The organism is Chryseobacterium sp. AC417, from assembly GCF_979258215.1.
In genome coordinates this window covers 2592712-2650382 of the sequence record NZ_OZ409845.1, presented here as the reverse complement: position 1 = coordinate 2650382, position 57671 = coordinate 2592712, and the positions used below count along the sequence as shown (strand labels likewise).

Annotated in this window: 56 protein-coding genes and 2 pseudogenes; 32 read left to right on the top strand and 26 right to left on the bottom strand. The window is 34.1% G+C overall.

Annotated elements, in window-relative coordinates:
- The first annotated feature begins 180 nt into the window (after window positions 1-180).
- The 8 genes from ACZZ9T_RS12635 to ACZZ9T_RS12600 all read left to right on the top strand — a co-directional run bounded on the left by ACZZ9T_RS12635 (window position 181) and on the right by ACZZ9T_RS12600 (window position 12172).
- Entirely contained in the window at window positions 181-3666 is a 3486-nt protein-coding gene (locus ACZZ9T_RS12635) for a glycosyltransferase family 117 protein (protein ID WP_463442384.1), read from the top strand.
- A gap of 101 nt (window positions 3667-3767) precedes the next feature.
- Window positions 3768-5258 (top strand): hypothetical protein, encoded by a 1491-nt coding sequence (locus tag ACZZ9T_RS12630; protein ID WP_463442383.1) that lies wholly within the window; start codon window positions 3768-3770, stop codon window positions 5256-5258.
- A 138-nt stretch (window positions 5259-5396) separates the two neighbouring features.
- The gene (locus ACZZ9T_RS12625) at window positions 5397-5921 is read left to right on the top strand and encodes a DUF1697 domain-containing protein (protein ID WP_463442382.1); all 525 of its coding nucleotides are present in this window, start codon (window positions 5397-5399) and stop codon (window positions 5919-5921) included.
- An 11-nt stretch (window positions 5922-5932) separates the two neighbouring features.
- The gene (locus ACZZ9T_RS12620; protein ID WP_463442381.1) at window positions 5933-6805 is read left to right on the top strand and encodes a hypothetical protein; all 873 of its coding nucleotides are present in this window, start codon (window positions 5933-5935) and stop codon (window positions 6803-6805) included.
- The gene (gene kdsA / locus ACZZ9T_RS12615; RefSeq protein WP_463442380.1) at window positions 6802-7611 is read left to right on the top strand and encodes a 3-deoxy-8-phosphooctulonate synthase; all 810 of its coding nucleotides are present in this window, start codon (window positions 6802-6804) and stop codon (window positions 7609-7611) included. The genes ACZZ9T_RS12620 and kdsA overlap by 4 nt, the downstream gene beginning before the upstream one ends.
- Window positions 7612-7653: 42 nt before the next feature.
- Window positions 7654-9858, top strand: coding sequence for a TonB-dependent receptor plug domain-containing protein (locus ACZZ9T_RS12610; RefSeq protein WP_463442379.1), 2205 nt, complete (start codon window positions 7654-7656; stop codon window positions 9856-9858).
- 23 nt (window positions 9859-9881) lie between these two features.
- Window positions 9882-10355 carry a DUF3347 domain-containing protein gene (locus ACZZ9T_RS12605; protein WP_463442378.1) on the top strand — a complete coding sequence of 158 codons (474 nt, stop codon included), beginning with the start codon at window positions 9882-9884 and terminating at the stop codon, window positions 10353-10355.
- A 299-nt stretch (window positions 10356-10654) separates the two neighbouring features.
- Window positions 10655-12172: a SulP family inorganic anion transporter gene (locus ACZZ9T_RS12600; protein WP_463442377.1), complete on the top strand. Its 1518-nt coding sequence runs from the start codon at window positions 10655-10657 to the stop codon at window positions 12170-12172.
- Window positions 12173-12250: 78 nt separating this feature from the next.
- Here ACZZ9T_RS12600 and ACZZ9T_RS12595 read toward each other — a convergent pair.
- Window positions 12251-13118, bottom strand: a pseudogene (locus ACZZ9T_RS12595) (sigma-70 family RNA polymerase sigma factor).
- A gap of 363 nt (window positions 13119-13481) precedes the next feature.
- On the bottom strand, window positions 13482-14273 hold the full coding sequence (locus ACZZ9T_RS12590) for a S1/P1 nuclease (RefSeq protein WP_463432642.1): 792 nt from the start codon (window positions 14271-14273) through the stop codon (window positions 13482-13484).
- Between the two features lie 191 nt (window positions 14274-14464).
- On the opposite strand from ACZZ9T_RS12590, the gene ACZZ9T_RS12585 reads away from it, so the two are divergent.
- Genes ACZZ9T_RS12585 through ACZZ9T_RS12575 form a run of 3 tightly spaced genes read left to right on the top strand, consistent with a single transcriptional unit; the run spans window position 14465 to window position 17602 of the window.
- Window positions 14465-15478: a type VI secretion system baseplate subunit TssG gene (locus ACZZ9T_RS12585; protein ID WP_463442376.1), complete on the top strand. Its 1014-nt coding sequence runs from the start codon at window positions 14465-14467 to the stop codon at window positions 15476-15478.
- A gap of 53 nt (window positions 15479-15531) precedes the next feature.
- Window positions 15532-16431, top strand: a complete 900-nt coding sequence (locus tag ACZZ9T_RS12580) for a TssN family type VI secretion system protein (RefSeq protein ID WP_463442375.1) — start codon at window positions 15532-15534, stop codon at window positions 16429-16431.
- Window positions 16432-16456: 25 nt separating this feature from the next.
- Window positions 16457-17602 carry a hypothetical protein gene (locus tag ACZZ9T_RS12575; protein ID WP_463442374.1) on the top strand — a complete coding sequence of 382 codons (1146 nt, stop codon included), beginning with the start codon at window positions 16457-16459 and terminating at the stop codon, window positions 17600-17602.
- A gap of 55 nt (window positions 17603-17657) precedes the next feature.
- On the opposite strand, the gene ACZZ9T_RS12570 is transcribed toward ACZZ9T_RS12575, so the two are convergent.
- Entirely contained in the window at window positions 17658-18317 is a 660-nt protein-coding gene (locus ACZZ9T_RS12570; protein ID WP_463432632.1) for a metal-dependent transcriptional regulator, read from the bottom strand.
- Window positions 18318-18402: 85 nt separating this feature from the next.
- On the opposite strand from ACZZ9T_RS12570, the gene ACZZ9T_RS12565 reads away from it, so the two are divergent.
- The gene (locus ACZZ9T_RS12565) at window positions 18403-19434 is read left to right on the top strand and encodes a threonine aldolase family protein (RefSeq protein ID WP_463442373.1); all 1032 of its coding nucleotides are present in this window, start codon (window positions 18403-18405) and stop codon (window positions 19432-19434) included.
- Window positions 19435-19482: 48 nt separating this feature from the next.
- On the opposite strand, the gene ACZZ9T_RS12560 is transcribed toward ACZZ9T_RS12565, so the two are convergent.
- The 8 genes from ACZZ9T_RS12560 to ACZZ9T_RS12525 form a co-directional block, all read right to left on the bottom strand.
- Window positions 19483-19986: a hypothetical protein gene (locus ACZZ9T_RS12560; RefSeq protein WP_463442372.1), complete on the bottom strand. Its 504-nt coding sequence runs from the start codon at window positions 19984-19986 to the stop codon at window positions 19483-19485.
- Window positions 19987-20388: 402 nt separating this feature from the next.
- Window positions 20389-21435, bottom strand: coding sequence for an alpha/beta hydrolase (locus tag ACZZ9T_RS12555; RefSeq protein WP_463442371.1), 1047 nt, complete (start codon window positions 21433-21435; stop codon window positions 20389-20391).
- Between the two features lie 157 nt (window positions 21436-21592).
- On the bottom strand, window positions 21593-21946 hold the full coding sequence (locus ACZZ9T_RS12550; RefSeq protein WP_463442370.1) for a cupin domain-containing protein: 354 nt from the start codon (window positions 21944-21946) through the stop codon (window positions 21593-21595).
- A gap of 11 nt (window positions 21947-21957) precedes the next feature.
- Entirely contained in the window at window positions 21958-22299 is a 342-nt protein-coding gene (locus ACZZ9T_RS12545; protein ID WP_463442369.1) for a cyclophilin-like fold protein, read from the bottom strand.
- 125 nt (window positions 22300-22424) lie between these two features.
- Window positions 22425-23021: a DapH/DapD/GlmU-related protein gene (locus ACZZ9T_RS12540; RefSeq protein ID WP_463442368.1), complete on the bottom strand. Its 597-nt coding sequence runs from the start codon at window positions 23019-23021 to the stop codon at window positions 22425-22427.
- 85 nt (window positions 23022-23106) lie between these two features.
- Window positions 23107-23985: a helix-turn-helix domain-containing protein gene (locus tag ACZZ9T_RS12535; RefSeq protein WP_463442367.1), complete on the bottom strand. Its 879-nt coding sequence runs from the start codon at window positions 23983-23985 to the stop codon at window positions 23107-23109.
- A 48-nt stretch (window positions 23986-24033) separates the two neighbouring features.
- Window positions 24034-24948, bottom strand: coding sequence for a helix-turn-helix domain-containing protein (locus ACZZ9T_RS12530; RefSeq protein ID WP_463442366.1), 915 nt, complete (start codon window positions 24946-24948; stop codon window positions 24034-24036).
- 149 nt (window positions 24949-25097) lie between these two features.
- Window positions 25098-25835 carry an SDR family oxidoreductase gene (locus ACZZ9T_RS12525; protein ID WP_463442365.1) on the bottom strand — a complete coding sequence of 246 codons (738 nt, stop codon included), beginning with the start codon at window positions 25833-25835 and terminating at the stop codon, window positions 25098-25100.
- A gap of 638 nt (window positions 25836-26473) precedes the next feature.
- Between ACZZ9T_RS12525 and ACZZ9T_RS12520 the strand changes: the two genes are divergently transcribed.
- The 4 genes from ACZZ9T_RS12520 to ACZZ9T_RS12505 all read left to right on the top strand — a co-directional run bounded on the left by ACZZ9T_RS12520 (window position 26474) and on the right by ACZZ9T_RS12505 (window position 29153).
- Window positions 26474-26656: a hypothetical protein gene (locus ACZZ9T_RS12520; RefSeq protein WP_463442364.1), complete on the top strand. Its 183-nt coding sequence runs from the start codon at window positions 26474-26476 to the stop codon at window positions 26654-26656.
- A gap of 49 nt (window positions 26657-26705) precedes the next feature.
- Window positions 26706-27092, top strand: coding sequence for a 2-dehydro-3-deoxyphosphooctonate aldolase (locus ACZZ9T_RS12515; RefSeq protein WP_463442363.1), 387 nt, complete (start codon window positions 26706-26708; stop codon window positions 27090-27092).
- 185 nt (window positions 27093-27277) lie between these two features.
- Entirely contained in the window at window positions 27278-28282 is a 1005-nt protein-coding gene (locus ACZZ9T_RS12510) for an SDR family NAD(P)-dependent oxidoreductase (RefSeq protein WP_463442362.1), read from the top strand.
- Between the two features lie 121 nt (window positions 28283-28403).
- Entirely contained in the window at window positions 28404-29153 is a 750-nt protein-coding gene (locus tag ACZZ9T_RS12505; protein ID WP_463442361.1) for an NUDIX hydrolase, read from the top strand.
- A gap of 171 nt (window positions 29154-29324) precedes the next feature.
- On the opposite strand, the gene ACZZ9T_RS12500 is transcribed toward ACZZ9T_RS12505, so the two are convergent.
- Window positions 29325-29672, bottom strand: a complete 348-nt coding sequence (locus ACZZ9T_RS12500) for a winged helix-turn-helix transcriptional regulator (RefSeq protein WP_463432608.1) — start codon at window positions 29670-29672, stop codon at window positions 29325-29327.
- Between the two features lie 154 nt (window positions 29673-29826).
- Between ACZZ9T_RS12500 and ACZZ9T_RS12495 the strand changes: the two genes are divergently transcribed.
- From ACZZ9T_RS12495 to pdeM, 11 genes are all read left to right on the top strand, one after another.
- Window positions 29827-30888 carry an NADH:flavin oxidoreductase gene (locus ACZZ9T_RS12495; RefSeq protein WP_463442360.1) on the top strand — a complete coding sequence of 354 codons (1062 nt, stop codon included), beginning with the start codon at window positions 29827-29829 and terminating at the stop codon, window positions 30886-30888.
- Window positions 30889-31009: 121 nt separating this feature from the next.
- Entirely contained in the window at window positions 31010-31492 is a 483-nt protein-coding gene (locus ACZZ9T_RS12490) for a Crp/Fnr family transcriptional regulator (protein ID WP_463442359.1), read from the top strand.
- 235 nt (window positions 31493-31727) lie between these two features.
- Window positions 31728-32804 carry an SDR family oxidoreductase gene (locus tag ACZZ9T_RS12485; protein ID WP_463442358.1) on the top strand — a complete coding sequence of 359 codons (1077 nt, stop codon included), beginning with the start codon at window positions 31728-31730 and terminating at the stop codon, window positions 32802-32804.
- A gap of 89 nt (window positions 32805-32893) precedes the next feature.
- Window positions 32894-33484 carry a TetR/AcrR family transcriptional regulator gene (locus tag ACZZ9T_RS12480; protein ID WP_463442357.1) on the top strand — a complete coding sequence of 197 codons (591 nt, stop codon included), beginning with the start codon at window positions 32894-32896 and terminating at the stop codon, window positions 33482-33484.
- 70 nt (window positions 33485-33554) lie between these two features.
- The gene (locus ACZZ9T_RS12475) at window positions 33555-34013 is read left to right on the top strand and encodes a hypothetical protein (RefSeq protein ID WP_463442356.1); all 459 of its coding nucleotides are present in this window, start codon (window positions 33555-33557) and stop codon (window positions 34011-34013) included.
- Between the two features lie 2 nt (window positions 34014-34015).
- Entirely contained in the window at window positions 34016-34318 is a 303-nt protein-coding gene (locus tag ACZZ9T_RS12470; protein ID WP_463442355.1) for a DUF3817 domain-containing protein, read from the top strand.
- The gene (locus tag ACZZ9T_RS12465) at window positions 34315-34674 is read left to right on the top strand and encodes a rhodanese-like domain-containing protein (protein WP_463442354.1); all 360 of its coding nucleotides are present in this window, start codon (window positions 34315-34317) and stop codon (window positions 34672-34674) included. Before ACZZ9T_RS12470 ends, ACZZ9T_RS12465 begins: the two co-directional genes overlap by 4 nt.
- Before the next feature lie 47 nt (window positions 34675-34721).
- The gene (locus ACZZ9T_RS12460; RefSeq protein ID WP_463442353.1) at window positions 34722-35750 is read left to right on the top strand and encodes a ligase-associated DNA damage response exonuclease; all 1029 of its coding nucleotides are present in this window, start codon (window positions 34722-34724) and stop codon (window positions 35748-35750) included.
- 349 nt (window positions 35751-36099) lie between these two features.
- Window positions 36100-37680 carry an ATP-dependent DNA ligase gene (locus ACZZ9T_RS12455; RefSeq protein WP_463442352.1) on the top strand — a complete coding sequence of 527 codons (1581 nt, stop codon included), beginning with the start codon at window positions 36100-36102 and terminating at the stop codon, window positions 37678-37680.
- A 95-nt stretch (window positions 37681-37775) separates the two neighbouring features.
- Complete coding sequence (locus ACZZ9T_RS12450) at window positions 37776-40232, top strand: ligase-associated DNA damage response DEXH box helicase (RefSeq protein WP_463442351.1); 2457 nt, start codon at window positions 37776-37778, stop codon at window positions 40230-40232.
- Between the two features lie 29 nt (window positions 40233-40261).
- Window positions 40262-40906: a ligase-associated DNA damage response endonuclease PdeM gene (pdeM, locus tag ACZZ9T_RS12445; RefSeq protein ID WP_463442350.1), complete on the top strand. Its 645-nt coding sequence runs from the start codon at window positions 40262-40264 to the stop codon at window positions 40904-40906.
- Window positions 40907-40912: 6 nt separating this feature from the next.
- Here the strand turns inward: pdeM and ACZZ9T_RS12440 are convergent, their stop codons facing one another.
- Both ACZZ9T_RS12440 and ACZZ9T_RS12435 read right to left on the bottom strand, forming a co-directional pair.
- Window positions 40913-41212, bottom strand: a complete 300-nt coding sequence (locus ACZZ9T_RS12440; protein WP_463442349.1) for a helix-turn-helix transcriptional regulator — start codon at window positions 41210-41212, stop codon at window positions 40913-40915.
- A gap of 311 nt (window positions 41213-41523) precedes the next feature.
- The gene (locus ACZZ9T_RS12435) at window positions 41524-42138 is read right to left on the bottom strand and encodes a Crp/Fnr family transcriptional regulator (protein WP_463432582.1); all 615 of its coding nucleotides are present in this window, start codon (window positions 42136-42138) and stop codon (window positions 41524-41526) included.
- Between the two features lie 356 nt (window positions 42139-42494).
- On the opposite strand from ACZZ9T_RS12435, the gene ACZZ9T_RS12430 reads away from it, so the two are divergent.
- Window positions 42495-43001: a pyridoxamine 5'-phosphate oxidase family protein gene (locus ACZZ9T_RS12430; protein ID WP_463442348.1), complete on the top strand. Its 507-nt coding sequence runs from the start codon at window positions 42495-42497 to the stop codon at window positions 42999-43001.
- A gap of 22 nt (window positions 43002-43023) precedes the next feature.
- Complete coding sequence (locus ACZZ9T_RS12425) at window positions 43024-43374, top strand: hypothetical protein (RefSeq protein WP_463442347.1); 351 nt, start codon at window positions 43024-43026, stop codon at window positions 43372-43374.
- Window positions 43375-43386: 12 nt separating this feature from the next.
- On the opposite strand, the gene ACZZ9T_RS12420 is transcribed toward ACZZ9T_RS12425, so the two are convergent.
- From ACZZ9T_RS12420 to ACZZ9T_RS12395, 6 genes are all read right to left on the bottom strand, one after another.
- A complete protein-coding gene (locus tag ACZZ9T_RS12420; RefSeq protein ID WP_463442346.1) occupies window positions 43387-43977 on the bottom strand; it encodes a Crp/Fnr family transcriptional regulator in 591 nt (196 codons plus the stop codon).
- Complete coding sequence (gene ytxJ, locus ACZZ9T_RS12415) at window positions 43974-44357, bottom strand: bacillithiol system redox-active protein YtxJ (RefSeq protein ID WP_463442345.1); 384 nt, start codon at window positions 44355-44357, stop codon at window positions 43974-43976. The genes ACZZ9T_RS12420 and ytxJ overlap by 4 nt, the downstream gene beginning before the upstream one ends.
- The gene (locus ACZZ9T_RS12410) at window positions 44354-44815 is read right to left on the bottom strand and encodes a DUF1569 domain-containing protein (RefSeq protein ID WP_463442344.1); all 462 of its coding nucleotides are present in this window, start codon (window positions 44813-44815) and stop codon (window positions 44354-44356) included. The genes ytxJ and ACZZ9T_RS12410 overlap by 4 nt, the downstream gene beginning before the upstream one ends.
- Window positions 44809-45345, bottom strand: a complete 537-nt coding sequence (locus ACZZ9T_RS12405; protein ID WP_463442343.1) for a YfiT family bacillithiol transferase — start codon at window positions 45343-45345, stop codon at window positions 44809-44811. Before ACZZ9T_RS12405 ends, ACZZ9T_RS12410 begins: the two co-directional genes overlap by 7 nt.
- The gene (locus ACZZ9T_RS12400; protein ID WP_463442342.1) at window positions 45345-45926 is read right to left on the bottom strand and encodes a hypothetical protein; all 582 of its coding nucleotides are present in this window, start codon (window positions 45924-45926) and stop codon (window positions 45345-45347) included. The genes ACZZ9T_RS12405 and ACZZ9T_RS12400 overlap by 1 nt, the downstream gene beginning before the upstream one ends.
- Window positions 45927-46108: 182 nt before the next feature.
- Window positions 46109-47251, bottom strand: a complete 1143-nt coding sequence (locus tag ACZZ9T_RS12395; RefSeq protein WP_463442341.1) for a DEAD/DEAH box helicase — start codon at window positions 47249-47251, stop codon at window positions 46109-46111.
- 162 nt (window positions 47252-47413) lie between these two features.
- On the opposite strand from ACZZ9T_RS12395, the gene pncA reads away from it, so the two are divergent.
- Window positions 47414-48019, top strand: coding sequence for a bifunctional nicotinamidase/pyrazinamidase (gene pncA, locus ACZZ9T_RS12390; protein WP_463442340.1), 606 nt, complete (start codon window positions 47414-47416; stop codon window positions 48017-48019).
- Between the two features lie 135 nt (window positions 48020-48154).
- On the opposite strand, the gene ACZZ9T_RS12385 is transcribed toward pncA, so the two are convergent.
- A complete protein-coding gene (locus ACZZ9T_RS12385; RefSeq protein ID WP_463443002.1) occupies window positions 48155-49117 on the bottom strand; it encodes a pseudouridine synthase in 963 nt (320 codons plus the stop codon).
- Window positions 49118-49507: 390 nt separating this feature from the next.
- Here ACZZ9T_RS12385 and aroB point away from each other — a divergent pair, with 390 nt between their 5' ends.
- Together aroB and ACZZ9T_RS12375 are read left to right on the top strand one after the other, a co-directional pair.
- Window positions 49508-50554, top strand: a complete 1047-nt coding sequence (gene aroB / locus ACZZ9T_RS12380) for a 3-dehydroquinate synthase (protein ID WP_463442339.1) — start codon at window positions 49508-49510, stop codon at window positions 50552-50554.
- 231 nt (window positions 50555-50785) lie between these two features.
- Window positions 50786-51475 (top strand): porin family protein, encoded by a 690-nt coding sequence (locus tag ACZZ9T_RS12375; protein ID WP_463442338.1) that lies wholly within the window; start codon window positions 50786-50788, stop codon window positions 51473-51475.
- Between the two features lie 77 nt (window positions 51476-51552).
- Here the strand turns inward: ACZZ9T_RS12375 and purF are convergent.
- The 5 genes and pseudogenes from purF to ACZZ9T_RS12350 all read right to left on the bottom strand — a co-directional run bounded on the left by purF (window position 51553) and on the right by ACZZ9T_RS12350 (window position 57561).
- Window positions 51553-53051: pseudogene (purF, locus tag ACZZ9T_RS12370) on the bottom strand (amidophosphoribosyltransferase).
- A 449-nt stretch (window positions 53052-53500) separates the two neighbouring features.
- The gene (gene purC, locus ACZZ9T_RS12365) at window positions 53501-54223 is read right to left on the bottom strand and encodes a phosphoribosylaminoimidazolesuccinocarboxamide synthase (RefSeq protein WP_463432558.1); all 723 of its coding nucleotides are present in this window, start codon (window positions 54221-54223) and stop codon (window positions 53501-53503) included.
- Between the two features lie 63 nt (window positions 54224-54286).
- Window positions 54287-54982: a DUF3307 domain-containing protein gene (locus ACZZ9T_RS12360; protein ID WP_463442337.1), complete on the bottom strand. Its 696-nt coding sequence runs from the start codon at window positions 54980-54982 to the stop codon at window positions 54287-54289.
- Window position 54983: 1 nt separating this feature from the next.
- Window positions 54984-55589, bottom strand: coding sequence for a SatD family protein (locus ACZZ9T_RS12355; protein WP_463442336.1), 606 nt, complete (start codon window positions 55587-55589; stop codon window positions 54984-54986).
- A 109-nt stretch (window positions 55590-55698) separates the two neighbouring features.
- Entirely contained in the window at window positions 55699-57561 is a 1863-nt protein-coding gene (locus ACZZ9T_RS12350; protein ID WP_463442335.1) for an endonuclease, read from the bottom strand.
- Window positions 57562-57671: the final 110 nt, after the last annotated feature.

The window sequence follows — 57671 nt, the reverse complement described above, 5'->3', positions numbered from 1 at the left end:
AAAATAAATAATTTTTAAACTTTTAAGAAATTATAAGTCCTGAAAGTAGAATTATCTGTTTTAAGCGTTTCATAAACAGCCGCAAAACCTTCACAAAAAGCAAGCCAATCTTTTAAATTTTGTTAAAATCAAAATAAAATGAAGTAAAAACCTTATTTTCGCACCAATTGATTTTATACTATGAAAAACTGGACTTTTAGGCAATGGAACACTCTTATCGGATGGGTGGTTTTCGTCATTGCATTTTTCACGTACTTATCAACGATAGAACCCAACTTTAGTTTCTGGGATTGTGGTGAGTACATTTCTTCAGCAGTAAAATTAGAAGTAACACACGCACCGGGAGCAGCTCTTTTTCAGATTGTGGGTGCTGTTGCTGCAATGTTTGCTTTTGGAAATGGTGAAAATTATTCTGTGGTAATCAACGGAATGTCTGCATTATTCAGTGCATTGACAATTCTGTTTTTATTCTGGACGATTACTCATTTTGTGAGAAGACTTCTGAACAAAGATTTTGAAGAAGTTACAAAACATCAGGAAATTGCCATTCTGTTTGCCGGAGTAATAGGATCTCTATGTTTTACCTGGTCAGATACTTTTTGGTTTTCAGCAGTGGAAGGAGAGGTTTATTCTATGGCATCTTTGTTTATTGCACTTTTGGTTTGGCTGATTACCAAATGGGAAAACGAATATAAAGAATCTGATAATGAACGATGGATTATTTTAATCTTCTTTATTGTTGGTCTTTCTGTGGGTGTTCACATGATGTGTATGTTGGCAATTCCGGCAGTTTGCTTAGTATATTATTCAAGAAACTATGAATTTACGTGGAAGAATTTCCTGTGGGCAAATGCCATCACATTAGGAATTTTAATTCTTGTTTTCAAAATTATTTTCCCGGTAATCATGTCATTATTCGGAAAACTTGAAATATTCTTTGTGAATGGAGTAGATCTTCCATTCCATTCAGGAACAATTGCTGGTTTCGTTATTTTGATTGCGATCTGCTATTTCATTTTAAAATATGCGAGACAGGCAAAGAAAAATATTTATCAGACGATTGCTTTGTCGGTAGTGTATATGATGATTGGTTTCTCTTGCTGGATGGTAATTCCTATAAGAGCGAATGCGAATCCGCCAATGAACTTAAATGATCCTGATACTGCGATTGGTATGCTTGATTATTACAACAGAGAACAGTACGGTGACTGGCCTACAATCTATGGTCAAAATTATACTGCATTCCTGGATAACAGTGGAATTCAGAAAAATGAGGACGGAAGTTTTAAAACAGATAAAACTGGAGAAGTTTACGAAAAAGACGAGAAAACAGGTAGGTATTTAAAGACAAGTGACCGTTTTAATTATGTTTTCAGCAAGGATCATGTAAGTTTGATGCCGAGAATGTTTAGCGAAGACAAAGACGTAATGGCAAATTATGTCTCAATGTACGGAGCACCGGATTTTCAGTTTAATTATGCAAATGAAGAGATTGCAGATGATCCTCAGGCTAAAGAAATTTTTGACGAACTGAGAGGTAAATATGAAGATGGAAGCATTACCGCAGCTGATTATTTAAAAGTAAAACCTTATGAATTAATTACCGTTCAGAGACCCTCTTTGGCTCAGAATATGGATTATTTTATCACATTCCAAAATGGGTATTATTTCCTTAGATATTTGATGTGGAATTTTGTAGGAAGACAGAATGATCTTGAAGGACATAATGAAAACACCAACGGAAACTGGATTTCAGGGATTTCATTTATAGATAATACGATCTTAGGAAGCCAAGATGCGCTACCTGCGAAATTTAACAATGAAAGTACGGTAGCATTTTTCTTCCTGCCTTTATTATTGGGAATTGCAGGATGTTACTTCCAGTTTATGAGAGATTTTGGAAGGTTTTACGCCATTTTATCTTTGTTTGTACTCACGAGTGTCGGAATTGTTTTCTACACCGGAATGAAACCTTATGAGCCACGTGAAAGAGATTATGCATTGGTGGGATCTTTCTATGCTTTTGCCATTTGGATAGGTCTCGGAGCCGGAGCAATTCTCTGGTATTTGCAGTCTAAAGTAAAATCAAATGCTGCCAATATTGGCTTTGGAGTTATTTTAATGGCTATTCCTTTAATGATGGGCTTCCAGAATTATAATGTTCATGACAGAAGCGGAAGATATACGGCTTATGATTATTCATATTCAATGCTGAAATCTTTACCAAAAAATGATATTCTTTTTGTGTATGGTGATAATGACACATATCCGGTTTGGGCAATGCAGGAGACTGAAAGATTCCGTGATGATGTGAAAGTTGTGAACTTTACCCTTCTTTCAACACCTTGGAATATCGATCAAGTAAAAAGAAAAACCTACAATGCCAAAGCAATCCCAAGTCAGTTGACGCACGAGGATTACAGAGACGGTGTGAACGACCAGATTTATCTGATGAAAAAAGATGACTGGAAGAATGTTTTATCCAATCTTAAAGAATCAGGAATGCCTGATAATTTATTGAAACCTTTTGAAAAATATGTAGTTCAGGATTCAATGACTTTAAAGGAAGCGATGAATTTTCTTAAAATAAAATCTCCTGAAAAAGATGAAGTTTTGAAAATGATCTTCGGTGAAGAACGTTTTGAGAAATACAATTTCCTTCCAGTAAACAAATTTATTTTGCCGGTCAATAAGCAAAACGCTTTAAAATCAGGAATCATCAACGCTTCAGATATTTCAAATACAGTTGATCAAATTACGATCAATTATAAATCGGGAACTTTATATAAAAATAACCTGATGATGTTTGATATTTTGGCAAATTTCGACTGGAAACGTCCGATAAACTTCTCCTCAGGCGGCGTTTATGACAGTGAAAATATTTTCTTTTTAGACGAATATCTTCAGTTTGACGGTTTTAGCTACAGATTGGTTCCGATTCGTACGCCAAGAAGCAGCGACGGAGAAATGGGCAGAGTAGATGCAAACTCTTTATATAACGTGGTTAAAAATTTCAAATGGGGTAATTTTAAAGACCTGAATGTTCATTTTGATGAAACGGCTACTTCAAATATTATCAGTTACAGAGGTTCTGCTAGTAGAGCAGCAGCAGCACTAGCTTTATCCGGACAGAAAGCAAAAGCTTTAGAAATATTAGATTTAGCGGCTAAAGAAATTCCTGCAGAAAAATACAATGATCCGCGTTCTTTAAGTTCGATGGTTTACGGTTATATCGTTGCCGGACAGGAGCAAAAAGCTTTACAGTTAGCCGAAATATTAAAGAAAGGTATCTTCGAAGAATATGATTATTATTTAAGCTTGACCAAGTCTGAACAAGCATTTGCAGGAAGACAGATGAGATCAAAACCTATGGAATATTCTCTGGTAGTAACTGCCGTTACAGATGCTTACAAAAAAATAGGACAAAACGAAAAAGCTTACGCATATCTGGTGAAATCTATTGAGCCAATTGATAAGAAGTTCAATGCTTTTGTGAAAGATCTTCAGCAAATGGGCAAAGAAAAAGCGATGAAAGAATCTGAAAAAGTACAGAACATTACGCCTTTCTATCAGTATTTATTTGATGTTATGGAACCATTTGATTCTACCTATTCGAAAGAAAAAGAAGATCAGATTACTTCAGCAATCATCAAGGCAACACAGTAAAAAAATCATTTTTTTATACTTTAAAACGGAACTTCGGTTCCGTTTTTTTATTCTTGATATTCAAGAATAATAGGATTATATTTGTGCATCAAAAAAACGCGATGTCCGGAAATACCAGTAAGAATCTTCCCCTGTATGCTGTAATCTTTGCAGTGATTGCAAAACTTTATTTTCTCTTGACACACCACATTCAGGAAGATGCATTTATCACATGGCGGGTTGCTCAAAATTTATTGGATTATGGGGTAATTGGTTTCAATGGTGAAACAAAAATTTCAGCTTCTACAACGCATTTGTACGTTTTTGTTTCTTATTTTTTTAATTTGATTTTCGGAAAAGAAAATTTCATAGAACCGCTTTTGATTCTCAATACGATTCTTTTTACAATTGGAAGTTTATTTCTTTCTCATTTATTATTGAAAACTCCTTGGCATAAAGCAATTTTTATATTTCTGTTCGCACTTTTACCCCCTTCCATCAAAATTTCTATTCTCGGAATGGAGTACGGAATTCTATTTTTCCTCGAAATGTCTTTACTGTACTATAGTTTTAAAAAAGAGAAAAAATGGGCACTGATTGTATTTCCGGTCTTAATTTTATTCACGAGAATTGACACCGTAATTTTCCTTGGTATTGTATTTTTAGTCGATACTTTCTGGAATAAAAAAATAAAATGGAACTATGTTTTAGGTGGAATGTTAGGAGTTTCTGCTGCATTAGCTTTCAACTGGTTTTACTTTGGTGAAATTGTAAATAATACGATTGTTGCTAAAAAGTTAGCGTACGACAGAGTGTACACTTTACAACAGGATTTCGAATATTTCAGATTAAATTACGGAAACTTTTGGGGAATGCTGAAACTTCCAGGTGACTTCAATCCGGTGACTATTGTGATGGTGATTTTTGAATTATTGTGTTTCATTTACTTAATCAGACAAAGAGAAAAAAGAAATTATTTCCTGTGGATTATTTTCCTGTTTGCTTGGGCTAAACAAATTATTTTTCTTTCACAAAAAAGTCTTTTCGACTGGTATTACTGGGTTCCGCAGATCCTGCTTTTCGTTCCTATTTTAATATTTGTTTTAGAACAAAAACTAAAAAGAAACTGGTGGCTATCAGCATTGATTATATTCTATATTTTACCTATGCTGGCTTTCCAAACGATACATTCTGTCGCAACCGGAAATGGTGAATGGAATTACAGACGTTCCATTGGATTATTTCTGAATATGTACGAAAAAGACAAAAAACAATGGATTCTTCTTGAACCAGCGGGCTATGTACCTTATTTTTCAGGGTTGAAAACCATTGATGAAGTTGGGCTGGTTGACAAACAAATTCAGGAAGAAATCAAAAAAGACAAACAGAATTATTGGCTGAATACCGTTAAAAAAAGAAAACCAAAATATCTTTTATCCTATAAAAGTTTATTTGAAGGAAAAGATGGTCTTTATTACAAAACTCATTACAAATTGTTGAATGAATTCAGAATAAAAAATCACTTACAAAGTGATCATAAAATTCTGGAGAAAATCTATAAACTGAAACCTTCGGGTACTGATTATAATTTATATGAAAAGATTAAAAATTAAAAATTAAAAATTAAAAATTAAAAATTAAAAATTAAATTTTACTCTAAAACTCTAAAACTCTAAAACTCTAAAACTCTAAAACTCTAAAACTCTAAAACTCTAAAACTCTAAAACTCTAAAACTCTAAAACTCTAAACCATGAAATACTGTGCTTTCCTCCGCGGCGTCAATGTAAAAGGAACCAACATGAAAATGGCGGAAGTCTGCGAAGTTTTTAAAAACGCAGGAATGAAAGATGTTGTGAATGTTTTAGCCTCTGGTAACATTATTTTCTCATCTGATAAAAAGGTTGAAGATTTGAAGGTTATTCTCGAAAAAGCAATGTCTGAACATTTTAATTATGAAGCTTTTTTGTTTGTAAAATCTCAGGCAGAAATTGAAAATTTTTGGAATTCAAATCCGTTTAATAAAAATGAAGATGTACACGTTTATACTTTTATAGGAAGTAAAGATGTTGAAAATGCTTTGATGAAAGAATATGAAAACGCTGTAAAGTCTGAAAACGAAGACGCAAAAATAATCAACGGAAATTTCTATTGGCAAGTATCGAAAGGAAATACATTAGACTCAACATTCGGGAAAATTTTAGGGAAGAAAAGTATGAAAAATCAGTTTACAAGCAGAAATATCAATACATTTGAGAAAATTTTGAAAAAGTTTTAGAAAATACATTCATGAAAAAAATATTTATTAGTTCACTTGCTACATTTAACTTATTTTGTTACTCACAGAAATTTTCAGATTTAAAATTTGAAACAACTGTTCCAGATGCAGAAAACCATTATATTGTGTTACCTGTGAAAGAGGGAGACAAAACCTATAATCTAGGTTTTATATATTTTGATGAATCCGCAGGTTACACGTTAGATTATGTTGGAGATCTTCATGAAGAAAATGGTTTTTTAAAATTTAAACAAAGAGAAGATGCTAAAACGTCTTCAATGAAGATAAGAATTGAAAATTTAGTTTTTAAAAGTGCTGTAGTTTCAGATGAAATGTTAAGCAAGTTTAATTTACCTACTCAGCCTTATTGGCTAAAAATTTATCTAAGTTCAGCACCGGAAAATGAAAAATTACTAAAAAGATCTAGCTTAATGAATGGTGCTAACTTTCCACAATTAGCTCTTCCAAAACTTTTAGAGTTACATAAAAATAATTTTAAGACTGAAGCGTTATACTTTGAGCTTGCATTTTCATACAATGCATTGGGGAAATTTGCTGATGCTGAAAAGATTTGTACAGAAGCTTTAAAGAGTAAAAAAGCAGGTGATTTAGTTATGAAAGAATATATTTATGCAATGGTACATCAAGAAAAATTAAAAGAAGCTGATGTTTTTCTAACGCAGAATTTATCATCGTTCAAAACTGATAATAACAAAATAGAAGCAATAATAAATATATTAGCTTTAAGTGCTCACAATAATAATTTGTCAATTGCTGAAAAATGGTTAAAAGAGCTAAAGTCTCAACCAAATATTACTCGTTACCAGAAAAACATCAATCAATTAGAGAATATAATAAAAGATAAAAAAAGTAAAATTCAATGATTCAATACTTATACAATATACAACACAAAGATTCAAAAAACTTTTTTTTAATTGCAGGTCCATGCATCATCGAAGGTGAAGATATGGCTTTGAGAATTGCTGAAAAAGTAATTGAACTAACCAATAAATACAATATTCCATATATTTTTAAAGGTAGTTTTAAAAAAGCCAACAGAAGCAGAGTAGATTCTTTTACAACGATTGGCGAAGAAAAATCTCTGGAAATTCTGAAAAAAGTTGGCGAAACCTTTAATATTCCGACCACGACAGATATTCACGAAAATGACCATGCAGCTTTGGCGGCTCAATATGTGGATGTTTTACAGATTCCTGCATTTTTGGTTCGTCAGACAGATTTGTTGATTGCAGCAGCAAAAACAGGAAAATGTGTTTCATTAAAAAAAGGACAGTTTCTTTCTCCGGAATCGATGAAATTTGCCGTTCAGAAAGTGACAGATTCAGACAATCAAAAAGTTGCCATCATTGAAAGAGGAAATTCTTTCGGATATACAGATTTAATCGTTGATTACAGAGGAATTCCTACGATGAGAGAATATGCTCCCGTTATTTTAGATGTGACGCATTCTCTTCAACAGCCGAATCAGAGTTCTGGTGTTACTGGAGGAAGACCAGATTTAATAGAAACCGTTGCCAAAGCAGGAATTGCAGTAGGTGCAGACGGAATCTTCATCGAAACTCATCCTACACCGGAAACTGCTTTATCTGATGGTGCCAACATGCTTCGACTGGATTTATTGGAAGATTTGTTACAAAAATTAACAAGAGTGAGAGAATCCATTTTGTAGTTGTTAAAAAATACTTAATTTTAGAATTCTAAATAATTTCTTTTGAAAAAAATAGTTTTACCACTGAGCCTCATGGTTCCGATGTTAGTATTCTCTCAAAACAAAAAGCGAGATACAACGAGAACAACAGATATTGAGGAAGTAGTTTTCCAGAAAAAAGTAGTGGGAAGTACGAATGACCTTACAACCGTGAAAATATCTGCAAAAGATGCTCAGAATGTGGCAAGCATTTCCGGAGGTATCGAAGGAATTATTAAAACTCTTCCCTCTGTAAACTCAAATACAGAGCTGTCTTCGCAGTATATGGTGCGTGGTGGAAACTATGATGAAAACCTTATTTACATTAATGATATTGAGATTTACAGACCGTTTTTGATTAGGAATTCTCAACAAGAAGGTTTAAGTATCATCAATCCCGATATGGTTTCTACGGTCAATTTTTCTGCCGGAGGTTTTGAACCGAGATATGGTGATAAAATGTCTTCAGCATTGAATATTTATTACCGTGAGCCTGAGAAATTTGAACTTTCTGGTGAGGCAAGTTTAATCGGAGGAAGATTAACCACAGGTTTAGCTTCAAAAAATCAAAAACTGACAGCTTTATTTTCCGGAAGATATAGAAATACAAATCTCGTATTGAATACGTTAAATGAAGATACCGATTTTAACCCTACTTATTATGACTTTCAGACGTATCTGAATTATCATGTGAGTGACAAATTTACGATGTCGTTTATCGGATATTATTCAAAAAATGATTATGATATGGTTCCTAAGGAGCGAAGTGTAGACTTTGGATCTTTGCAGAGACCTATCAATCTTTCAGTTTTTTATAACGGTAAAGAAAATGATCAGTATAAAAATATGATGGGAACGTTCTCTATGAACTATAAACCATCTGATAAGTGGAGATTTACATTAGACAGTTTTGCCTACCAGAATAGAGAAAGAGAGTATTATACAATAGCATCAAAATATATTCTGCAAACTTTTGATCCGATTACAGGAAATCCGATTACTTCTTACGATATTGGAGGACAGATTGAGCATGCACGAAATGATCTTTTTGTAAGAACCTACGGAACGCAGTTCAGAACCCGTTTTTCACCAAATGTGAATACAGATGTTGAAGTGGGTTTTAAATTTGAAAAAGAAAATCTGAGCGACCTTACTAATGAGTATAAATTAGTAGATTCTTCAGGATACAGCATTCCAAGACCGATTGATGACCCAAGATTTCCGGATGCTTCAGAATTAGATTTATTTTACAGCATACAGGGCAATAATCAGATAGAACCAACCAGATTATCTGCATACGCACAATATTCTCAAAAATTCTATTGGGGAGCAAGCAAAGTGTTTGTTAATGCCGGAGCAAGAGTTGCACACTGGAGTTTTAATGATGAAACTATTTTCTCACCAAGAGCTCAGTTTGCGATAAAACCGGACTGGGATACCGATATGTTATTCAGAATTTCCGGGGGAATTTATTATCAGGCTCCTTTTTACAAGGAAATTAAAGATTTAAATGGAAATTTCAATTCTAATATAAAATCTCAGCGCTCAATTCAGGCAATTGTAGCGAATGATTTTGAATTTGAATTCGATAATCGTCCGTTTAAATTGACCACAGAAGCATACTACAAAAAAATGGATAACCTCATTCCTTATTACATGGATAATGTGAGAATCCGTTATTCAGGAAAAAATAATGCTACAGGATATGCGTATGGAATTGATACGAGATTATTTGGTGAATTTGTTCCTGGGGTAGATTCTTGGTTGTCTGCAAGTTATGCCAGAATTTATGAGAATATCGATGGGAGAGGAAATATTCCAAGACCTACCGATCAGAGATTCAGATTTGCCATGTTTTATCAGGATTATATGCCTAAATTTCCATCCATGCGTGTGAATTTAACGTTGACGTATGCAATGGGATTACCAAACGGAGCGCCTGTTTTTACAGATCCTTATCAATATCAAAAAACCTTACCTTCATACAAAAGAGTAGATATTGGTTTGTCTAAAGTTTTCATCGACAGAAAGGACAATAAAAAAACATACGGATTTTGGGGTAATTTTGAGGAACTTATCTTGGGAGTTCAGGTTTTCAATGCCTTTAATATCAATAATACGGTTGCGAATCAATGGATTACAGATGCCAATAGCAGTGTGATGTATCCTGTTCCTGTACGTTTAACGGGTAGATTCTTTAATGTGAAGCTTGAATTCAAAATTAAATAGGAATAAATTTAGAGTTAAAAATAATGAAAAAACATATCATCGTATTTCTGTTGACATTAGTATCTTTTGTTTCAGCAAATGCACAAACAAAATCAAGTCCGCAACTGACAAAACTATACCAAAATTATATTTCAGTAAAATCTGCCCTGGCTTCTGATGATATCAAAAAAACATCCATTGCAGCGGGAGAATTTTTGAAAACATCGAAAACTGTAAATTCAAAAATAATTACAGAAAAGAATTTGATTGTATTACAATCAAATGCAAAAACAATTGCACAGGCAAAAAGTATTGATGCCCAACGAAAATCATTTTATAATCTATCTGACGTAATGATTGGCTTGGCAAAAGAAAATAAATTGTCTGACAAAACAATTTTTGTTCAGTACTGTCCGATGGCAAAAGGGAGCTGGCTAAGCAATGAAAAACAGATTGTCAATCCTTATTACGGAAAATCAATGCTTGATTGCGGTTCTGTGAAGTCTGAAATTAAATAATTTTATCAAGATAAATACATTTGAAAAGAAACTCATTGGGTTTCTTTTTTTTGATTTCAGATTAAAGTAAATTTACTGCGATATATATAAAATAAAAGGTTGATAAGAATTTTTATACCTTTGTTATTCTTATGAAAAAACCTAATCCTCAATCGCACATTCCACCGCCTTGATTTTAGTTTAATAATTTCCCCATATCCATTTTTGGATAATTTACTTTCAAAAAAACTTTTAATCATCTGTTCACAACAATTTAGTGTGGAATATTATATATCTTTTACTTTATGGAAAACATGACAATGAGTTTTCAATCATTAAAAAATATAAACTTCAAAAATGAAATATTAGCAGGATTCACCGTTGCAATGACCATGATTCCTGAGTCATTATCCTTTGCAATATTGGCAGGTTTGCCACCATTAACAGGACTTTACGCAGCTTTTTTAATGGGAATAGTAACAGCTTTTTTAGGAGGCCGTCCCGGAATGGTCTCAGGTGGAGCAGGTGCAACTGTGGTTGTTTTGATTGCATTAGCAGCCACTCATGGTGTAGAATATCTGTTTGCTGCAGTAGTTTTGGCAGGAATGATTCAAATTCTGGTTGGTGTATTAAAACTAGGAAAATTCATTAGATTAATTCCTCAGCCTGTAATGTATGGTTTCCTTAATGGTCTTGCAGTTATTATTTTTATGGCACAGGTTGCCCAGTTTGAAGTAGTAGAAAATGGAGTAACTTCCTTAATGCAAGGCGTTTCACTTTATACAATGCTTGGTTTGACGGGTTTAACGATTGGTATTGTAGTTTTATTTCCAAAAATCACAAAGGCTGTACCCGCTTCTTTGGTTGCGATCATTGTAGTGTTTGCCCTGGTTTACTTTTTAAATATTGAGACTAAAAAAGTGGTTGATATTGCTTCCGTAAGCGGATCTTTACCTAAATTCCATATTCCTATTATTCCTTTTTCGATAGAAACCTTACAGATTATTTTTCCTTATGCTGCAATTATGGCGGGTGTAGGTCTGATAGAATCTCTTTTAACTTTAAATATGGTTGACGAAATTACCAATACCAAAGGAAAATCAAATAAAGAAGCTGTGGCACAGGGAGTTGCTAATATTACCAACGGATTTTTTGGTGGAATGGGTGGCTGCGCAATGGTAGCACAGACTTTAGTCAATATTGATGCCGGAGCCAGAACCAAAATTTCTGCAATTGTGGGAGCGTCAACGATACTTATCATCATTTTGGTAGGAGGTTCTGTGATTGAGCAGATTCCCATGGCGGCACTTGTCGGCGTTATGATGATGGTGGCAATCGGAACATTTCAATGGGCATCATTCAGGATTATTACAAAAATGCCAAAGTCTGATATTTTTGTAGGAATAACGGTCGCTGTGATTACTGTTTTGCTTCATAACTTAGCTTTGGCAGTTTTGATCGGAGTCATTATTTCAGCTCTGGTTTTTGCCTGGGATAGTGCCAAAAGAATTAGAGCCAGAAAATCTATTGACGTTGATGGTCATAAAATTTACGAAATTTACGGACCGCTATTCTTCGGAAGCACAGCTGCGTTTACTGAGAAATTTGACAGTATCAATGATCCGGAAAAAATTATTATTGATTTTAAAGAATCCAGAATTGTAGATATGTCTGCTATAGAAGCTTTGAAAAAAGTCATTGAGAAATATGAAAGTAACAATAAAATGGTCGTTTTAAGACATCTAAGTGCAGACTGTATCATATTACTGCAAAATGCGAGTGGATTTATAGAAGTGAATATTCAAGAAGATCCAACCTACAAAGTTTTGCCGGAATAAAATTTAAATGAATTTACAGCATAAAAAAAAGCGGAGTCTGAAAAATCAAACTCCGCTTAATAATTATTTAAACTAAAATTATTTACCCAAATAAGACTTCAAAATCTTACTTCTGGTGTTGTGTTTTAGTCTTTTGATCGCTTTTTCTTTGATCTGACGAACTCTTTCTCTCGTAAGGTCAAAAGTTTCACCGATTTCTTCCAACGTCATTGGATGTTTACCGTTGAGTCCGAAATATAATCTTACCAAATCTGCCTCTCTCGGCGTCAACGTGTTCAATGCTCTTTCAATTTCGATCTGAAGAGATTCAAGCATCAAATCTTTATCAGGACTTGGAGACTCCCCGGAACGCAATACGTCATACAAGTTAGAATCTTCACCTTCTACCAACGGTGCATCCATCGACAGGTGTCTTCCGGAGTTTTTCATTGATTCTTTGATGTCTTCTTCACTCATGTCAAGAACTTCAGCCAATTCTTCCGGAGAAGGTGGTCTTTCGTTTTCCTGCTCAAGGTGAGCGTATGCTTTATTGATTTTGTTGATAGAACCAATTTTGTTCAGAGGTAATCTTACAATTCTCGACTGTTCAGCCAAAGCCTGTAAAATCGACTGACGAATCCACCATACGGCGTAAGAGATAAATTTAAAACCTCTTGTTTCATCATATCTTTTTGCAGCTTTCATCAATCCTAAATTCCCTTCGTTGATCAAATCGGGAAGAGAAAGACCTTGGTTTTGGTATTGTTTAGAAACTGAAACTACGAAACGAAGGTTGGCCTTGATCAATTTTTCCAGTGCGACTCTATCGCCGGCGCGGATTTTTTGTGCCAAATCTACCTCTTCGTCTGCGGTAATCAATTCTACTTTACCAATTTCCTGCAAATACTTGTCTTAGTGAAGCAGTTTCCCTGTTGGTTACCTGCTTGGTTATTTTTAATTGTCTCATTTATTTTATCTCAGAAATAGAGTTACTATATATTATACGTTTGAAACTATAAAAAGGTTACACTCGTTTTAAGTATTTTTTATTGCGTTAAAACCAGGTCGGATTTTTAGTTGTAAATTATCGCTCTTATTTTTATCAGATAATACAGCGCTCATCAGTTTGGGTAAAGGTTTACAAAAACTTATATTGAGAATTTTGTGATTTAAAGCCCATCTGAAATTCATGGGCTCTCAATACATTTTTCTCCACTTTGCTGCGAAAAAACTTCAAATGAAAGGCATAAAAAAAGTGAAACCGAAGTTTCACTTTATCTATTTAGAATTAAAAATTGACTTTTAAAAATTACGTATTTGAGATTCACTCTTAAAAAAGATCATTCAGCATTTTTGCCAGTCTCAAACCTCCATAAAGTAGTTGTCTTTCCATCGTATCGTTGAACTTATACTGATAATCGTAACCCAGTTTCGATCCGTCTGGTGTCTGCGCATAAATTTTATTGGCAATCTGATGAGAATCAAATAACCAGTTTTCTAATGTTCCTGATTGTATTTTACTTACTTCATCTTTCGTTTTAATATCTAAAAGTTTAGCATACTCTGTGTAGCTGTATTTTTGAGAATCAACCAGTTTTCCGTCCCAGACTGAGTGCAGATTTGTTTTCTCTCCGAAATACGTAACGTTTATTTTGTTTCCGCCTAAATCTTCAGATCTTCCGGTGTGCATAGGCTGAGAAAGATCTCCCATCATATGAATAAGAAAAATTAAAGCTATTTTTCTGTCTTTTTCAGAAGTTTTTTCGTCTTTTATCTGTGCAGATAATGTTTTTATCTGGCTGTAAAGACTTGCTCCCGACTGCGCTTTCAAATTCTGCTCAAATGCTTTTAAATCTGTCTGCGGATCAATGTTTACATAATGCCAAGATGATGTCTGTTTCCAGACTCCTGTGGTATCAGATTTAATAAAATCCGGCCAGTTAGCCCAATAGGCAAGACGCTCCTGACCCATCATTTTTCTTATTTCTCTTTTTGCTTTACCAGATAAGTGGTTTTCTGCAATTTCTGCAATTACCCGGTGACCTGTTAATCCCCATGCATACGAGTATACAGAACTTGCAACCGTTAATAATAGCAGCATTTTAGAATATATACTTTTCATTTTTATGAATAATTTTAGATGCGCAAAGATAAGTAGACTTTTCAAAATCTAATTAAATTCAGGATCTTTTCTTATAAAATGCACGGTTTGTTAAATAAATTTAATCTTCAATTTTAAATTAAAAAAATCTTTCTTTTTACCGATAAAATCTTAATTTTATTACTAAATTGGACTAATAAAATTTTAAATATTTGAGAAAAAATATTTTTCAAGTTTTAAGAGATTTATTGTTTATACTAATCACCACATCACAGAAAACGAATATGTACGACAATAGCATTGTAGATATGCATTATAATAAGCTTCAGACCGATTTTAAAGCTGAAGCTGTTGCAGTGAATCTTCTGAAATACCATAGAGCAGTAAGCAATATTTTTATCGACCGAATCGGGATCAATGACCGTGCTTATCTGAAAGATATTAAAAGTATTTCCAGTCAGTATCTGGGTTTTGACGAAGAAGTTCTAAGTATAAAGACTTACAGGGAAGGGATTTACGACTATTTACCTGAAGGAATTTTTCATCCTCCGTCACTCAATGCTTCAAGAAAAAATGTTGAAAGTGTCGTTAATGAAATCAGAAAGCAAAAAAGGGTAGAAGAAGATGCCAGAAAGTTTTTCAGACCTTTTGAGCTTGAGATTTTCTTTACAGAAATTGGTGCTTTGCTGAAAGAATTTGATTTTGATCTGGCAAGCGAAACAGATTCTCTCCTGAAAGTTTTCTCAGAACTTTGGCCCGTTGTGAAGATGCTCGATAAAAAAAATGCATATATTTTCATTCATATTTTACCATTTTTTCATCAGATACGGGGAGACAAAAAATGGTTTGAACGTTGTATGACCTCATTTTTAAAGGTTCCGGTAGAAATCACTTTTACACCCAATATCATAGACAGAATAGAAGAGGAGGACGATTCTATTTTATTGGGGAATTCAAGATTGGGAGTCACCTATATTCCGAGTGGAAAGCACATGGACGGCGAAAGAAATTGGGTAGTCAATATTGGTCCTATTCCTTATGACGAAATGAAAAAATATATTCCCGGTAGTCCTTTCAGAAAAGTTCTTCAGGCTTTGTATGATTATTGCCTGCCGGTGAATGCGGATATTGAAGAAAATTTTGTTACCGAAAAGAAAGAATACTCATTTATGCTTGAAGATGACGAAAGAAATTCTAACAGGCTTGGTTTCTCAACTTTTCTGTAAAATATTTTATTATATTTACAGTCATCAATCACAATCAATATTAATAGAACTCAATGGAATTTTCATTAGTAAAAGGTGTATTTTTAAGATATATTTTAGTGCCGTTGCTGGCAGTAATTATGATGGGTATTTTAGGTGCTCTCAGAAGAAATCAGCCGGCAATAAAGATTAGAGTAATCATCATTTATATATTGCTGTGCAGCTTATGTCTTGCAATTCCCGGATTTTTCGGTTTTTCGGGAAATCTTTTTAACCCGTACTGGTATTTGATTTCTCAGGCTGTTTACTTAGGTTTTGGTATTATTCATGTCAATCTGATGCATCGTTTTTTCAGAAAACATATTCAATCATTTGGTTTGAGTGTTTTGTTTGAATCCATTCTTTCAATCACCTGTGTTCTTTTGGGATCCTATTTATTTGTTTTGATTTTTGATTGGATCAGCAAAGGGCAGGGTTATCCTGTGATGTCTGCTACAAGTGCTTTGACCTTTTTTGTTCCGATGGTATTTCACTACTGTTATATTCAGTTTATCAGTATTCCTGTTGATATTTATAAAACATGGAGATATTCTCCGGATCAGAAACCGCCTGATTTTGAAGGTGCTGATTTTGACCGATTAATGGTTTTAAATGTCGAATTGAGCAAAAATCTTGAAGATGCTAACCGATTTAGAATAAAAGCTAAAACTCTGCCGACAGGAGTTACTTTCGGTGACTGGTTTTTCCGTGTGGTAGACGATTATAACCATAAAAATCCAAAGTCTGTCATTCATTTATCGAATGCAGAAAGAGAATCTTATTACTGGATATTTTATACAAAGAAATCTTTTTTCAGCTTCAGAAAATATATTGATTTCGATCAGGATATTAGCACCAACAGTATTTCAGAAAACGAAGTGGTCATCTGTAAAAGGGTGATTCAGCATGAAGAAGAAGGAAGAAGATCATCATAACACCAAATTTTAAAAAAGTATTACTATGATACAGCCAATCAAACATTTTGCAATCAACTGGGTTGATGGGATGAAAGTTTCTCAGAGACACCTTAACGATCAGGATAATTTTTTAATAGACACCATCAGAGATGCCAATTCTTTGGCCATTACATCATATAATTACGGTTTACTGCCTATTCCGAACGAATTTACAGATAAAACAGTTTTTGATGTTCATAATACAGCAACCAACGATGTACAGCTGGTTGTCAAACATTGCAGTGCCGTTACTCTTGCCGGATACAGAATTGAACTCAGAGACAGGAGAGTGAGTGTGAAATCTCTTGCCAAATCTATGAACCTTGAGGAAGATAACATTGACGGTGAATATTATATTTTGATTTCTGTAAATCCTTTTGATAAAGTACCTTTCGGGGATATTGATCCGGAAGAAATTCCGCCAAGACATCCGAACGCTCACGCCAATTATCATATCGAATTGTTACCTGTCTCTTCACTGAACAGCAATTATTCCGGTGGAAATTACCTGGTGGTAGGAAAGGTTGATTTTAAAGGAAATATTACTCAGGTTAACACCCATTTTATTCCTCCATGTACCTCTGTACAAAGTCATCCGTCTTTGATAGATTATTACAACGGATATGCAAAATCGATTGGAAATCTTCAACAGTATGCTTTTAAAATTATTCAGAAAGCTTCTCATAAAAATCAGAATACTGCGTTGGCATTGAACGTCAAATCACTGTGTACGGTTTTGGTGAATACTTTTGGTGATATGTATTTCCAGTTCAGAAATGTTATCCCTTATCAACCGCCCGTTTTTCTGATCGAATCTTTTGCAAAACTGGCTTTAAGAATGTACAACGCAACGCAAGTTCTCGTTCCTGCAGAACTGGAGGAAATGTTGAATTACAGCTTAGAATGGAGCGAAATTGCACCTCATACGTTACTCAACCAGTTATCTACTGTAGCAGAAATCAATTACGATCATCACAATTGTGGCGAACCGCTTCTTAATATTCAGCAGATGCTGAAAAGTCTGGAAATTATTTTCTCTAAATTGAGCGAACTGGATTATATCGGTCAGCGAAAAGAAAATATCATCGTCAACGAGCAGGAAGTTTCTTCCAATACCAATCCGAAAAGAGGGTGGAGTGTTCTAGATTAATGATAACCCAATAACAAATCCCGAAAACTCAATATTTTCGGGATTTTTTGTTGTATTAAGCTTGTTTTTTTACTAGAATTTTATCGGTAGCTTTTCTGCTGAGCACTTCACGTTTCCCATCAACCTCAATCGTCACAGATCTGTCAAAATCTTCAATTTTGATGATTTTAATTTTTGTGTTCAGAAGAAGTTTCCTTTCTGTCAAATAGTTTAGAAAAGCATCGTCAGATAATGTTACAGAAGCAAAAACTACATTTTCTCCAACTTTGCAGTCGCTCAGTTTCTGCAGATCCTGAGAAATAATATTTCCGTCTTTATCGGGAATAGGTTCTCCATGAGGATCAAATTTCGGATGATCCAGAATTTCATCCATTTTATCGAAAAATATTTTTGAATGCACGTGTTCCAGCTGCTCTGCAATTTCGTGTACATTTTCCCAGCCAAAATTCATTTTCTTAACCAGAAACATTTCGGTCAGCCTGTGTTTTCTTACAACCAACGCGGCTTCTCTTCTGCCTTTCTCAGTAACTTTCAGCGGTTTATAGCTTTCGTATACAACCCAGTTTTTCTCTGAAAATTTTTTCATCATGTTGTTCACACTCGGCATTTTCACATTCAGAAATTTGCTCAATTCATTGATGGTTACTTTGCCTTCATCGTCAACTAAATGAAATAATGCTTTCAGATAATTTTCTTCTGTTAATGTCGTTTTCAAAATGTTAGATGATTTTCATGACAAATCTAACAAAATATTATGTAAAGTTGAGTCTTGTTATTTTAAGTTTTTTTAATTTTACAGAATGAAATTTTCATTTAAAAACGATTATTCTGAGGGTTGCCATCCTAAAATTCTGGAATCTCTGATGCGCTATAATCTTGATCAGCAAGCCGGTTACGGAGAAGATGAATATTCTTTAAAGGCTAAAGATTTAATCAGAAAAAAATTAGAAAATCCGGATGCTGCGGTTTATTTTGTTTCTGGAGGAACACAGGCAAATCTTATTGTCATTTCTTCAATTTTAAAACCTTATCAGTGTGTAGTTTCTGCATCTACAGGTCATATTCTAAATAATGAAACAGGAGCTATTGAAGCAACCGGACATAAAATTTTAAATGTTGAAACGCAAGACGGAAAATTAAAACCATCAGATATTCAGCCTGTTATAGACAATCACAGAAATATTCCTCACCAGGTGATGCCGAAATTGGTTTATATCTCAAATTCTACAGAGCTTGGAACCATTTATTCTAAAGGAGAAATTGAAGAACTTTCTCAATTCTGCAAAAAAAATAATCTGTATCTTTTTATGGATGGCGCGAGATTGGGACATGCTTTGACATCTGAGGTTAATGATTTATGCTTTAATGATTTAGGAAAGCTTACCGATGTTTTTTATCTTGGAGGAACAAAAAACGGTGCATTGATAGGAGAGGCGATTGTCATTAATAACCCAATTTTACAGGAAGATTTTGCATTTAATATTAAGCAAAAAGGTGCGTTGCTGGCAAAAGGACGACTGTTAGGAATTCAATTTATGGAGTTGTTGCAAAACGATTTGTATTTTAATTTGGCCAATCATGCCAATCAACAGGCAATGAAAATTAAAAAAGCTTTGTCAGATAAAGGTATAGAATTTCTTTCCCAAACATTTACTAATCAGATTTTCCCAATTCTAAACCATAAGTTGATTGAACTTCTATCTGAAAAATTTGAATTTTACATCTGGAAAAATGTGGATGAAAATTATTCGGCAATCAGATTAATCACATCTTGGAATACCAGTGACGAAGCTGTAGATGATTTTATAAAAATTATTAATAAACATTTATAAATAAAAAAAATGCAACTCTTTCAAGTTGCATTTTATGTTTAAAAAATATTATTTCAAAGCTTTTGCGATGACATTGCAGTCTGCAGTTTCTAGCTTTTGGTCATCTTTATAAGTAATTTTAGATTCATCAGCATATTTCATTTGACCATTATCATCTTTTTGATTACCAATACCTTCAATTAAATTTCCGTTTTTTTGAATAAAGAAAATATCTCTCTTACTGGTTATTCCTTCTGAAGCAAACTCGTAGGTTAATTTCAGGGTATCACCAGATTTAAAGCCGGTTAAATCACCTTTAGAGCTGTCTTTTTCACTGTTTTTATATATCATTTTTCCGGTTACCGTACCCAGATTGTCATCTACACTTACGAAAACACTGTCTTTTCCGGTTACTCCCAAATAGCAGTAAGATTTTGGTCCTAAAGTGTCGATCACAGTTTTTGTGGTATCTGCAGTCGTATCCGAATCGGTCACAGGCGTTTGTGTTTCAACTTTTTTGTTACAGTTCATCAAAATAAGTGATAGCGAACCTAATAAAATGTATTTTTTCATATTATAAATATTTTCTGTTATGTTTAACAATTCTAGTTTAATAGAATAACGTGAATGTACAAATTATTTTGCTTTTCAAATTTCACTTTATGATAAATTTTATTGCCTGTTTATTATATAATTTTCATTTTCTATTCGCTGAGCTTTTGATGGATAATATTTATCTGAATAGATTACTGCTGATCAAAAAATTAACGAAGTTAAATAAGAATTTATACACAAATCATAGCTTACAAACCTAGTTTTATAAGTTTTCAAAAAGTCCTATAATTTATATTATGTTAAATAGGATTTTTTTCTGCATTTGGTATTTTTTCTGAAAAGCATTGTTTCAATGTACCTGAGATGCATATTGACATTTTCAATTCATATTTTTTTATTAGAAATAATTTGACGATAAAATTATTGATGCAAATTCTTTTTAAAAAATTCTTCTAATTTATTAAAAGGAATTACATCAATTTTATCATACAAATCCACATGAACAGCATTTGGAATAATCACTAATTCTTTCGGCTCATTGGCGACTTTAAAAATATCTTCACTGAAATATCTTGAATGTGCATTTTCACCTGCAATCAAAAGCATTGGTCTTGGAGAAATTTCTTTTACGTATGTCAAAATTGGCATATTCATGAATGATAAAGGATTGGTCATCAACCAGGCTCCGTTAGAATTCACAGAATTCGGATGAAAACCACGAGGCGTTCTGTAATAATCGAAATATTCTTTTACAAACTGAGGTTCATCGCCATTCAGTTTTTCGGGTAAGTTTCTCGAACCATTTTCAGGTTTTCCGTTTTCGGCATCTTTCCAGCGTTGTTGGCTTAAAGCTTCCAATGTTTTTGTACGTTGTTCCAAAGTTGTTGCATCATTATAACCTTTTGACATCACTCTCGTCATATCGTATAAGCTTGTTGTGGCAACAGCTTTTACACGTTTATCAATGGCAGTTGCATTCAATGCAAAACCTCCAAATCCACAAATTCCGATGATTCCGATTTTATTTCGATCGACATTTTTTTGAAGTCCTAAAAAATCTACTGCTGCACTAAAATCTTCGGTATTGATTTCCGGTGAGGTCAAATTTCTCGGTTCTCCTCCACTTTCACCTGTATAAGACGGGTCGAATGCAATTGCTGCAAAACCTCGTTCTGCCATTTGATTGGCATACAATCCGGAAGACTGCTCTTTCACAGCTCCGAAAGGTCCGCTGATTGCCAGTGCCGATAATTTTTCAGTTCCTGCGTTTTTGGGAAGGTATAAATCACCAGAAAGTGTAATGCCGTAGCGGTTTTTAAAGCTTACTTTTTGTCGGAAAACTTTATCGCTTAATTTAAATTTATAATTTTCTGAGGTGTTCATTTTTTTTGAATTTGATTTTACATTTTGTGCAAATGATTGTCCCATCACTAGAAACAATATTGCAGTTGCCAATAATTTTTTCATGATATTTTCGATTATTTTTTATCAAATGAATATTGCTGATCTGTCACCGCTTCGTTCCAATTCACAATTCCTTTTTCGGTGTTGGGAACGATATATAGTTGTTGTAAACCTACATCAGCACTTGCTCCGTGCCAATGACGAATATTTGGCGGACATTTTACAATGCTTCCTTTTTTAATGATTTCAATGGGTTTTCCTTCGATCTGATGATAACCAATACCGTCAGTGATAATAGAATTTGTCCTGCAGGATGACTGTGCCAATTGCTTCTTGCTCCGGGTTCAAAATACACATTTCCAACTGCTGTGGTAAAAACCGGATCGCTATCCACCAGACCAATATTATAAGCATTTCCTGTAAATAAGTCGTTTGAGCCTTTTTCACCTTTTGGAAAAATAGCATTTAACTCGTTTTGATCTGTTTTCATATTTTCTTGATTTTTATTGTTACACGATGTAATTGCTGTTAATGCAAATGCAAACAGCAGTGTTTTTTTTAAATTATTTTTCATTGTATATTCATTTAATTATTTTCAAATTTTACCGTTACATTTCCCGTTCCCAAAGCTGTTGCCAGTCCCGAAACATTATCAATCTTTCCTATTTTGGAATAGGTGTAAGAAGTATCGAAACTTTCATAAAACAGAACCAGACAATTGTTGCCATACAGCATCAGATCTCCCGACTGAATATTTCCCACACTGGAAGAATTCGTAGGGAATGTTGTCGGGAAATAGTAGAATTTTTCATTGGCGTTCAGGTCACTCATATTGATGGTGAGTGGAAGCATTGCTTTGAATACCTTGGCTGTTGAATTATCGTAAAGTGTTGCTGTAAAAACAGCCGTTCCGATTGTTATTTTCATTTTTGAAGAGCTTATAGTTATTTGATTTTCGGGGTGTTCCATTTCGTCGTTTTTGCTACAGGCACAAAGATGGAAACACATTAAACTCAGGAAAAAAACACAGATAATTTTCATAATGATGATGTTTAAAATTCAATCTTTTTGATAATTTTTGCCGGGATTCCACCTACAACCGTATTGTCCGGAACGTCTTTTGAAACGACCGCTCCAGCGGCAACCACTGCATTTTCGCCTATGGTAACTCCGGGCAAAATGGTAGCATTGGCTCCGATCCACGCATTTTTTTTAATGTGAATGGATTTACCGGTTATTCCTTTTCTTTGATGCGGATTTAATGGATGATTTTCAGTGATAAGGCTCACTTTCGGACCAATCAAAACATCATCTTCAATGGTAATTCCACCCAATGCCAGAAATGTACAGTCGAAGTTGATAAAGACATTTTTGCCGATGTTAATGTGCTTTCCAAAGTTGATATAAAGCGGCGTGAAAACAGAAACATTGTGAATTTCCTTGTCTAAAATGATGCTCAGTAATTTCGAAACCTCGTCTGGATCTGAAGAATGATTCATCTTTATAAGTAATTCTTTGATTGCGAATGCTTCTTCTTGTAATCGACTGATTTGTGCATCGTCAGGAAGTACCGTTTCGCCATTCAGCAATCGCTCAAAAATGTCTTTTTGAGGTTGATCAGGTATGGAAATATAATTTGAATTTGACATCTTGAATTGATTTTAAAATCAATTACAAAGATAGTATGACCTCAAGACGAGGCAGTAACGAATATCAAACCAAAACTTAAGAAATTCAAACTTCTGTCAAACGAAATGATTTTGGATTGGTACCCGTAATTTTTTTAAAAAAGTTATTGAAATAAGTAGGATAATCAAACCCGAGTGCATAAGCAATTTCCGAAATACTCCAGTCTGTATGCTGCAACAATGCTTTCGCCTCTGTGATTATTCGCTCTGTAATATGTGAAGTTGTAGATTTTCCTGTCACTTCTTTTACAGCTCGATTCAGATAATTGATATGTACATTCAAATGTTGGGCATAATGTTGTGCAGTTCTCAGTTGAAGCGGATTTTGTGTGGTTTCAATCGGAAATTGTCTTTCCAGTAATTCCAGAAAAACGGATGATAATCTGGAAGATGCATTTTTACTTTGCTCAAAATTTTCAGAAGGCTCCATCTTTAGAGATTCGTGAATAATGAGACTGATGTAATTTCTAATCAGCTCATCTTTATACAGATAATTGCTTTCCTGTTCCGCAATCATTTTCTGAAAAATGGTATTGAGAAAATCACGTTGCTTCTCAGTAATTTTCAAAACAGGAGTTCCGCCAATCTTAAAAAATGACGATTGTTGCAGACTCTCAGAACGCTCAGAGTTTTTAAAAAATTCTGCAGAGAAAAGAATGGTATATCCTACATAAGTTGTAGATATGGTTTCCCAGGAATAAGGAATATGAGGATTTCCGAAAAATAGAATTGTCCCTTCCTGTTCGTATGTTTTATCAGAATAATGAATTTTACTTTTCCCTGTTGTAAGACAGATTTTATAAAACTCCTTTCTGCTGTAGGTACGTGTTTCTTTGCTGTCATCTTCAATTTGAAATGCCTTAAAACCCTGAAGTTTCAATTGATTATTAAACTCAGATAAAACTCTTACGACCTTTTCTTTCATTTTGCAAAGTTAAGAAATTCAAACTTCTATTTGTGTTGAAATTGCAGATTAATTAAATGACTTCCGAAATTCTAATGGAGAAATCTCAGTTTTTGATTTAAATAATTTGCTGAAAGACTGAGAATGTTCAAAACCAAGTTCATAAGCAATCTCACTCACAGAAAGAGCAGTTGTTGACAGTTTTTCTTTTGCTTTTTCAATCAGTTTTCTGTGGATGTGCTGCTGCGTGGTTTGTCCGGTTAAAGATTTTAATAAACTCCCTAAATAATTGGTAGAAATATTTAATTTTTCAGCAATAAACTGAGCCGTTGGAAGACCTTTACTTACAACGAGATTGGAGAAATATTCTTCCAAAATAACTTCTACTTTTTCTAAAATCTGGTGATTCCCTTTTTTTCTTGTAATAAACTGTCTTTGATAAAAACGCTCGCAGTAATTGAGTATAACTTCGATTTGTGAGATGATGATATTCTGAGTAAACTGATCAATTCCTGATTGATATTCCTTTTCAATGCCTTTAAAAAGTGAGATCAAAGTTTCCTCTTCTTTTTCAGATAAAAATAAAGCTTCATTCACATCATATCCGAAAAATTTGTACTTGTGAATGGTTTTTGCCAAAGGTGTATTCCAGATAAAATCAGGGTGAAAAGCGAGCAAAAATCCGGATGGTTTTACATCATATTTACTGATCACCATTTTTACGACCTGCCTTGGTGCAATAAAACACATTAAGCCTTCATCAAAATCGTACTGACTCTGCCCATAGTGAAGTTTCCCCTGAATATTTCTTTTAAAACCCATGAAATAGAGATCCTGAATCCAGCTGATTTCAGGCTCATCAATCTGGTATTCTACCAAACCGTAATCTACAAGGCTGATCAACGGATGCTGTGGTTTTGGCAATCCTGAAATTTTATGTAATTCAGAGATTGTATTGATGGTGTATAATTTTCTGTTATTCATAACTTTAAAAATTAAAGGCAACAGCAAGAAACTGTTGCCTTTACAAATTTAATAATCTGTAGATGTACTTAGCGTTTTAAAGTCAGAAATTTCATTTTGTAGTGCATTCAATTTATTCCCGGCAATTTGAAACGCGTCGGAACCTAAAACTAAATGTACCGGTGGTTTTCCATTGCTGCAAGTTCTATCAATGCCAAAGCTGCTTTTTCAGGATCACCCGGCTGATTTCCGTTGATATCTTCTTCGTGAGCAGCCTGAAGCTGTCTTGCTAGAGTATAAGAATCAATTTCATTTTTCGGTGTGCGAAGTGATCCGCCGGTAAGAAAGTCTGTTCTGAAATATCCGGGATAGACTACCGTTGCATTGATTCCGAATTCTTTGATTTCTGCTGCTAAAGCTTCTGTAAAACCTACAACAGCAAACTTGGTTGCACAATAAACACCCCATCCTGCAAAATCTCCCGTCAATCCGCCAATAGAAGCGATGTTAATAATAAATCCGCTATTTTGTTTTCTTAAATAAGACATCGATTTTCTGATCACATTCAGTGAACCGAAAACATTTGCGTCAAAATTCTGACGGCTTTCTTGGTCAGTCAATTCTTCAAGAGTTCCTAATTGCCCATACCCTGCATTATTCACTATTACATCTAATTTTCCGAATTTTTGTATCGTTGCAGAAACTGCAGTTTCTACAGAGTTTTCATTCACTAAATCAACGTCAAGCGGAAGAAACTGACTGTTTTCTTCACTGACGGCTTTTTGAAGATCTGAAATTTTTCTGGATGTTGCCGCCACAGAATGTCCTTCTGCCAATAATCTTTTTACTAAAGTTAAACCTAAACCTTTTGATGCTCCTGTCACGAACCATACTTTTTTTGTTTCCATTTTAATTGTTTTGATTGATTAATTATTACAATGCAAAGTTGGGAAATGTAGAAATTGAAATTGTGACCGAATCAAAGATTGTTGTAGCCAAAACAAAGGTTTATTCTAAATGTTTAATTATCAATTCCGGCTTACTTAAAAATTATTAAAATATTAACATCTATTTATCAATTCATCGTGATTTCTTTATTATTTTTATTCTTAAAAAAATCAGATAAAAGTTTATTTCTTTGAAAGTGCAGAAAGAATAGTTCTAGATGAACTACGAGTACAATGAAGATTTACAATAGCAAAAATTTTAAAATAATTGATGTAAAGACAGTCACAAAACTGTAAAAAAAGAAAGCGATTTTATTACATACAATTACAAAGAAAACATTTTGGTTGTCTAGAAAATCATTTTTTTTTATAATTATTTTTGTTGATGTAAAGTAATAGGCCTGCTTATTCGTCTTTATAGTTAAACGTTTTGACTATGAAAATTCCTGTTATCCACGGATATATCGACCGTAGAATTCAATTTTAGAAGTTCGGATAATACGGAGATTTCAATTGATGCTCACCAAACGGAATCGTTTAATAAAAAATCAATTTTTGAAACTTTAGAAGAAGCATCTGACTTTTTTGAAAAGGGTGATTTGGGATATTCTCCAAACAAAGAACAATTTGAAGGACTACGGCTTACTGTGTATGATTGGGAAGTTAAACCGCTTTATGTTTCCAATGTACAATCCAGTTTTTTTGAAGATGAGAACATATTTCCAAAAGGATCAGTGAAATTTGATAATGCTTTACTGATGAATAATATTGAGCATGAATAGAATACTGAAGCAAATAAATAAAATACCCTAAAAATTAACATTTAAAACCATGAAAAAACTAATTCTAAGCTCACTGATAATGGTGGCAATATCTTGCGGAACTGCAAAAACTATGACTGAAAATACTACCGAGGTTTCTACAGATTCTACCTATGGATTCACCGAAAAAAATCCTGTTAAAGTTGGAGGTGTTGGAAATGGCCCTCTCAATGAGAGAGAATATCTGAATGCTCTCACAGGTCCCAATGGCGAAAAAGTTTCTTTTGACAGACGTGGAAGCTGCTGCGAATTTAAATCTAAAAACAGCCCTTTCGGAATGGGTCTTCTCGATAAGTATGCGGTAACTTATGAAGGCAAAAAAGATACGGTAATTATTTATCTCAATATGTATGACAAAGCAAATTTACAGGCTCCGCTAGGATTTAAGATGAATTAATTGAATTCTTTATCAATGGAAACATTATTCCGCAATGCTAAAGCTTTGCGGAATTTTCTTTTAAAACTAAAGATTATATCATTCTTTGGAACAATTTCTCAAAAATAAATTCTCATTCATATCCCTTTGGTGTAAAAATAGATAGGTTACAGGCATCAACCCCATTCAATCAAAATCATCACGATATGAAATCAGAAAACATTTTAGAAAAAAGAAGCCTGCGCGGTAAAACTGTTGTGGTAACCGGCGGAAGTAGCGGAGTCGGAAAAGCAACTGTAGAAGCATTTGCTCTGGAAGGCTGTAATATCGTAATTGCAGCACGAGGACAACAAGCTTTAGACGAAACTTTACATCTTTGCAACGAACTTGAAGTGAAAGCTATTGCTGTTCCTACTGATGTATCGATCGCTGAAGATGTAGACGATCTTGTTAAAAAATCAATACTTGAATTTGGAAGAATCGACATCTGGGTAAACAATGCAGGCGTTATGGCAAGCGGAAAATTTGAAGAAATCCCGATGTCACTTCACGAGCAGGTTATCAAAACCAATCTTTTCGGATATATGCATGGTGCATACAGCGTGCTTCCGGTTTTCAAGGAACAAAATGCAGGAATTCTTATTAATAACGTGTCCATCGGCGGATTTATGCCTGCACCATACAGCGCAGTGTATTCATCTACCAAATTTGGGATTCGTGGAATGATGGAATGTCTTCAGGGTGAAATTTCAGATTTTACAGACATTCACATTGCCAATATTTACCCGCAAATTCAACGTTCGACAGGAAATGCACATTCTGCAAAGTATTCTGGCCTGGATTTTAAAGTTCCTCCATTTGCAGCCGATCCTCGTGATACAGCTGCAAAAATTGTACAGCTTGCCAAAGATCCGAAAAAAGATCTTTTCCCAGACTTTACATCAAGAGCCTTCAAAACAGTATACGGTGTATTCCCAAAAGCTGTCATCAATACAGCCTCAGCAGGAATGAGACTGATGATGAAACTGAAAAATGGCCAACCAACTTCAGGAAATATTCTGAATCCTTCATCTGAACCTCACCAGATTTATGGTGAAACGATTCTTCCTGTTCCAAGCAAAAAGACGAAATTGGCAATGGTGGCAGGAGTTACCTTAGGATTAGCGTATATGTTTTTCACTTCCAGAAAATCAGAAAATAGAGAGATCTGAAAAATTTTAATAAATGCAGTTTTTCTGATCGTTTTTTTACAAAACTCGATTGCAAACTGATTTTTAATAATTTCTTAATTTTTAATATTAAATTTGTGATCTCAGGTATTCACAAACATTTATGGATTCACAACAACAATTTTTACAAAAATCTGAAGAACTTAAACATTTATTTCTTCCTCACATTTCCACTGACACGGTAATTTTTGGTTTTGATAAAAATGAGCTGAAAGTTCTTCTTGTACAAATGACTTATCGAAAACAATGGCTTTTGCCTGGTGGTTATGTGCAGAAAGATGAAGATGTAGATGATGCGGCAAAAAGAGTTTTGAAAGAAAGAGTGGGAATTTCAGATGTTTATCTTGAAGAGTTTGCTGTTTTCGGCAAAAATCAAAGAAGCGAGTTTTACTTTGAAGATTTTGATGATACACTTTGGCATAAGCAGCGTTTTGTATCTATCGGATATTACGCTTTGTACAATCCGTATAACGCCAATCTTATTGTTGATGAGTTCAGTGATAAATCTGAATGGATTTATCTAAGCCAGCTTCCGGAGATAGAACTGGCAATGGATCATCGAGAGATTATTGAAAAAGCTTTAATGACATTGAGAGAAAGAATTGCTTATAAACCTATTGGTTATAATCTTTTACCTGAAAAATTCACTCTTTCAGAATTACAAAAACTTTACGAAACAATTTTAGGAAAAGAACTGAACAGGGGAAATTTTTACAGAAAAATTAAAAATCTGGAAATTCTTACAAAACTTGATGAGCAGCGTCGCGGTGGAGCTCACAAATCTCCAGACTTATACACTTTCAACGAAGAAAATTATAAAAAAGCTCTTGAAAACGGATTGAATAACTGGTAAGTCTGAATTTAGAAAATACAAGAGATATTCCCAATTCCAATGAGTCAAAAAAAAGAATCACAAATGAAAAAATTTTGTGATTCTTTTTTATTGTAGCATTTTATTTTTCATAAGTTTAAAACTTATGTTTCAGTCTAGTGAATGATTTTATTAAAATTTTTATAGAATAAGTTAAACGGTAACTTCTAATTTTTTTTCTTTCAATTCAAAATCATTTTCCCATTCTTCGAGTAAGCCGAGGATAGGTAATAATGCAAGTCCTTTTTCGGTAAGTCTGTACTCCACTCTCGGTGGCAATTCTTTGAATTCTTCACGGGTTAGCAAACTATCTTCTTCCATTTCTCTCAATTGATCTGTAAGAACTTTTCGCGATATTACAGAAATCCTTGCAGCAATTTCCCCGAACCTTAATGTCCTGTTTTTAATGACCAAAATAATAATGGGCTTCCATTTACTACCCAATGTCGACATTGCCTTACCAAGCGGGCAACTGCAGTGCTTAATCTTTTGTTGTCTCATAATTGGTTACTTTTAGGTTACTGGCATTAGTTACTGCTAAGTTACCAGTATTTTTTGACTTGCTGATATGTTTTTAATCCGGTGATACAAAAGTAAACTATTATTAGTTACTTTGTGTAACAATTAAGAATTTAAACATTAAAATAATTTAAAAATGATTATAGACACATTATTCACTCCGTTTACTTATAAAAATCTGAACCTTAAAAACAGATTGGTAATGGCACCCATGACCAGAGCACAATCTGATAATGGAGTTCCTACAGAGAATATAGTAGATTATTATGCAAGAAGAGCAGCATCAGATGTGGGTTTGATTTTGTCTGAAGGTACCGTTATCAATCGTCCTGCTTCAAAAAACATTCAAAACATTCCGGATTTTTATGGAACTGAAGCTTTGGAGGGATGGAAAAACGTAATTGATGCCGTACATCAAAACGGAGGTAAAATGGGACCTCAGATTTGGCATGTAGGTGACACAAGAAGTTCAGAGTCTTACCCTGAAATCCCGATGGAAAAGGCTTCGACAATGACTTTAGAAGATATTCAGGATACCATTGCCCAATTTGCTTCCTCTGCAAAGTCTGCCAAAGATTTAGGATTTGATTGTCTTGAAATTCATGGAGCTCACGGATATCTGATTGATCAGTTTTTTTGGGAAGTTACCAATACGAGAACAGATGAATACGGCGGAAAAAATATTCAGGAAAGAAGCCGTTTTGCTGTAGATGTAATTAAGGCAATCAGAGCCGCCGTAGGTGAAGACTTCACAATCATTATCCGTCTTTCTCAATGGAAGCAGCAGGATTACAAAAGCAGACTTGCGAATACACCGTCTGAAATGGAAGAATGGCTGTTACCTTTGAAGGAAGCAGGTGTAGATATATTTCATTGTTCGCAGCGTCGTTTCTGGGAACCCGAATTTGAAAGTTCTGACTTAAATTTTGCTGGTTGGGCAAAAAAAATAACAGGTCAGCCAACAATTACAGTTGGATCAGTTGGTTTAAAAGGCGATTTTATGGGTGCATTTGCAGGTGAAGGAAGTGAAAAATCTGATCTTACAGAATTGATGCGCAGATTTGAGCGTCAGGATTTTGATTTGGTGGCTGTAGGACGAGCGTTATTGGCAGATCACCAATGGGTAAGGAAAATAAAAGACGGAAGTACAGAGAAAATTTCTGATTTTTCAGCAGAAAGTCTTGGTGTTTTATATTAATTTGATTTTAATAGTTAGTAAAAGCAGTTTCATTTTTGAAACTGCTTTTTTTATTCAGATAATAAATTTGAATATATTTTTATCATTTTTGTATTACATTAGTTTTGTAAATATTTTTATCATGTTTGACATCTTATTTTTCCATATTCAGAATAAAATAAATCTTACTGAAGAGGAAAAATTTGGTCTCCAGTCTTTTTTCACCATAAAAAAACTTAGAAAAAAACAGTTTTTATTAGAGGAAGGAGATGTTTGCCAACATCTGTCTTTTGTCTGCAAAGGTTTGTTGAAATCTTATTTTGCAGATGAAAAAGGAGGCGAGAATATCAACATGTTTGCATTGGAAGGATGGTGGATCTCAGATTTTAAAAGTTTTATTAATCAGGAACCTGCAGTATTGCATATTGAGGCTGTTGAGGATACAGAATTGTTGATGATCACCTACGAAGATTATGAAAATTTAATGATCAAAATTCCTGTAATGAATCGTTATTTCAGAATTTTATATCAAAACAGTCTTGTAACGAAAGATTACAGATTATTAGTTTCAAACAGTTATTCAGCCGAAGAAAAATATCCTGCAGCTGGCGCAGAGCAATCCTGAAATTGTAAAAAGGGTTCCCCATAATCTCATCGCTTCTTATTTAGGTTTAGCCCCGGAAACAGTCAGTAGAATTCGTAAGAAAATCTTGTTGAAAGGCTGAATTAAAAAGTGATTAATTAAAAAGTTCAAAACTCATGTGTCTGATTTTGGATTGCCCTGAATCATTTAAACTCATGATATAGATCAAGCGTTTTAGATTTTCTCCTTCCTAATTTTGTAAGAGAAATTTTACAATATGGAAAATACTCAAAATATAGCATTGGTCGTTGGAGCTACCGGAATTACAGGAAGCAATCTGGTGAACGAATTAATAGCTCAAGGCTGGATAACTTACGGAATATCCAGAAATACAAACGATAACATTCACGGATTAATTTCAATTAAAGCTGATCTTTTAGATATAGAAAGCTTGAAAGCTGCATTAGAAAAAATCTCTCCGACTCATGTTTTTTTTACAACCTGGATGAGAAATGATACAGAAGAAGAAAATATTCGGGTTAACAGTGCACTAGTAAGAAATTTGCTAAATGTTTTATCTCCGAAAAAATCAGTTCAGCATGTTGCTCTGGTAACCGGATTAAAACACTATTTGGGACCATTCGAAACGTATGCAAAAGAAGGAAAACTTCCCGAAACTCCTTTACGAGAAGAGCAGCCGAGACTTCCACTGCCCAATTTTTATTATGCTCAGGAAGATGAGGTTTATGGTGCTTCAGAAAGAGATGGTTTTACATGGAGTATTCACCGTCCGCATACCGTGATTGGTTATGCAGTTGGTAACGCAATGAATATGGGAACCACTTTGGCAGTTTACGCAAGTATTTGTAAAGAAACAGGCAGAAAATTTATCTGGCCGGGATCTGCTGCACAGTGGAACGGTATTTCTGATGTCACAGATGTTAGAGTTTTAGCAAAACAATTGGTTTGGGCAGCATCAACTGAATCTGCAAAAAACAAAGCATTCAATATCACAAATGGAGATATTTTTCGATGGAAATGGCTTTGGTACAGATTGGCAGATTGGTTTGGTATTGAGGCTATAGGCTTTGAAAAAGAAATAAAACCTCTCGAAAAAGAAATGCAGAACGATGAAGAAATCTGGAAAAAAATTGTTCAGAAGTATGGGCTGAAAGAAGAGGAATTAAACCGATTGTCATCAGCTTGGCATACAGATCTGGATTTGGGAAGACCGCTCGAAGTAATGACAGACATGTCGAACAGCAGAAAAGCAGGATTTTTAGAATATCAAAGCACAGAGAAATCTTTTATTGATTTATTTGAAAAATTAAAAGAAGAAAAAATCATTCCTTAAATATTTTACTTAAAAAGAGTTGTTTTAGACAGCTCTTTTTTTTGATTGATAAAATTTGTTCCTTTGTAAAACAAACCAATTAGTATTTTATGAAAAAATCTGAACTTACACGTCAGAATATCCTTCAGAAAGCATTTGAACTAATCTACAGTCATGGTTATCAGACAACGAGTGTAGATGAAATCATTGCGACTACTCAGGTGACAAAAGGTGCATTTTATTATCATTTCAAAACGAAAGACGAAATGGGTTTGGCGATTCTCAATGAATTAATGATTCCAAGTTTCAAAAGTACTTTTATTGAGCCTTTTCAAAGTGATCAAAATCCTTTGGATACCATTTTTAAGATCATCCATTATTTATTAATGGAAAGTGAAGACTTAAAAGTTGAATATGGCTGCCCAGCCTCCAATTTTACTCAGGAAATGGCTCCATGGAATAGTGAATTTACAAAAGTTTTAAACAGACTTTCTCTGGAATGGGAAAAGGCAATGATGGATGCTGTAGAAAAAGGAAAACTCAATGGTAAAATTAAAGTTGATGTCAATGCCAAAGAAGTCGCCGTTTTCGTAATGTCAGGTTATTGGGGAGTACGTAATTTAGGAAAATTAGAAAATTCAAAGTCAGTTTATCTTATTTATTTAAAGGGACTTAGGAATTATTTGGAAACATTAAAATAATTTTTTGATTAAAAAAAATACTAGTTAGTATGTTTTTGATTTATCTTTGCTGTATAGAATTTTTTAAACAATGTATCAGACGCTTACTTTCCTGCACTCTACTTTTCGATGGTTGATTTTATTGAGTTTATTGTACTCAATTTTCAGAGCTTACAAAGGATATTTATCAAATAAAGCTTTTTCAAAAACAGATAACTCCGTAAGACACTGGTCCGCGACAATTGCTCATATTCAATTGGTTTTAGGAATTACATTATATTCTCAAAGTCCTATTATCAAATACTTTTGGAAGAATGTTGATGATGTTAGAGAGTCGTTTGATCTGCTTTTTTTCGGGTTGATTCACATTTTTCTGATGTTGATTTCAATTATTTTAATAACAATTGGTTCAGCAATTTCCAAAAGAAAAACAAACGATCAGGAGAAGTTTAAAACAATGCTGATTTACTTTTCGATTGCTCTGCTGATTATTTTCATCGCCATTCCGTGGCCCTTTTCACCTTTTGCTAACAGACCTTATTTCAGATAATTATGATTAATTTATTTAAAACTAAAATCGGACGCTTAAGAATCATTGGAATTCTTGAAGGAATTTCATTATTAACATTAATATTCATCGCAGTTCCTTTAAAATATGGATTTAATAACCCTGCTTTTGTAAAAATATTGGGACCAATTCACGGCTCGTTATTTTTGCTGTTTTTATTGATGACCTTAAGTGTGGGTGTCGAACAAAACTGGAAATTCAAAGAAACAACCTGGAAAGTACTTTTGGCATGCATCATTCCGTTCGGAACATTTTATATTGATAAAAAAATACTAAACAAATTATGAAGAATATTTTGATTTTCTGCGGAGTAATCTTGTTGATTTACATTGTTTACAGAGTTTATAAATATCAAAGTTTAGACGATGGTTTAGAAAAATTGATTAAAAACGGTGCCATAATTTTAGATGTAAGAACCAAAAAAGAATTTGAAACCGGACATATCGCTGGTTCACAGAATATTTCTTTAGGAACAATTCGTGAAAGATATATTGAACTTGATCCTGACAAAACTTACATTACAGTTTGTTCCCATGGTTTGAGAAGTGTAAAGGCTGAGCATATTTTAAAGGAAAAAGGCTTTAAAAGAGTTTACAACGGCGGTGCTTGGAGCGATTTGCAGAAAAGTCTGGATTTAAAGTAATTTGGTTAGGTTTTTGAATATTCAGAAACACACTAATCATCAAACTTTTGAAACTCATCACATTCACAAACAAAGGTATTTACTGTCCGCAGGGGAAATTTTATATTGACCCATGGCGACCTGTGGATTTTGCGGTTATTACGCACGGTCACGCCGATCATGCCCGTTGGGGAATGAAAAAATATCTTTGCCATCATTTCACGAAACCCATTTTACATCAAAGAATTTCTCCTGATATCGAATGTCAGACTTTGCAATATGGCGAAGTTTTAGATATTAATGGTGTTAAACTATCGATGCATCCTGCCGGACATATCATTGGTTCGGCTCAGATTCGTTTAGAATATAAAGGTTATGTGAGTGTAGTTTCCGGTGATTATAAAGTTCAGGATGACGGTTTGAGTACCCCATTTGAGTTTGTAAAATGTAATGAATTTGTTACAGAAAGTACTTTTGGACTTCCCATTTACAATTGGCTCGAAGTTCCGGATTTAAATAAAAGACTTCAGAATTGGGTTTTAAGAAATCAGGAAAATCAAAAAACTTCCGTTTTCATCGGCTACTCTTTGGGCAAAGCACAGCGAATTATGAAAGCAGTTGAAGGAATGGGAAAGATCCACGTTCACTACTCGATTGGAAAATTAAATAAAGCCTTTGAAGAAGTCGGTATCGTCCTTCCAGATTATGAAGTTCCGGATTTCAGAGAAAGCATTAAACACGTTGCGGGCGATATCGTTATTGTTCCGCCTGCTTTGGTAGACAGTAATGTTATTAAAAAAATTCCGGATGCGGCAACTGCGATTTGTTCCGGTTGGATGCAGGTACGTGGTGCAAGAAGATGGCGAAGTATGGATGCAGGTTTTCCCATGAGCGACCACGCCGACTGGAAAGGTCTTTTACAAGCCATAAAAGCGACCGAAGCAGAAATCGTTCACGTGACACACGGACAAACCGAAGTTTTCTCAAAATATTTAAATGAAATTGGTATTAAATCTGATGTTGTGGAAACATTGTACGGAGATGATGACGATGAAGTCATTGAAAAGGAAATTATATCAGATAAAAAAGAGGAATAATCATTATTAAGTTAATCTTCAAGGTTTTTGAAACCTTTTAGATTGGAGAGTTCCGTAGGAGGAAAATGTTTGTAGCAATAAGGTAATAATATCTTTGAGCTCCTTAGGAGCAAAGTGTTTGTTGCAATAAGGCAATAATATGTTTGAGCTCCGTAGGAGTGAAATGTTTGTAGCAATAAGGTAATAATATCTTTAAGCTCCGTAGGAGCGGCACTATATCTTATTTTCATTCATCGAATTACTTTTGAGCGGAATTTTAGCAAACTAAAAGCCATTTAAATCTGAAACGTCTGGCAAAAATTGAAAACTGAAGAAGGAAAAGCAGGCAATATAATAGAAAATTAAACAAATGAGACATTTTGCAGAACTCATCAACGCTTTGGAAAGCACCAATAAAACGAATGCTAAAATTGATGCCATCGTCGATTATCTTGAACGTGCGCCGGATGATGATAAATTGTGGTTTATTGCCTTGTTTACAGGCAAAAGACCTAAGCGAAATGTCAATACCAACTATATGAAAGAATGGGCATTGGAGATTATCCAATTGCCGTTTTGGTTGTTTCAGGAAAGTTATTCTTCTGTAGGAGACTTGGGTGAAACGATTTCTTTGATTCTTCCTCCACCAACAGAAAAAATCGAAAAAACATTGTCAGAATGGATGACAGAAATCATCAGGCTTAAAACCAAAACTGAAGCCGAGAAAAAAGAATTCGTTCTCAATTCCTGGAATGGTTTGGATTATACAGAACGTTTGATTTTCAATAAATTATTAGGCGGAAGTTTTAGAATTGGTGTTTCATCAAAGACACTGATTAATTCTTTAACCAAATTTTCCGGACAGGAAGCAAGTACATTGATGCACAGTCTGATGGGAAAATGGCAGCCGGATGAAGTTTCTTTTAATGAACTGATTTCAGCAGAAAATATCAACCCGGACAACTCTAAACCCTACCCTTTTTGCTTGGCTTATCCTTTGGAAAAAGAGTTGGAAGATTTGGGTAAGCCTGAAGAATGGCTGATCGAATATAAATGGGACGGAATTCGTGGACAAATCATCAGACGAAATGATGAAGTTTTTATTTGGTCCCGTGGTGAAGAATTGGTTACCGAACAGTTTCCTGAAATTGCCGAAACCGTTCAAAATATGAAAGGAAATTTTGTTATCGACGGAGAAATATTAGCTGTAAAAGATGGAGATGTTTTAAATTTTAATGAATTACAAAAACGTCTCAACCGTAAAACTTTAACCAAAAAAATGTTGGGTGAAATTCCGATTGAAGTTTTTGCGTATGATATTTTAGAATTGGAAGGAACTGATTTAAGAGAAAAACCCATCTCAGCCAGAAGAGCAATGTTGGAAGAGTTACTGCTGAATGAAGCTCCGGAAAATATTAAAATTTCTCAGGCAATCGAATTCGATGACTGGAATAAATTAGATTTAATCAGAGAAAATTCACGAGAAATCAACAGTGAAGGCCTGATGCTGAAACAGAAAAATTCTCATTATCATTCCGGACGAAAAAAAGGCGATTGGTGGAAATGGAAAATCAGTCCGTTGACGATTGATGCCGTTTTAATCTATGCCCAAAAAGGAAGCGGAAGACGAAGCGCCTACTATACCGATTACAGTTTTGCCGTGAAAAGTGGTGATAAACTGGTTACGATTGCCAAAGCGTATTCCGGATTGACCGACAAAGAAATTATGGAAGTCAGCAAGTTTGTCAATAAAAATGCGATCGAGAAATTTGGTCCGGTTCGTACGGTAAAAGCTGAGTTGGTTTTCGAAATTGCATTTGAAGGAATTGGTTTTAGCAACCGTCACAAAAGCGGTGTTGCACTGCGTTTCCCAAGAATTCTTAGATGGCGAAGAGACAAAACCGTGAATGATATTGATGATATTGAAGAAATTAAGAAATTGATACAGTAACGCTTGGACTCCGATCAGCGTGACAATCCTAATACTAATTGTTTTGAGAGATGTCAGTCTGAGCGGAGTAGAAGACTTTTTTAATAAAAAACAATTTGAGCAACTACGAAAATACCGAAGGCTTTAAAATCATTCAAAACTGGATGATGGAAAAAGGCAATTCCCCATTCAAATTCCAGTTAGACACCTGGAAGAAATTTGGCAGTGGCTACAGCGGTATGGTCATTGCTCCGACAGGTTTCGGGAAAACATTCTCGGTATTTTTAGCTTTAATTTCAGATTTCCTTACGTATCCCGATAAGTACAAAAAAGGTCTGAAAATGATCTGGATTACACCACTCCGTTCACTTTCAAAAGATATTGCCAAAGCAATGCAGGAAGCGATTGACGAGATTGGATTGGATTGGACAGTGGGTGTAAGAAATGGTGACACAGACCCGAAAGTCCGTCAGCAACAGGTCAAAAGTATGCCTGAAATTCTTGTCGTTACTCCTGAAAGTTTGCATTTGCTTTTAGCTCAGAAAAATAATCAGCGGTTCTTTACCAATATGCATTGCGTTGCGGTGGATGAATGGCACGAATTGTTGGGTTCAAAGCGTGGTGTGATGCTCGAATTAGGCATTTCGCAACTCGTTCATTATGTTCCAAAAATAAAGATTTGGGGAATTACTGCAACCATCGGAAATTTGGAAGAAGCAATGGATGTTCTGATTCCTTTCGATATTAAAAAAACAAAAATTACCGCTAAAGAGCAGAAAAAAATAGAAATATTATCGGTTTTTCCGGATGAAGTTGAACTTTTACCTTGGGCAGGACATCTCGGACAAAAATTAGCAGATAAAGTAGTGCCGATTATTCTGGAATCAAAATCGACAATTGTTTTTACGAATACCAGAAGTCAGAGTGAAATGTGGTATCAGCTTTTGCTGAATGCTTATCCTGATTTTGCCGGACAAATCGCTATCCATCACAGTTCGATTGATGCCCATTTGAGAATTTGGATAGAAGAAAACTTAAGCAACGGAAAACTAAAAGCCGTAGTTTCCACATCGTCTTTAGATTTGGGAATTGATTTTAAACCTGTTGATACCGTGATTCAAATTGGTTCTGCGAAAGGGGTTGCAAGATTTCTGCAGCGTGCCGGAAGAAGTGGTCACTCCCCTTTTGAAACCTCAAAAATCTTCTGTGTTCCTACCCATTCATTAGAATTAATTGAAGTTGCTGCGCTGAAGGAAGCCGTAAAACAAAAAGTGATTGAACCTCGTGAACCGCTGGTTTTATGCTTCGATGTTTTGGTTCAGTTTCTGATGACTTTGGCGGTTGGCGATGGTTTTATTCCTGATGAAGTATATGAAAGAATTAAAAAAGTGCACACTTTTCAGGAGATCAGAGATGAAGAATGGGAAGGAATGATTGATTTTCTCACCATTGGCGGAAGCGCATTGAAAAACTACGAAGAATATCATAAGGTTGTCGTGATGGAAGACGGTTTGCACAAAGTAACTTCCAGAAAAATAGCAATGCTTCATAGAATGAATATGGGCGCGATTGTAAGCGATGCGATGCTGAAAGTGAAATTTATTTCCGGCGGCTACATCGGAATGGTGGAAGAATATTTCATTTCAAGATTAAAAAAAGAAGAAAAATTTATTCTGGCCGGGCGGGTTCTGGAGGTTGCAATGATTAAAGATATGACTGTTTTTGTGCGTGCTTCCAAAGGAAAAGCGCAGGCCCCGAGTTATCTGGGCGGAAGATTGCCTTTGAGTTCAAATCTCGGGCGTTTTTTAAGAGAAAAATTATCCGGCGCATTGAATCCAAAAGCTTCTGAGAAAGAACTGAAATTTCTGCATCCACTTTTATCTAGGCAAGAAGAACGTTCTCACATTCCAAAAGAAGATGAGTTTTTGGTTGAATTGATTAAAAATCGTGAAGGCTATCATTTGTTTATGTATCCTTTTGAAGGGCGTTTGGTACACGAAGTAATGGCTGCACTGATTGCTTACCGAATTTCAAAACTGGCTCCGATTTCCTTTTCTATGGCGATGAATGACTATGGTTTTGAGTTATTTAGCGACAAAGAAATTCCGCTGAATGAAGATAATTTGGAGAAAATTTTAACAAGAGAAAATCTGATGGTCGATGTGATTTCTAGTATCAACTCGGCGGAAATGGCAAGACGAAAATTCAGAGACATTGCTGTGATTTCCGGAATGGTCGTACAGAATTTTCCCGGACAACAGCGTTCTAATAAAGCATTGCAAAGTTCTGCCGGTTTAATTTTCAAAGTGTTGGAAGATTACGATCCGAATCATTTCCTTGTGAGACAGGCTTACACAGAGGTTTTCAATATGCAGCTGCAGGAACAACGCTTGGTAGAAGCTTTCAAAAGAATTGAAAAATCTAAGATAATTCTAAAATATTCCAATAAATTTACGCCTTTAAGTTTTCCGATAAAAGTGGATAGTTTGAGACAGACATTGACGAGCGAAAATCTGGATGCGAGAATTCAAAAATTAATTAAACAATCTGGAAGAAACATTAAGGATGAGTGAAAAACTTAACCTTTTCCGATGACTTATTTATGAACATAGCGACAAAAAATATATCCATCTTAAACGATACTTTTACAATTACCAATCAACGTGCTCTCTACTGGGAAAAAGAAAAAGCATTGATTTTTTCAGATCTTCACATCGGTAAAACAGCTCACTTTCGGAAGAACGGAATTGCCTTGGCAAATCATATGATGAAAAATGATCTCGACCGATTATCTTTACTGATTGAATTTTTTCAGCCGGAACAATTTATCATCGTTGGCGATTTACTTCACGCCGGAAACAATTCTGAAGTAGATGAATTTTGCACCTGGAAAAACCAATATTCACACATCAAATTTTGTCTGGTGGAAGGAAATCACGACAGAATTTCAAAAACTCTGGAAAAGAAATTGTGTCTTGATGTAAGAAGTAAATCTGTGGAAATTGATGACATTACCTTTGTTCACGATTTCGACCGTTCGAACCCGAAGTTTCAGATTACAGGACATATTCATCCTGGATTTGTGATTAATTCTCCTGTGAAAAAGATTAAGTTGCCTTGTTTTGCTCAGACTTCCAATCAATTATTATTGCCTGCCTTCAGTGAATTTACAGGATTAGATACAAAAAACATCCCTAAAAAAGGAATGTATTTTGTTTTTACGGATTCTGAAATTTATGAAATTTAGATAATATTAAAGTTTATCAAACCATTTGTAAATATCTACAGATGATTCAATGTTTAATTTTTTTCTGATTCTGTTTTTTCTGTTTTGAATTGCTTTCGGAGTAACATACGTGTACTTTGCAATTTCTTTTGTACTTAGGTTAAGTTTCAGATAAATGCAGAAACTCAATTCAGAATTTTGAAGATTTGGCTGTATTAAAGCTAGTTTATCAAAAAAATCAGGATATAAAACTTTAAATTTACTTAAAAGACGGGGAGAGTTTTCTTTTGCTAATCTTAAAATTTCATCTTCTGCTATATTCTTCATAATAATTACATTAAATTTTCATTAATCTGATAATCATTATACTAAATATTTCTTTCTGACTGAATGATTCAGTTTTTTTAAATGAGAACTATCTGAGCTATATCAAATTAATAATCAAATATATTAGAATTTTTTGCCATTTTTTTATGATCGAAATCACAGAAACCATGAATGTTTAGAAGGTGCTTTATTTAAAATTATTTATCCATTCACAATGATTCCTCCGTTTGGATGTAAAACCTGCTCTTATGATCAGTACCGATTTGTTTTCTAACTGCACGATTTCAACTTTACAAAATTATTTTTATTATCTAAAAGAAAATTTTCCTTTTGTCTATTTTTAAAAAACTATCTTTTTCCATTCTTTTGATAGTTCTGATGACTGTTTCTACACGCAATCCTGTAAGATTTGCAATTTGCTGTCGTGTTAATTGTATCTGAAAAGAAAGAGGAATATCATCACTGTGAAAACTTTTCAAATATTCCAATAGTCCCGTCAATCTTATCACAGGATCATTTGCTGCTAAATTCTGCATCATAATAGATTGATAATACATCCGTTGAGACATACACGAATTTATCTGAACAGAAACTTCGGGATGCTTTTCTATAAGATGCAAAAAATTTGGTTTTGAAACTTTAATGACTTTACATCCGGTAATTGCTTCTGCATTTATCGGATATTTTTTATCGATGAACAGCATAGAATCACCGAAACTCTGACCTTCACCTAAAATATTGTGAATAAATTCTCTCCCTTCATCATCCTGATTATTTTCTTTCACTTTACCTTCCACAATCTGGAAATAATTCATCGGAATATCTCCCTGATTAAAAATTTTCTCTCCTTCCTCGTAAAATTTTATTTCGCCTCCAAAAGATTTTAACAGGTCTTCATCCAACTTTGTGCAGCTGATTGTTTTCATTGTTTTAAGAATAGTTTTTTTGTTGTATTTCTAGACAAATGTATGCCAAATTTCTATATTGATACGCATTGATAATATCCTTTTCGTATTTGTGTTCTATCAGTAAAAAAAGTTAAACTGATTTTGATTTCATCAAATTTAAGACATTATTGATTATGATTAGAATCATAAAGCATGGTTTTATAGATAAAATATATTGTTTTTAAACCTTATTTTGAGATAATTGTAATTATTTTGATTTTTTTGAATAATTTGGTTAGATTTTTGAAGCTGAATCTTTACAGAATCAAATTCTGTAACGCAGAGAAATTACAACTTTCTCTTTTTTATTTAAACCAACACTTAAAATATTAATTATGTCGACAGAAAATCTTATGCATTCAGATGCTATCAAGAAAATTAAGGAGCTTTCAGAAAAAGCCAGAATTTGTATGTTCTCAACTGATCTAGAAACCTTACCCATTACTTCAAGACCAATGTCACTACAGGAAACTGATGAAGCAGGAAATCTTTGGTTCATAAGCAGTGATGCAAGCAACAAAAATTTTGAAATCAAAGACGACCGCAGAGTTCAGCTATTCTTTATGAACAACAGTGATTCTGAATATCTCTCAATCTATGGTGAAGCTACTATTTATAAAGATAAATCTACAATCGAAGAAAAATGGTCTGCAATGGCAAATGCCTGGTTCGATGGTAAAGATGATCCGAATGTATCCATCATAAGAGTTGAACCAAAAGAGAGCTATTATTGGGATACAAAAGCAGGAAAACTGGTGAGTATGCTAAGTTTCGTTGCAGCAGCAGTTACCGGAAATAAGACGGATAATTCTGATGGTGTGGAAGGTAATGCAACTGTTTAAAGTCAAAAAAGTAATATAAACCATGATTTTTGAAGATCAACCGCATGCTGTTCACCAGGAATTGGGCAGCATGCCACACGAAAACTTAAAGTTTATCACCAATATTATCAATTTTACTGGTGATAAATCTTTTATTCTCACCTCTTTGCAAAAAATTCAAAGCAGTACTTTGTGTGAGATTAAAAAGAATACTATTAACAGTTTTATACAGGAATATGCTCTTAACTTTGATGGTTTTGTAGAAAATGATATCTATTCTCATCAAAATGAAAGCGTAAGACTCTGCCCATTAGCTGCAAAAAAGTCTTTTGAAAAAGTAATGCGAGAACAGGAATACCTGAACAGACTCGTGAATATTCTTAATCCTGAATGACTAACGTAATGATCAATCTGGCATAAAATTTTTTCTTGCCAGTTCTTTTCTCACTCTGCTCAGGCTTTCAGGAGTAATTCCTAGGTAAGACGCCACCATCCACTGTGGAACTCTGAGCAATAAATCAGGATACATTTTGATGAATTTTAAATATCTTTCTTCAGCAGTTTCTCCCAATAAAGAGTTGATTCTATCCTGCAAACTCTTTACGTGTTTCTGAAGTACGAGATCATTTTTTTCGATGCTGTTCGGAAATTCTTCCAGAAGTTTATTGAAAAAATCACGAGGTAATATCGAAACTTCAGAATCTTCTACTGCTTCAATATAGTAATTTGATTTTTCACTAAAGTAAAGACTGCTTCGGTCACCAATTAACCAATTTTCCGGTGCAAACTGTATAATGTGTTCTTTGCCGTTCTTATCAATCGAATACATTCTTAAAAGTCCTTTTTCTACAAAAAAAGTATTGCGGCAGACCTCTCCGTACTGTAACAAGAGATCTCCTTTAGAAAATTTTTTGATTTCGTAATAAATACTGCAAAGACTTAGCCTTTCCGCAGGCACTTCAAGCACTTTTGCTAAGTAGGTAGTCATATTACTCATGAGACAATCTGGCTTAAAGTGATATCCTGATGAGATGCGTTGTTGATTTCGTTACCGTTTTCTATGACAATCAATTGTGGACTTTCATGTCTGATACCAAAATCTTCAGCGATTTTGTTTGAAATATTTCTGTGAGCCAAGAGATCTAAAAAATAGAGAGTCGCTCCATGTTCTTCCGCTTCCTCAATTTCTTTTTCAAAGTTTCTCAAAACAGTTTTACTGATAAAACAGCTTGTAGAATGTTTGAAAATTGCAATTTTTCCTGAATGAGATTTTTTTATTGCCTCTTCCAAATCTTTTTCAGATTCAATTAAATTCCAAAAAGATTTGGATTGACTCTCATCCTGTTTTCCGCCAAATATTTTATTTAAAAAGCTCATACATTAAATTGTTTTAAATGATGATTGAGATGTTTATATTCCAAAAATCCCCAATCTTTTTCTTTCATCTTCCCGAATAGTACGTGATCGTCTGGTAAAGTGTGATTTTCGTAAGCCTTAATATATTCATGAAGTGTTTTCAGAAGGCTATTTTTTGCTACCACAAATTCACATTCAAAATTAACGATTAGTTTTTGAAAAGTCGGCATATTTGGAGGAATTCCGTTATTGAAAATCTGAATTTCTTTTTTCGTTAAAATTCCGACTGTACGGATAACAAAATTAGGTTTGGGAATATCTATTTTTTTTAAAGGAATTTTTAAAATAAGCTCGCAATGCGTCAGCATCTGCGCTGCGCTCATACTCCCCCATTTTTTTTGAGAATTTTCTGAAAGCTGAGAAATTCTTTCTATAATTTCGTCAAAATCTTTTCTATTGTGCAGGCTTTTTTTTACCACCCTTTTTCTGTCCTTAAATTTTCAATATGGGCATAGTGGTGGTTGCAATGCCATGCATAAAGTGCTAAATAATATCTTAAATTGTAATCATGATCTTTTTCGGGATGGCGGAAAGTTCTTTCAAACTGTCTGTTGGTCAATGTTTTCAGTAAAACATACCATCTCTGATGAATACCTTTCAACATTCTCATTGCTGGTTTTACCGGGATATTCAAGCTGTCCTGTAGTTCGGCCCATTTGGCTTCCTCATACGGTTTTATGATAGGATTATCTTCAGTTAAAGCCAGTTTAAAACGGATAAAACTGTTTGCATGACTGTCTGCTAAATGATTGACAAGTTGTCTTACTGTCCATCCGCCTTCTCGATATGGTGTGTCCAGTTGTTCGTCGGAAAAATCTTCAATCAGTTTTTTTAATTTTTCAGGAAAATTTTTGATGACTTTGATGTGATTTTCCAGTTCTATGTCACAACTGGTATCGCCTTGCTGAAAATCACCGATTGGAAATTTCTTTAATTCTATAGTGTTCATTATTTCTTTATAATATTTAAAAGCTGGGATAAAATTACGGCGTTTTCGTCTTTCAAATAATAGAGCATTTTATTTTGATACGGATCTAATTTAGAATAAATAATAAAGTAATGATGGTAGTTCTTAATTTCTACATCTTTAAATAATAATTCTTTATTTTTAAATTTAATTCTGTCAGAAAAGAACTCAATGCCACACAAGAAAAAACTCTCATTTTGTTGAATCTTATGTAGATATGTTTCCGTAATATCATCAAGATAATAATTCCACAATTCATCTATAATATCACAAAACAACTGATGTTTTTTGTTTAGCTTTCTTCTGTAAAATAGTTTAAAATTAATCTTTAATTCATTATCAGAATTAGTTTTGATGAAAATCTGATATTCCCTCCCAATATAGAATTCTAAACCTTTAATGAAGTGAATTCCATAACGAATTTCAGTAATATCTTCCTTGTTGATAATGGAAAATGAATCTGCTTTACGATCTTTATTTTCAAACTTTATATAATTTTCATTTAAAATTAATCGTCTTTTTCTGCCGTCAAATAAGCCACGAACAATGGTAAATTCTTTCATAAATTTTCTTTTGTCCAGTGATAATATCTAAACAATTTCTGATTGTAAGTTTTTGTAAAAATATCAAAAAAATCGAGAATATAAATCCGAAAAACTTTCATTATAAATGTTTTGATTGAAAAATTTATACAAAAAAATTCCAAGTCTTTAGATATTGAAGTTTATTAGTTTAATTAATCGTATTAATAACCATGTAAATCAATACCTTCTGTTCTTTGTAAGGTGATTTTTTTACCCATTTTCTTTTGAATCACTCTGAAATGCTGCAATTCATCATCCGTCAGAATATTGATGGCTGTTCCTTTTTCGCCTGCTCTACCGGTTCTGCCGATACGGTGGATGTAATCTAAAGGCGAACGTGGCAATTCGTAATTAATCACACAAGGCAAAGACTCAATATGAATACCACGGCCAATCAAGTCGGTTGCCACCAAAATCTGAGCTCCGTTTACTTTAAATTCTTCAAGATTATTTCTACGGGTACCCTGTGATTTCTGACTGTGAATAGCAACAGCTTTTATTTTGTTTTTCTTCAGCTTTTCGACCAGATTATCTGCTGATTTAGTAGATGAAACAAATATCAGGGCTTTTTCAACTTTCTTTTCTTTAATTAGATAACGCAAAAAAGGACCTTTGTTTTCAGGGGAAACGTGATACGCGACTTGCTCGATATTTTCGATTTCAACCTCGTCTTTTTTAATTTCAATCAATACAGGATTCATTGATAAACGCTGTCTCATTTCAGAAACTTTGTCATCAAGAGTTGCAGAAAATAAAGTGGTCTGTTTCATGACAGGCATCATCCCGAAAAGCTTATTCATCTCTTCACCAAAACCCAACTGAAACATTTTGTCTGCTTCATCAATCACCAAATGCTGAATTCCTGAAATACTCAATGCATTGTGATCAATTAAATCTAATAAACGACCAGGTGTTGCAATAAGAACTTCTACTCCAAACATTCCTTTCATTTGCGGATTGATAGAAACACCGCCGTAAACTGCCATTGTACGTATCTCACGCTTCAGATTTTCTGTAAAAGCTCTGAAAACTTCATCAATCTGAATGGCTAATTCTCGTGTAGGAACCAATATCAAAACCTGTACATTCCTATCTTTTTTTACTTCTGCATTCTGCAATTTTTCTAAAATCGGCATTACAAAACAAGCTGTTTTTCCGGAACCGGTCTGTGCAATTCCTATCAGATCTTTTCCTTTTAAAATAACAGGAATCGCCTGCTCCTGAATGGGAAATGGCTTTAAATAGCCGAGTTTGTTAACAGAATGAATGATATTGTGTGATAATCCTAAAGACTCAAATGACATAAATATTGATTTAATGCAAAGATAAGCTATTGCCATTGGTTATAGTCATCAAATTGTTTTTCACTCATTTTTATGATGACGAATGCCGTTTTGTCCGATATTCTGAACTTGGACAATTATTTGAATGGAATAGTTTAAATTTAGAAAACTAAATAGCTAAATATGAAAAAAGCATTAATAATAGTTGACGTACAAAATGATTTCTGTGAAGGTGGGGCTCTGGCTGTACCTGAAGCAAATGAAATAATTCCTTATATCAATCTTCTGATGGAAGAGAATGAATATGATCAAATTGTACTTACTCAAGATTGGCATCCTGCAAACCATAAAAGTTTTGCCAGCAACAACGGGAAAAAGGTTGGTGAAAGCATTATTTTAAACGGAGTTCCGCAGTTTATGTGGCCGGATCATTGTGTGGAAGGAACTTTCGGAGCAGAATTTCATAAAGATTTAAACAGAGAAAAGGTAACTCATATCATACAGAAAGGGAAAAATACTGAGATAGATGCTTACAGTGGTTTTCAGGATAACAATCATTTTATGAAAACCGGTTTGGATGATTTCTTAAAGTATCATGATATTCAGTTGGTAGAAATTGTTGGTTTAGCGATGGATTACTGTGTGAAATTCACAGCTACGGATTCCGTTGCCAATGGCTATGTAACCTGTCTGCACTTCAACGGAACAAAAGCTGTCAACGTAAAACCGGATAATGGAAAAGATGCTATTTTTGAGATGATTCAGAAAGGAGTTACGGTTTTAGGATAATTCATGAAGTTAAGAGTCTCTTCACTTTAAAACTATAAAACACAAAAGACGCAGAAACCAATTCTGCGTCTTTTTATTTTTTAAATTTCAGGAATGAATTAAACTTATAATTCATCATTCAAAACTTATCATTTTTTAAAGCATTTTCAGAGTATTCACTTCCAAATCTGTAAGGATTCTCCAGTGTCCTCTTTTGATGTTTTTCTTGGTTAATCCTGCAAACATTACTCTGTCTAAAGCTTCCACTTCGTATCCTAATCTTTGGAAAATTCTTCTGATCACACGGTTCCAGCCGATATGAATTTCCATTCCGATTTCATTTCTGGGCTTGCCTTCGATGAATGAAATCTGATCTACCATTGCAATTCCTTCTTCCAGACGAATACCTTCCACAATAAGCTTCATATCTTCATTGGTCAGTTTTTTATCCAAAGTCACATGATAGATTTTTTTAGCATCAAAAGATGGATGTGTAAGTTTCTTGGTCATGTGTCCGTCATTGGTTAAAAGAATAACTCCTGTGGTAGAACGATCCAGTCTTCCAACCGGGAAAACTCTATAGGGAGATGCGTTAGCAACAAGATCCATCACTGTTTTTCTTGCCTTGTCATCTTTTGTTGTAGAAATATAACCTTTTGGCTTGTTAAGAAGTACATAAACAGGTTTTTCAGGTGTGATATTCTGTCCGTCAAAAACCACTTTATCAGTTTTCTCGACTTGATATCCCATTTCATTCACTACCTTTCCATTCACTTCTACCAAACCTTGAGTAATCAACTCATCAGCTTCTCTTCTGCTGCAGATTCCTGAGTTTGCGATGTATTTGTTAAGACGGATTGTATCTTTGTGAACGTCCTTTTCAACCTTCTTAAATCTTCTTTTCTGTACAAAAGATCTTGCTCTGTCGTCATCCCTGTCAGTTTCACTGCCAGGTTTTCTTCCGTATTTTAAGCTTCCTCTTTCGTATTTTCCTCTTACATCTGAGCTGCTTCTCCCTTCACCACCTCTCTTGAAGTTAGTTTGGCCAAAAGACTTTCTCTCTTCGCTTTTATTGGATACAAATGGTTCTTTTTCAGTTTTTGAGTATTTTTTTTCCATTCGACTCTCATAGCTTGTATCAGATCTCCTAGAATCAGGTTTTTTAAAAGGTCTAGAGCTGTCTGTCGCTCTGTCACTTCTGCTGAAGGGCTTTTTCTCAAAGTTTGATGAGCCGTTTTCATTTCTATCTTTTGATTCAAAACTTTTCTCACCCGTTTTTGAAAACGGCTTTTTGAAAGATTTTGAATCTGAAGAATTTCCAGATTTAGGAGAGCGAGGACTGTCCGAATTTCTTGTTGAAGATCTCGGTTTTTTTGGTCTTCCTGAATTATTATTGTCTCTGCTCATTCTAAATATTTTTGCAAAGATAGTAATTTAGTTACGAGTTAGAAATTAAGAATCATAACTTTGTACGATTGTATGCTTATTAATGTCATTAAAATTAAAAAAATGATTACTTTTTTAGACGATAATTTTTCTCAGTTAAACCATTTTCTTACCGAAAATACATTCACGAAAATATTTATTCTCGTAGACGAAAACACTCATGAATATTGTCTTCCTATACTTTTAGGCAATCTGGAAACCGACATCAGCTTTGAAATTCTGGAAATTGAGGCGGGTGAAGAAATGAAGAACATTCAGACAGCCAATCATTTGTGGGAAATTTTAACGGAAATGAAATCTGATCGGAAAGCACTGATGATTAATCTTGGTGGTGGTGTGATTACGGATATGGGTGGTTTCGTGGCTTCTACTTATAAGAGAGGTATTAAGTTCATTAATATCCCTACGACACTTTTATCAATGTGTGACGCATCTATTGGCGGAAAAACAGGAATAGATTTAATGCATTATAAGAATATGGTGGGAACTTTCAGTTTTCCGGAACAGATTTTTGTTTATCCTCAATTTTTAGAAACTCTTCCTTATAAAGAGTTACGAAGTGGCTTTGCAGAAATGCTGAAACACGGATTGATTGCAGACACAATACATTGGGATAATTTGGTCACCATTCAAAAAATAGATGCTGAAAGTTTATTTCCACATATTCAAACTTCGATGGATATTAAGCAGGAAGTTGTAGAGAAAGATTTTCACGAGAAAAATATAAGAAAAACGCTGAACTTCGGTCATACTATCGGTCATGCGGTAGAAAGTTTATGCTTGGAGAAAGGAAATCCTATTCTTCATGGTGAGGCTGTAGCTTTAGGAATGATTTGTGAAACGTATCTTTCATTTCTTGAAGGTTTAATTTCTAAACAAGATTCTGAAAAAATTATTGAGAACATTCAGAGATATTTTCCATTTCTCAATTTGGATGAGTTTAAAGATGATGATTTATTCAATGTATTACTTAATGACAAAAAGAATACTAATACAAAAATCAATTTTTCGTTACTTTCTGAGATCGGTCATTGCGTTTTTGACTATGAATGTACAACAGAAAATATACTGACATCCATTAATTTTTATAAAAATAGGAGTGGGTTTTAGTGAAATTTAAAGAAATACTATTTAATGCATAGTGTTTATTATTGTTCTTTAAATTACTGAAAATCAATGTTTTAATTTTTTATTGTTATTTTACTGATTTCTATCATGTCTGGTTTAGGGTGCAAAATGTAGTTTTGGCAAACAATTTGAAAGATACCACTCGTCAAACTTGAAAAATAGTTTTGACAGAAAATTTAGAAATAAAAATAATAAATATTAAAATTTAAAGTTATGAAAAAGTTAATTTTAGGACTAGCTGTTACAGCAAGTTCACTAGCATTCGCTCAGACAACGACAACAAAAACATCTTCATCAGACATTAGATTTGGTGCTAAAGCTGGGATGAATGTAGCTTCATTGTCAGATGACGCAGGTCTTGAAGATCAAAAATCAAAAATCGGTTTTAATGCAGGTGTTTTCGCAACGATTCCCGTAGCAGCTTCTTTTAGCATTCAGCCAGAGATTTTATATAGCCAATATGGAGCTAAGATTGAAAATACAGACGAATTTACTGCTCTTGGTACTACTACAAGAAATGTAGAGTCTTATTCTACAAATCTTGATTATATTACTGTACCGGTAATGTTCCAATACAATTTTGTACCAAATTTCTATGTTGAAGCAGGTCCGGAATTCGGATTTTTAATCAGTGCAAAAAACAAAGGAGACAGAACCACAACAGTTACCACTGGATCTAATGTTTCTACAAGTTCAGCTAGCTATACAGATGATATTGACAAGGATAACTTAAACACATTCAACTTCGGTGTTGGTATCGGTGCTGGTTATTACTTCACAGATAACATTGGTGTTACTGCAAGATATGTTGCTGGTGTAACAGATGTTGCTAAGGACAGACCAAGCGGTTCTGATGCTGTAAGAAACAATACTTTCCAAGTTGGTTTAGCTTACAAATTCTAAGAATTTAAATAAATCTTATTCAATAAAAAAGGTCAGACTTAATTTTAAGTCTGACCTTTTTATGTTAAATGATTGTTTTAATTAAACAATTCTATTTCTTCTCCTTTCGCTACAGGATATTCTTCTGTAAAACATCCGAAACAATGATTTGAAGATCCTAAAATTGCTTTCAGATTATCTGTACTCAAAAATTCTAAAGAATCTACTCCCAGATAAACTCTCAATTCTTCAGTGGTCATATTGGCAGAGATCAAATCGTCTTTCGATGGTGTGTCAATTCCTAAATAACAAGGTGCAATAATTGGCGGAGATACACTTCTGAAATGTATTTCCTTCACTCCTGCTTCTTTCAAGATTTTAACCAGTCTTTTTGAAGTCGTTCCACGAACGATTGAATCGTCGATAATTACTACTCTTTTACCTTTGATTTCAGATATAATGGGGTTGAGTTTCAAGTTTACTACCCTTTCTCTCATTTCCTGAGTCGGTACAATGAAACTTCTTCCGATGTATCTGTTTTTGATTAAAACCGGACGGAAAGGTATTCCCGAAGCTTTAGAAAAACCAATCGCAGCCGGAACTCCAGAATCTGGTACACCAATCACGATATCTGCATCTACAGGAGCCTGTTCCCAGATTTTCTCCCAGATTTTTCTCTGATTTCGTAAACATTGATATTTTCTAATGTAGAATCGGGTCTTGCAAAGTAAATATATTCAAACGAGCAGATTCTTTGTTTTCCTTTTTCTTCATTCACCATGTAAGAATTCAGTTTTCCAGGCTCATTTTCATTGGTATAAATGATTTCTCCCGGAAGAATATCACGTACATATTGTGCTCCAACCGCATCTAATGCTACAGATTCTGAAGCAACAACATACGTTTTTTCATCTACTGCACCTAAAACCAAAGGTCTGATTCCGTTGAAATCTCTGAAAGCGAAAAATTTATTTCTAGTCATTCCGACCACAGAATATGCACCTTCTATTTTTTCCATGGTTGCTTTGATAGCACCACGTAAACCTAGATCAAGATTTTTTTGGATCAATCTTAAAATAACTTCAGAATCTGAAGTGGCTCTGAAAACTACACCTTCAGCTTCCAATTCATTTTTTAGTTCTCTCGCATTGGTCAAATTACCATTGTGTGCGATAGAAAGAATAATCTGATCGTATTCGTTTTTGGCGAAAAATGGCTGAAAATTATATTTCTTTTTGTCTCCTGCAGTCGTATAACGAGTGTGCCCGATTGCAGAGTTTCCCATAAAAGTTTCAGGATCATTGATCTCTTTATAAACATCCAAAACCAAACCTTCATCTTTCATGTTGGTGATTTTCCCTTCTTTAAGAACAGAAATACCACAAGCTTCCTGACCTCTGTGCTGCAAAGCAAAAAGCCCGAACTGTGAAAGTGAGAACGTATCAAGATCATTATCAGAATACATTCCGAAGATACCACACTCCTCATTGGGAGCATCCAGTCTTTCTTCTTCCTGCGTTCTGAAAAGATTTCTTCCGTAGGTTTGAGTCTCAAACTGTTTTAAATATTCACTTTTATGAATGTCTAAACTTTTCATTTTTATTTTTTCTAAATTAGAAGTTAGATATTAGATGTTAGAAATTAGTCTAAGTTAACTTCAATTATAATTTTAAACTTGTCAATGAATAAATCATTTTCTGTATCTCAGCTAAAAGTTGTTTCAAAGAATTATTTTAGTTCAGAAATAAAATTTAAATCTATTAATAATTGTAATTGAGTTGTAGCTAATATGTTGAGCCAAATACAACCCAAGAAATTAATAAATTCATTTTTATTATTTCTTCCCGCTCCTTATGCAATATTTGAAGGTTTTGAAACTGCACATCTTCTGATTTGAGAAAGCAAACCAAATTTTTTTATTCTTTAATTCTGCAGTAACCAATAAACTTCTTTAACAAAAGTCATTGATTTACTCCAAACTTTAAGATCTTCTATCCTGTGCGATTTCATACTAACCTCTAATATCTAACTTCTAACTTCTCAAACTTACTTATTAAGTAAAGTTTTCAGTCTATTGTAGATCTCAACGTAAGCTTCTGTTACTTCGCCAAGATCTCTTCTGAATCTGTCTTTATCCAGTTTCTTCATCGTGTCTTTGTCCCAAAGTCTGCAAGTATCAGGAGAAATTTCGTCAGCTAGGATGATTTCACCAGTTGAAGTTTTTCCTAATTCGATTTTGAAATCTACCAGAATGATATTCATTTTATCAAAAAGATCGATCAGAATTTCGTTGATATCTGCTGTTAATGCATACATTTCTTTCAATTCTTCGTAAGTCGCTGCTCCTAAGAAAACTGCGTGGTGATCATTGATTAGCGGATCTCCCAATTCGTCTTTTTTGTAGCAGATATCAAAAATGGTAACCGGAGATTTGATTCCTTCTTCAACCCCTAATCTTTGTGCCATACTTCCTGCAGAATAGTTTCTTACCACCATTTCCAAAGGAATAATAGATACTTTTTTTACCAATTGCTCTCTTTCGTCCAATTGCTTAATGAAATGAGTTTTAATTCCTTTTTCATTTAAATATTCAAAAATCAAAGTGGTGATGGCGTTATTCATCTCACCCTTCAGATCAACTGATCCTCTTTTTTGAGCATTAAATGCTGTAGCATCGTCTTTAAAACGTACTACTACCTCATCAGGATTATCGGTAGCAAATACCTGTTTTGCTTTACCTTCATACAACATTTCTTTCTTTTGACTCATAATTTTTACTTTTTTAAAAGGAAATCGCGAATCTACGGCTTCCGTTTTTGTATTAGATTTATATTATTTAATTAAAATTCCTGTTAAAACAGCTATTCCAAAGCTGAGCAATGTGCCAATGAGTACATATTCTGTCAGTTTTCTCTGTTTTGCCTGTGCGAGATCACTGAATCTGAAAACAGATTTTGCTGCAACCATAAATCCTACGCCTTCCCAGTGATTGACTATGATAAAAGTAAAAACTAAAAGGCGTTCTAATATTCCGATATATTTTCCGGCACTCGATAAAGATTCGGTTTGTATGTTACTTTGAGCTTTTGCAACCGGCGTCCATGAGGACAATAAAGTTTTAATGATAATCGACGCTGGAGCCGTTAAAAATAAAACTGCAATTAATATTTTTAAAAAGTTCTGGTCTTTTAAAAACTCAAAATTAAATTCATTAAAATAAAAAGCAATGCCTGCAATCACTGCAATATGCAAAAGCTGATCTATAAAAAACCATCTTCTTTTTGTTTTAATATTTTGAAACTGAAGCTTTGCTGCATCAATAATAAAATGTGAAACTCCTACAGAAACGGCTACCCACCACAACTCAAGATTCCAGAGAAAAATAAAACTTAAAATGGTGTGAATCAGAATGTGAAGGTACAAATATTTGCTCCTCAGTTTTCTGTTTTCTTTATCTGAAACCCAAGAATTTGGCTGAAGAATAAAATCTCCGAGTAAATGCGCCAATATGAGTTGAGTAAATATCATGTTACAGTTCTGAAATTTTCTTTCTAAAGTATTGGTTTGTTTCTACAATAAGCTCGTAGTTGGCACGTTTCAGTCTTTGGCTGATGGATGACTGTGAGATTGCAAATTTTTTGGCAAGATCTTCCTGAGTCATGTCGTTATTCATGATCATTTCGTGGATGATTTCGGCAGTTGCCATCGTCCAGGTATCAAAATCTTTTGAAGACCATTTAAGTAAAATATTGAGATCACGATCCAAAGAATCGTTTGAGGTTTTGATAGAAACAGTATGTCCATCACTTTTAAGATCATTCAATAGTCTCCCGGAATTCACGTAAGCTGTACCGTTGGATTCTGTGATTTTCTCCGATGAGAAATTTTCTTCTCCGATGCCAATTGCAATTCTTACGTCTAAATTTTCCTGACTTCTGATAAGAGATTTGATGGCTAAGAAACGCCAAAAAACGTCATCAATATTGCACTTGAACTGAAATTCGTCTCCTCTGTAGATTTCCCATGTTTGTGGAGCACTTCCCCACTTTTCAAGAAGATTTTTTAGTCTGGTGATCCAAACTTCAGTGTCTGCATGTTGCGAATTAATAATATCACCGGTGATGACCGCTATCATTCTGCAAATATAAGCATAAATACTTATATGTAAAAATTATAAGCAGACCCACTTATAGATATTAATTATTAGTGAATCTGCTCATATCAATATTGATTGAATATCAAAATTATCTTTTTATAAATTGATAGATTTTGTCATCTAATTTCAATAAATAATTTCCTGTTTGTAAATACTGAACAAATATATTTTTCTTGTTTTTAAAAGGGTTTTTCTCAGAATAAATTAGTTTACCGGACCTATCTAAAATTTCGGCAGATTTAATTGGATCTGTATTTCCGGTTACATAAATATTTTCATTGACAGGATTTGGATAAATTTTAAATTCTCTATCGGCTAAAATAATATCCGAAGTGGAAAGTGTTCCCAGATTCTGACAATAATCGCTTGCATAAGAATCCCATTCTGAAATATTAAATGTCGTTGTTGGATTGTTGATTGTACTTTTTCTATATAAAGATACGTTTGACAATGTGGAAGTATTTGATTGTCCCGGTAATCCGATTCCATCTACAGTTGCAAATTTATATCTCAATTCGATGTAATTGCTTCCTGTAAAAGTCATTTGCGGAGCAGCCGTTACAAATTTTGCCTGATTGATTGTATAACATGAAAAATTGGCAGAAGGATTCAAAACAGCAAAAACTTCATTATTCTGAATTGTTCCTTCCAATTCATAAGGATCTACAAAATAATAATTTGATCCGCTGAAAAACTGAATCGACAGTCTGTAATCACTCAAATTAACCGGATGTCCTGTTTTATTAGTAATTTCTAAGGCTTTATTATTTGAGGTTCCTTCCAGATATTTTGAAACAAATAAATCTTTTGCATAAATATCATTTGCTAAAGTTGTTGTAGTAACTATATTGCTGTCGGGAGAAAATAAATATCCGTTATCATAAGCTTTAACCGTAAACTGATAGGCAGTTGATGGCGTTAAATGATCAATACTTATTGAAGTTCCTTTTGTGGAAGCGACTAAAGTTCCGTTCTGATAAATTTTATAACCTATGACATCAGTGCTTGTACTTGGAGACCAGCTTAAGTTCACAAAATATGCACTGTTTTGAGTCACCGTTAAGTTTATCGGAGTTTGCGGGGCAACAGCATCAGAAATTTGTGACCAGATTGCATTGACCCAGGAAGGATTATCAACAAAAGGATTTCTGTTTTTCTGAATGGTATAAACCGCATTGTTCCTGTCAATTTCTTTCTGAGAAACAGGATCCTGTGCGTGCCACTGAAGGAGCATGGTAAGATAAGCAGGATCAAAACCTCTTTCCTCTGTTCCGTCTAAAGGATTGGTGTCAGACGCAGGATTTATATTGTTATTAAAATTAAAAGTTCCCAGTTTTCCTTCATATCTTACTGCGAAATAAAGGATACTTCTGGCTACATCACCTTTAAATTCATTGATGGGTTCGTAAACTCGTCCTGTATAAGTAACCCCAGGAATTGCGCAATTCCCTATTTTTGAAGAATTTGTAAAGGTGTAAAATATTGTAGAACCCACGATTCCATAAGGATAGTTACTTCTCAACTGATTGATTCTTGCATCGGTAGGCAACACGAAAAACAAATCAGAGTACATCGGATAATTGCTGTAAAATGTACTTTGCGGCATCATGTGTTCTCTGTTCCAGCCCTGTCCTTCTGCCGAAGCGCTGCCTATAATATTTGCTGAAGTATATTCATAAGAATCCGCTCCTGTAGGAATTTCAGAATACATATCCAGTAAAATCGTAGTGTTTGAAGCACCATGATCATAATATCTATCCAGATCTGTCTGGTTATAGTAGTTGGTAAGATCACCGTAATTCCAATTGATGTTTTTTTCAGCAATGATATCATGTACTTTAGATTTCAATGCATAACCCGAAAGTCCTGAAGTTCCATTATAATATCCCGCAGGAATCTGAGAAAATGCAAACGATGAAATCAGCAAAAGAGGAAGTAAGAGTTTTTTCATACTTTAAAATTGGTTGCTAAATTAATATTTATTTGTAATTTTAGGAGAATAACTTTATTAATAATATATTAAGTTTAGCATTGTAAAATTCTGATAAATAAAAGATTAGA

Coding starts and splice junctions, on each gene's coding strand:
- ACZZ9T_RS12405 (WP_463442343.1), bottom strand. CDS start 45,345: ATGAACACTATAGAATTAAAGAAATTTCCAATCGGTGATTTTCAGCAA.
- pdeM (WP_463442350.1), top strand. CDS start 40,262: ATGAACATAGCGACAAAAAATATATCCATCTTAAACGATACTTTTACA.
- ACZZ9T_RS12485 (WP_463442358.1), top strand. CDS start 31,728: ATGGAAAATACTCAAAATATAGCATTGGTCGTTGGAGCTACCGGAATT.
- ACZZ9T_RS12525 (WP_463442365.1), bottom strand. CDS start 25,835: ATGGAAACAAAAAAAGTATGGTTCGTGACAGGAGCATCAAAAGGTTTA.
- ACZZ9T_RS12440 (WP_463442349.1), bottom strand. CDS start 41,212: ATGAAGAATATAGCAGAAGATGAAATTTTAAGATTAGCAAAAGAAAAC.
- ACZZ9T_RS12350 (WP_463442335.1), bottom strand. CDS start 57,561: ATGAAAAAACTCTTACTTCCTCTTTTGCTGATTTCATCGTTTGCATTT.
- ACZZ9T_RS12555 (WP_463442371.1), bottom strand. CDS start 21,435: ATGAAAAAATTATTGGCAACTGCAATATTGTTTCTAGTGATGGGACAA.
- ACZZ9T_RS12400 (WP_463442342.1), bottom strand. CDS start 45,926: ATGAAAGAATTTACCATTGTTCGTGGCTTATTTGACGGCAGAAAAAGA.
- ACZZ9T_RS12600 (WP_463442377.1), top strand. CDS start 10,655: ATGAGTTTTCAATCATTAAAAAATATAAACTTCAAAAATGAAATATTA.
- ACZZ9T_RS12375 (WP_463442338.1), top strand. CDS start 50,786: ATGAAAAAGTTAATTTTAGGACTAGCTGTTACAGCAAGTTCACTAGCA.
- ACZZ9T_RS12565 (WP_463442373.1), top strand. CDS start 18,403: ATGAAATTTTCATTTAAAAACGATTATTCTGAGGGTTGCCATCCTAAA.
- ACZZ9T_RS12590 (WP_463432642.1), bottom strand. CDS start 14,273: ATGAAAAGTATATATTCTAAAATGCTGCTATTATTAACGGTTGCAAGT.
- kdsA (WP_463442380.1), top strand. CDS start 6,802: ATGATTCAATACTTATACAATATACAACACAAAGATTCAAAAAACTTT.
- pncA (WP_463442340.1), top strand. CDS start 47,414: ATGAAAAAAGCATTAATAATAGTTGACGTACAAAATGATTTCTGTGAA.
- ACZZ9T_RS12635 (WP_463442384.1), top strand. CDS start 181: ATGAAAAACTGGACTTTTAGGCAATGGAACACTCTTATCGGATGGGTG.
- ACZZ9T_RS12630 (WP_463442383.1), top strand. CDS start 3,768: ATGTCCGGAAATACCAGTAAGAATCTTCCCCTGTATGCTGTAATCTTT.
- ACZZ9T_RS12420 (WP_463442346.1), bottom strand. CDS start 43,977: ATGAGTAATATGACTACCTACTTAGCAAAAGTGCTTGAAGTGCCTGCG.
- ACZZ9T_RS12515 (WP_463442363.1), top strand. CDS start 26,706: ATGAAAAAACTAATTCTAAGCTCACTGATAATGGTGGCAATATCTTGC.
- ACZZ9T_RS12470 (WP_463442355.1), top strand. CDS start 34,016: ATGATTAATTTATTTAAAACTAAAATCGGACGCTTAAGAATCATTGGA.
- ACZZ9T_RS12395 (WP_463442341.1), bottom strand. CDS start 47,251: ATGTCATTTGAGTCTTTAGGATTATCACACAATATCATTCATTCTGTT.
- ACZZ9T_RS12505 (WP_463442361.1), top strand. CDS start 28,404: ATGGATTCACAACAACAATTTTTACAAAAATCTGAAGAACTTAAACAT.
- ACZZ9T_RS12430 (WP_463442348.1), top strand. CDS start 42,495: ATGTCGACAGAAAATCTTATGCATTCAGATGCTATCAAGAAAATTAAG.
- ACZZ9T_RS12540 (WP_463442368.1), bottom strand. CDS start 23,021: ATGTCAAATTCAAATTATATTTCCATACCTGATCAACCTCAAAAAGAC.
- ACZZ9T_RS12360 (WP_463442337.1), bottom strand. CDS start 54,982: ATGATATTTACTCAACTCATATTGGCGCATTTACTCGGAGATTTTATT.
- ACZZ9T_RS12550 (WP_463442370.1), bottom strand. CDS start 21,946: ATGAAAAATAATTTAAAAAAAACACTGCTGTTTGCATTTGCATTAACA.
- purC (WP_463432558.1), bottom strand. CDS start 54,223: ATGAGTCAAAAGAAAGAAATGTTGTATGAAGGTAAAGCAAAACAGGTA.
- ACZZ9T_RS12385 (WP_463443002.1), bottom strand. CDS start 49,117: ATGGAAAAAAAATACTCAAAAACTGAAAAAGAACCATTTGTATCCAAT.
- ACZZ9T_RS12625 (WP_463442382.1), top strand. CDS start 5,397: ATGAAATACTGTGCTTTCCTCCGCGGCGTCAATGTAAAAGGAACCAAC.
- ACZZ9T_RS12510 (WP_463442362.1), top strand. CDS start 27,278: ATGAAATCAGAAAACATTTTAGAAAAAAGAAGCCTGCGCGGTAAAACT.
- ACZZ9T_RS12605 (WP_463442378.1), top strand. CDS start 9,882: ATGAAAAAACATATCATCGTATTTCTGTTGACATTAGTATCTTTTGTT.
- ACZZ9T_RS12535 (WP_463442367.1), bottom strand. CDS start 23,985: ATGAAAGAAAAGGTCGTAAGAGTTTTATCTGAGTTTAATAATCAATTG.
- ACZZ9T_RS12500 (WP_463432608.1), bottom strand. CDS start 29,672: ATGAGACAACAAAAGATTAAGCACTGCAGTTGCCCGCTTGGTAAGGCA.
- ACZZ9T_RS12620 (WP_463442381.1), top strand. CDS start 5,933: ATGAAAAAAATATTTATTAGTTCACTTGCTACATTTAACTTATTTTGT.
- ACZZ9T_RS12355 (WP_463442336.1), bottom strand. CDS start 55,589: ATGATAGCGGTCATCACCGGTGATATTATTAATTCGCAACATGCAGAC.
- ACZZ9T_RS12575 (WP_463442374.1), top strand. CDS start 16,457: ATGATACAGCCAATCAAACATTTTGCAATCAACTGGGTTGATGGGATG.
- ACZZ9T_RS12435 (WP_463432582.1), bottom strand. CDS start 42,138: ATGAAAACAATCAGCTGCACAAAGTTGGATGAAGACCTGTTAAAATCT.
- ACZZ9T_RS12495 (WP_463442360.1), top strand. CDS start 29,827: ATGATTATAGACACATTATTCACTCCGTTTACTTATAAAAATCTGAAC.
- ACZZ9T_RS12465 (WP_463442354.1), top strand. CDS start 34,315: ATGAAGAATATTTTGATTTTCTGCGGAGTAATCTTGTTGATTTACATT.
- ytxJ (WP_463442345.1), bottom strand. CDS start 44,357: ATGAGCTTTTTAAATAAAATATTTGGCGGAAAACAGGATGAGAGTCAA.
- aroB (WP_463442339.1), top strand. CDS start 49,508: ATGATTACTTTTTTAGACGATAATTTTTCTCAGTTAAACCATTTTCTT.
- ACZZ9T_RS12560 (WP_463442372.1), bottom strand. CDS start 19,986: ATGAAAAAATACATTTTATTAGGTTCGCTATCACTTATTTTGATGAAC.
- ACZZ9T_RS12425 (WP_463442347.1), top strand. CDS start 43,024: ATGATTTTTGAAGATCAACCGCATGCTGTTCACCAGGAATTGGGCAGC.
- ACZZ9T_RS12545 (WP_463442369.1), bottom strand. CDS start 22,299: ATGAAAATAACAATCGGAACGGCTGTTTTTACAGCAACACTTTACGAT.
- ACZZ9T_RS12455 (WP_463442352.1), top strand. CDS start 36,100: ATGAGACATTTTGCAGAACTCATCAACGCTTTGGAAAGCACCAATAAA.
- ACZZ9T_RS12480 (WP_463442357.1), top strand. CDS start 32,894: ATGAAAAAATCTGAACTTACACGTCAGAATATCCTTCAGAAAGCATTT.
- ACZZ9T_RS12490 (WP_463442359.1), top strand. CDS start 31,010: ATGTTTGACATCTTATTTTTCCATATTCAGAATAAAATAAATCTTACT.
- ACZZ9T_RS12475 (WP_463442356.1), top strand. CDS start 33,555: ATGTATCAGACGCTTACTTTCCTGCACTCTACTTTTCGATGGTTGATT.
- ACZZ9T_RS12580 (WP_463442375.1), top strand. CDS start 15,532: ATGGAATTTTCATTAGTAAAAGGTGTATTTTTAAGATATATTTTAGTG.
- ACZZ9T_RS12530 (WP_463442366.1), bottom strand. CDS start 24,948: ATGAATAACAGAAAATTATACACCATCAATACAATCTCTGAATTACAT.